Origin of the sequence: Bacillus sp. DU-106 (assembly GCF_004799705.1) — a bacterium.
Lineage (GTDB): Bacteria > Bacillota > Bacilli > Bacillales > Bacillaceae_G > Bacillus_A > Bacillus_A cereus.
In genome coordinates, this window is record NZ_CP026607.1 from 4,766,227 (window position 1) to 4,823,897 (window position 57,671).

Genomic DNA, 57,671 nt, shown 5'->3' on the forward strand with positions numbered 1-57,671 from the left:
AGTTGTAACGGAGTAATATAATAAAATAAGCTTCCATTAATTACTGATGGAAGTTTATTTTCTATCACGATTCGTAAAAGACAAAGGGAGAGAATAAAAATGACAAAGACAAAATTTGAAAAAGTACTCCTCATCGTAAATCCGAAAGCTGGTCAAGGTGACTTACATACAAATTTAACAAAAATCGTACCACCTCTTGCCGCAGCTTTTCCTGATCTACATATCCTTCATACGAAAAAACAAGGTGATGCAACAAAATATTGCCAAGAGTTTGCTAGTAAAGTAGATTTAATTATCGTCTTTGGTGGTGATGGAACAGTATTTGAATGCACAAATGGCTTAGCACCTCTCGAAACTAGACCTACACTTGCAATCATTCCAGGTGGAACTTGCAATGACTTCTCTCGCACACTTGGTGTTCCGCAAAACATTGCAGAAGCAGCAAAACTTATCACAAAGGAACACGTAAAACCAGTTGACGTTGCAAAAGCAAATGAACAACATTTCTTAAACTTCTGGGGCATTGGACTCGTATCTGAAGTATCAAACAATATCGATGCAGAAGAAAAAGCAAAGCTTGGTAAAATCGGTTACTATTTAAGCACAATTCGAACTGTCAAAAATGCTGAAACATTCCCGGTAAAAATTACTTATGACGGACAAGTATATGAAGACGAAGCTGTCCTTGTCATGGTTGGAAATGGTGAATATCTTGGTGGTATTCCATCCTTTATTCCGAACGTAAAATGTGATGACGGAACACTTGATATTTTCGTAGTCAAATCAACAGGTATTCAAGCATTTAAAGATTACATCGGAAAGAAACTATTCGAGGATTCAAATGAAAATGACATCTTCCACGTAAAAGCAAAATCCATTCATATTGAAACGAAAGAAGAAAAAGAAGTAGATACAGATGGAGAAAGTTCGCTTCATACACCTTGTCACATTGAATTATTACCAGGACACTTTACGATGATTTATAATCCTGCGGTTGTGTAAAGAAAAAAACGAGTGCTAGCACTCGTTTTTTCTCTTCTAATCTAGCTATGTCGTTGAATCATTTCTTGTATTTCTTTAACTCTCTCTAAAGTAATTCCATTTCTTTGTTCGATTGCTAAAGGATGCTCGGTTGGCTCTAATTCAACATACGGTGCCGTTCCAACTTCTCTTATATGTACATTTGTTTTTAAATTTAATGTTTCTGGATAAAATGGTATTTCTACAGATAACCAACCAAAATAAGGATCACTATTTTCTCGGCCTCTCTCATCCCACTTTTTTAATACTTCATCATAACTTTCTTTACTAAGTGATACCCACACAGTCCATATGAAGTTTTCGTGGTAGTCAATGATAGGAATCTCTAAACAACCTCTAATAAAGTAATGCTCATCGTCCATTACGCAAAGTTCTGATGTTAAATGGAAGCGTTCCTCTCTTTCATGGGGCGCTACCTCGTAATAATAATATGGTGCTTCACTTCCGTAGCATAGAGGTAGTGCAAAACGATGCATTTGTACTTTTTCTCCGGATTTTCTTCTTCTTTTCATTTATTATTCTTTCTCCTATCCTTTTCAGTCACAATCAAACGCTACCCAATTTCTCCAATGCGTGTTAGAATCCTTCTTCACAATAATACGTGGATCTTTCTTCTCTATTGCAGCTGCTACTGATTGGAAGAATTCATTTTCACTTACTTTTTCGTCTTCAACATGTTTCCATTCTTCCGTTTCATACGCTAGTTCCCAATTACCTTCTAAACCGAACTCTTCTAAAATCTCTTCTTTACTCCACCATAATAATGTTCTAACTTCTTCATTAGTAGCAAGCATACGCATAAAGTATGTTGGATAATGCTCTGTCGTTTGTACTTCTATTCCATTATTTATATAATCCTCTTCTGTAAATTCATATTCAAAATGCTGCTCACGAATTTTTAAACTGCCGTTATAAATATTCGGCATAAATTCACCTTCATCATTAAATAACTCATAATTGCCATCATTTAATTGTAAAATGCAATCATCACCCATTGAATGAGTAATTCTATCTCCATATACTTGAATATCATTACATACACCTAATGAACCTACACCAACAAGTTGAAACACCATTAACCAATCCTTAGTATCTTTAAAGAAAAGAGAGAATTTCACTTGCGAAATATCCATATATTCATTATCAAAGGCAGGAAATTCATAGTTACTTTGCTTTTTATCTAATAGTTTTAAAATATCTTTTTGCATATGTATCATCTTCACCCCGATATAAACAAAAATATTTTTTTAATTTCACTAGAGTATAACATAACCATACTTACCTGTGACATTCTAATAAAACTACTAAAAAATAGAAGAATGGCTTGTTTGCATACTCTAGTTCTTTTTATGTACAATGAAGGAAAGAAGCACCTTCATATAAGGGAGAGGACAAACTTTGTTCAACCAACAGTTAGTTAATTTACGCATTGATTTTGCATTTAAACAATTGTTTGGTACGAATGGTAGCGAAGATATTCTAATTGCATTTTTAAATGCTATGTTACAAGAGTCTTTAGAGTCGCCCATTGCTTCTCTACAACTAGAAGATCCACATTTACACAGGGAATATGAAGAGGATAAGTTATCTATTTTAGACATTTCAGCGACATTAGACACAGGAACAAAAGTCAATGTAGAAATACAACTCAATAATAATCACGATATGGTTAAACGCAGTTTATATTATTGGGGAAGACTATACACATCTCAACTACAAAAAGGGATGCCCTACAGTGCACTTCACAAAACCATCACCATAAACTTACTAAACTTCGTAATGTTTTCGGAACACCCAGCCTTCCATACAACGAGCATATTATGGAATACACAACAAAAAAAAATCCTGAGTGAAGACATAGAAATCCGCATTATAGAAATTCCAAAGTTAACTGAACAATGGCATGAAGAAAAAGTAAATCCGTGGAAAGATCCATTTGTTCGTTGGCTTTTATTGCTTTCAGCAAATGAGGATGAGCACTTAACTAAACTATTGGAGGATATTGCTATGAACCAAGACCCTATTTTACAAAAAGCAATAAATAAATGGGAACGTATGAGTCAGGATTCTTCTTTCCGACAAGCCTATGACGCAAGGGAGAAAGTTTTAATGGATGAAGCAGCAAAATTCGCCCATGCAGAGACAGAAGGAATTAAAAGAGGAATGGAACAAGGAATTAAAAAAGGGCTTGAAAAGGGTATTGAAAAAGGCATTCAACAGGGCATTCAACAGGGCATTGAAAAAGGTCGAAAAGAGGGAGTCCAACAGGGGCAATTTCAAATGATTAAGAATATGTATGATCTTGGTATACCACTTGAAACGATTGCTAAGGCAAGTAAATTAAGTTTGCATGAGATTGAGCATATTTTAGGACATAAATAGTGATAAAAAAAGAGCTTGAATAGTTTCAAGCTCTTTTTTATCAACTCTCCTCGATATCATCCAATTGAGTCTTATAACATTTATCACACTCTGGACTCGTAGGAAGAATCCCTCTTTCATCAGGTAATAAAACCCTCAAAACTTCTCGATCCATCTCTGCGAAAGACTTCATAATAATGGGATATCTTTCTCTAAAAAGGTTAACATCCATACAGTTTTTCCTTTATCGTTCATCAGTAGCACTTTATGGTTTAACTTCCAAGCCACTTCACTAACATGATGAAACATCTTTGTTAATACGCCTTAATCAATTTCAAGCCAACCCATTCCCATAGAAAGAAATAACACTCCATTTAAATACCATTTTCATGCACACCTCATTTTAACTAAAAAAAGCGAAAGAGAACATAATTTTCACTACGCTCTCTTTCGCTTTTTCAAAAACTGTATACCTTATTTTCATTTACTAACAATCCTGAAATAAGAACGAACTGTTAAGCAATAATAACCAATATAAATAACACTATACACCCCGATGCTAATTAGTAACGGAACTGCAATTTCATACGGAATAACTGTCGCTAATCCTTTGAGCGCAAATAAAGTGTGTAATATACCAACTACTAAAGGAATAAAGAAGATAAATCTCATTTGCTTCGCAATGGCTTTTTTCATTTCTTTTTTCGTGACACCGAGTTTTCGAAGAACGATGTAACGTTCACGATCTGCATGTGCTTCTGTTAATTGTTTGAAATAAATAATAGAGCCTGTTGCAAGTAAAAATACAAGTCCTAAGAATATACCACTAAACATCATTAACCCTGACGTTTCAATACCGCTGCGGAATATTGTATAGAAGTCACTGAATTGCTCTCTTCCTTCTGCATCTTCTTCCGATATTACTTTCTTTAATTTCTCCGTTAACACTTTACTATTTCTTTCGTCTTTCACATCAATATTTTTCACAGTATGAGAGCCAATTGTCTTCTTTGCTTGCTCATACACTTCATCCGGAACGACAACTAGAAGTTCATATAAGTTTGTAATGTTTTTTGCTTGTACATCTTTCACTTGTACTGGTGCTACTTCTTCAATTGGGAATGTAGCTTTTCGATTTTTATATACGCCACTATCTCTCTTACCTTCACTGTACATGCCATCAAATGCATACAATTCGTTCTTCTTTAAATCTAGAGTTTCTTCATTTAAATATTTTGCGATTGTATTAAATGATGATTGCGCGATAAGTTCTGTTGTTCTTGATTGTAATGAAGTGCCATCACCGTATTCTCCTACTACTTTTACCGTCTCTAATTCATATTGATGAATGACTTCATTCTGTCCTTCTTTTAAAATCTCATTTACTTTACGATCTAATTCCATATCTTTCTTTTCATAAGAATAACTAACTGGATGATATTTCTTCGCCTGCATATATGTGTTGTAATACATCGTTACAGAAGTTCCAACCGCCGTTAACGTTACTGCGCTTAATACGGCAATTGTTGCTAACGATTTTGCATTTCCTTTAATGCGGTATAGTAACTGAGACGTCGTAACCATTTTCATTCCGTTATAAAATGCGGATTTTTTATTTCGCACTCTTTTTAATACAAAAACGGTAAAGAACATAAATAATAAATACGTTCCAAGTACTGTCGCTAATAAAATGTAAAGTGCAAGGGGCATAAAGTTATCACCGCTCACATTTTTAATAGCCGTTACTGACAAGAAATAACCTGATCCAATTAATAATAAAGAAATGAAAGCCATTATTTTCGAACCTTTTGGCATGACTTCGCCTTCGTTATCTGCACGGAATAGCTCGATTAACTTAAATTGATAAATAACGCGGTATCCTTTAAACGATGTGTATAAAATGATGAGACAAAAAATAACTGTTGTATCTATAACCGCTCCAACTGGTACTTCAAAATGAACATTTACATGTAGCTCTAACATATTTAAAAGTAGCTTTAGGAACCCTTTTGAAAGTAAACTACCAATTACAATTCCGATTACTAATGATAATAAACCCATTAACATATTTTCATAAAACAGCATTTTACCTATTTCTTTTTTTCGAATACCGAGTAAAGAATAAAGACCTATTTCTTTCTTACGCTTTCGTGTAAAGAAACCATTCGAATATATAATAAATATTGCAACGAAAATAATGAGCATTACGCTCGCAAGCTGGAATCCTCGTCCAATGTTATCTCCAGCTTCACTTATTTGTGAATTGTATTGCAACGCCTTAAACGTAAAATAAATGACGATGCTAAAAATCATGGAAGCAAAGTATATAAAATAATCTTTAAAATTTCGTTTTATATTACGAAGGGCGATGCTAGATAAGCTCATTTGCCGCACCCCCAGAGATTGAAGACATCATATCAATAATTTGTTGGAAGAACTGTTTTCTTGTCATCTCTTTGCGATGTAATTCTTTATATAACTTTCCATCTTTAATAAATACAACTCGTTTACAATAACTTGCCGCAAACGCATCATGCGTTACCATTAAAATCGTTACAAGATCTTTTTCATTTAATGTCTTCATACTTTCTAATAAATCCGTCGCTGACTTCGAATCAAGCGCACCAGTTGGCTCATCTCCAAAAATCATACTTGGATTTGTTACAATCGCTCTTGATGCCGCGCAGCGTTGTTTTTGTCCGCCTGAAGCTTCATACGGATACTGATTTAAAATATGATCTATCCCAAACTTCTTTGCAATCTCCTCAACGCGAGATTCTACTTCTCTCGCCTTCACCTTTGATAAAGCAAGTGGCAATGCAATATTTTCTCGCACTGTTAACGTATCTAATAAGTTATAATCTTGAAAAATAAATCCTAAATGATTACGGCGAAAAAGTGCCAATTCATCATCATTCATCTTCACAATATCTTTTCCATCAATTAAAATCTCACCTTTTGAAGCCGTATCAATAGTAGAAAGAACATTCAAAAGTGTCGTCTTACCAGAACCAGACGGTCCCATAATACCGACAAACTCTCCTTCTTTCACTTGCAGTTGAATATCTTTCAACGCTTCAAACGTATTCCCGCCTGTATCATATATTTTCGAAATCCCTTTCGCTTCTAACATTGTTTTCATCTATTTGTACCTCCTGTTATAATTCGTGATGTTCTCTTTAAGCAACAGAATTCAGTATAGATACATTTTCTTAACAAATAGTAATGGGGTTTCTTAATATTTTCTTAAAAAGAAAAATCCAAAATCATAAGAATTGATTTTGGATTTAATATAGTTAAAATATTAAATTACATTTCGAACAAAAAGGAGCCGAATTCCCTTTTCTAATTTTCGCATCACATTTTGGGCAATATACATATCGCTCTTCTATCATTTGTCGCTCTATCATATGTAAGGATACTATTCTCATACTGCACATAATCCCAATTAATATAAGGCTAACAATGAGTAGCATACCTCTCGCCCTCCCCCTTTATCATTTTACCATAAAATAACAAACCCGATTCTCTCATCTAGAACCGGGTTTATACTTACAATCCTAACTTCACCTTCGCGCCATCAGGAATTATTTCTTCATCTATTTGTACCTTATCGTGCACAGACTTTCCTCTCGTAATTACATGCCAGTAGGAACCTTTTTGTAATGTATCCACTCCATCAATTGTTATCTCTTTTTCGTTTCCATCCTTATCATATGTGTTCACTGTGTATGCACGGCCTTTATTTCCACCTAAATCTTTTCCATCGTTATCAATTACCGCATAACGATATTCTAATTTAAGAAACGGATTCATGGAATCTACTGTAGCACTCCCATTTAACAAATATGCCGCTCCTGCTATGATGACAAGTAATGATCCTAAAATAAATCTTTTCATCTATATTCCGCCTTTCATTATGTTTTTCTATAAGACCTTTCTAAGTATAGAGAGCATTTCTTAATAAAAACTCGTGCGGTTTCTTAACTTTTTCTTAATGTCACAGGGCTTTGCATCAGCACTTCGATAAATAAAGCCATATTAATAATAAAAGGAGGCTGCCGCCTCCTTTATTTACTCATCACTGTATTTCTTTTTTGTCTGTAAAAATAAAACACACTCACAATCAATGCAATACTCCCGCCAAAATACAAACCATACTCTATCGCAGCTGCTACAATCCTTTCAATATGTTGTCCAAATAAAGAACCGAGCACAAAATAAACGAGTGTCCAAACAAATCCTGTCGTATAGGAATACAAAGCATATATCCGAAATGACATGTTATTCATCCCAACTAAATACGGTACGATATGTCTTACAACTGGTATGAAATAGCTTGTAACTAACGCGTACTGTCCGTATTTATCAACCATTTCTTGTGATTTCATCAAATACTTCGCTTTTTTCTTTTTCATTAATTTATGGAGTACCTTCGTTCCAAAAACCTTCCCTAATATATATCCTAAAGAAAGCCCTGATACAACACCTAAATATGTTAATACGAATGAAGGAACAACACTTAATATACCTACTGAAGATACGAAACCACCACTCATAACAATCATTTCATCTGGAATTGGCATACCGATAATCCCTAACCATAAACAGAAAAATAAAGCCCAATAACCGTATTGTTCAATATAAGATAATAATTCATGTAATTCCATTATGCATATGCTCTCCTTAGTTCTTTTTTGCAACTAAAGACGTAGGCTGGCGGGAAATTAAGCCATACTTTTTCTAGTGTAATTTCAGGGAAGAAATGCTGTATAAACCCTTTTTTCACAAGTGAATATTGAAATGTAATGAACTCACCATTCTCATGTATCGCTTCCATCGCATTATTTAAAATGCGCTTTGAAACTTCTTCTGGTAAAGAAGTGAAAGGCAACCCTGATAAAACGTAATCAATGCATTCTATATTGTGCTCCCCCATATACTTCTTTATATTTTCAGCTGAACCGTGTACAACAATGACATTCTGCTCATCTTTAAACTTTCTTTTTAATTCTTTGAAAAATACTTCATTAATTTCAATAAGAAGAAATATCGTTTCCTTCTTTTTTCTCTTCATAATCTCTTTCGTAAAAACCCCTGTGCCAGGCCCTAACTCTACAATACATTTCGCTTTATTAAAATCAATTACATCAACCATTTTCTTTGCTAATATTTTTGAACTTGGCGCAATTGCACCAGTATGTTTTGGATGCTTTATAAATTCATGTAAAAATGTAATGAGCTGCATGTAAACCTCTCCTCATTCGTTCGATAGTTTTTAACTTGTGTCTAAGTATAACTATCGTTTCTTAATAAAAATTGAGGAAGTTTCTTAAGATTTTATGAAGAATAAAAAAAACAGCTATCGCGTGTAGCGATAGCTGCCCCTTATTACTTCGCACTCACGATCTTATAATAAGAACGAACCGTTAAGAAGTAATATCCAATATAGATGACACCGTATACTCCAATACTAATGAGAAGCGGAATCATAATTTCAAATGGTAATATATTTGATAAACCTTTTAGTGCAAATAAACTGTGTAAAATACCGATTACTAACGGAATAGCGAAGATAAAGCTTACTTGTTTTGCGATAGCTTTCTTCATTTCTTGCTTCGTTACACCAACTTTATGAAGGACAATGTAACGATCACGGTCAGCACTTGCTTCTGTTAATTGTTTAAAGTAAATGATTGAGCCTGTTGCTAATAGGAATACTAATCCTAAGAATAACCCAATAAACATCATTAAGCCTGTCGTTTCAAGCCCCATTTGGAATCCTGTATAGAAATCGTTAAATGGTTTTAAAACTTCTGATTCTCCAGCTGGCATAATGCTTGCTAATTTTGCTGTTAACTCTTTACTATTTCGCTCACCTTTTACATCAATATTTTTTACAGTACGCGTTTCGTTTACTTGTTTCACTTGCTCATATGTTTTATCAGGAACGATTACAAATAGTTCATTTAAATTTGTAAGGCTTCTATTATTTACACCTTTAATTTTTAATTCTTTTGACTCATTTCCAACAGGGAATACAGCTGTATTTCCTGTATAAAGAGGACCAAAATCAAGTTTCTCAATATATAAGCTATCATATACGAAAGCTTCATTCGCACTCAAATTTACAGGTTCTACATCTAAATGTTTCACATGTTTATTAAAGCTTGATTGAGAAATAAGCTGGTACTGATTCGTAACATTATAGTGTGTGTTCAGAACTTGATCAGCTCTTTCACCTTTAAATGTTCCTTTCACAGGAATCATTTCAACTTCTGATTCATATGTGACTGGGTGATTATTCTTCTCTCCAGCAAGTATTTCATTTACTTTTTTATCTAATGCTGCATCTTTTTTCTCATAGGAATAACTATACGGCGCAGCAACTTTTGATTGCGTAAATGTATTGTAATACATCGTAACTGACGTACCAACCGCTGTTAATGTAACTGCACTTAAAATAGCGATTGTCGCCAATGATTTCGCATTTCCTTTAATACGATATAGTAACTGCGATGTCGTTACCATATTCATACCATTATAAAATGCTGACTTATTATTTCTTGCACGTTTCAATACAAATACTGTGAAGAACATGAACAGTAAATAAGTCCCTGCTACTGTCGCTAATAAAATATATAATGCAACGACCATAAAGTCTGCATACATAACTGCTTTCATGTACATTAGCGCTAAAAAATAACCTGAACCGATTAAGAAAACTGAAATTAATGCCATGATGACAGATCCTTTTGGCATTGCTTCTCCTTCACGTTCTGCACGGAAAAGTTCAATTAACTTAAAGCGATAAATTAAACGATATCCTTGAAGTGATGTATATAAAATAATCACAAAGAAAATAATTGCTGTATCAATAATAGCAGCCATCGGTACTTCAAAATGAACATTTAAATTTAATCCCATCATATTTACTAATAACTCAAGGAATAATTTCGAAAGGACACTACCAATCGCAATCCCGATTACTAATGACATTAATCCCATTAACATATTTTCATAAAAGAGCATTTTACCAATTTGTCTTTTACGAATACCTAATAACGAATATAAGCCAACTTCTTTTTTACGTTTACGTGTAAAGAATCCGTTCGAATATATAATGAACACTGCTACGAAAATGATAAGCATCACACTGGAAACTTGGAACGCTCCGCTAATCTTTTTAGAAGCTTCTGCTGCTTTTTCCATTTGTGAATTATATTGCAGTGCTTTAAATGTAAAATAAATAACGATACTAAAAATCATAGATGCGAAATATACAAAGTAGTCTTTAAAGTTCCGCTGTATGTTGCGGAGGGCAATGCTAGATAAGGTCATCAGCCATACCTCCAGAAATAGAAGACATTACGTCAACAATTTTTTGGAAGAACTGTTTACGCGTTGATTCACCACGGTGCAATTCTTTATATAGTTCACCATCTTTAATGAAAATAACTCGTTTACAATAACTTGCTGCAAATGCATCATGCGTTACCATTAAAATTGTTGAGTTATCATATTCATTTAATGACTTCATACTTTCAAGTAAATCTGTTGCAGATTTAGAATCAAGCGCTCCAGTTGGCTCGTCCCCGAAAATCATACTTGGATTCGTAACGATTGCACGTGATGCTGCGCAGCGCTGCTTCTGTCCACCAGATACTTGATATGGGAACTGACTTAAAATATGATCAATGCCAAATTTCTTTGAGATTTCAAGAACGCGGCGATCAATCTCACTCGCTTTCACCTTTGATAACGCAAGTGGTAAAGCAATATTCTCTTTCACTGTTAACGTATCTAATAAGTTATAATCTTGGAAAATGAAGCCTAAATGATCGCGGCGGAATAATGCTAACTTATCATCATTCATTTTCACAATATCTTTTCCATCAATTAAAATTTCACCGTTCGTCGCATTATCAATTGTAGAAAGAACATTTAGTAAAGTCGTCTTACCAGAACCAGAAGGTCCCATAATTCCAACGAACTCACCTTCTTTTACTTGTAAGTTAATACCTTTTAACGCTGCAAATTTATTACCACCCGTGTCATATACTTTTTCAATATTTTTTGCTTCTAATACTGTTTTCATCTCGACATCCCTCATTTCTTCTATTCTCTATTTTCAACTATATACACTCTCTACTCTTGCCACTATCGATGTTTCTTACACAAACATGACAGTTATGTAAGGCACATAAGTAAAGAAATCAAAAAGTTAACGTAATGAATTAAAGTACTTTGTTACTATAACATTGGGATATCATACCATCCATTCATTCTCCTTACAGGAACATTACAATTTTGTAAGGTAAAAAATGCACCTACAAAGTTGTGCACGAAATGTCGGATGGAGCTATTTCGTTCCTGCTATTCTATGTACAGAGGAGGTCATAATATGGATTCACTTAAAAATATGAATGCTGCAATGCGCTATATTGAAGATAACCTTACGAATGAAATTGATTTTAAAGAAGTTGCGAGGCTAGCTCTTTGTTCTGAGTATCACTTTAAAAGAATGTTTTCGTTTTTAGCAGGTATATCACTATCTGATTATATTCGCTGTAGACGTCTTACTCTCGCTGCCTTTGAACTAAAAAACAGCAATGTAAAAGTCATTGATATCGCTATAAAATATGGATACAACTCACCAGATTCATTCGCTCGTGCATTTCAAAACTTGCACGGTATAACACCTTCAGAAGCCCGAAATAGTAGCCATTCTTTGAAGGCTTATTCACCAATGACCTTCCAATTATCCATTCAAGGAGGAAATGAAATGAATTATCGAATTGAAGAAAAAGAGCCATTTCGAATTATAGGTATTACAAAACGAGTACCAATCGTTTTTAATGGTGTAAATGAAGAAATTGCTTCTATGTGGAAAAGTTTAAATCCAGAGTCCATTGAAATGTTAAAGTCACTTTCAAACATGGAACCGAATGGAATTATTAGTGCTTCTACTAACTTTTCTGAAGGAAGAATGGAGGAAAAAGGCGAACTCGATCACTACATTGGAGTAGCCACAACAAAGGATTGTCCAGAGCAATTCGCGCAACTTGAAGTCGCAGCTTCAACATGGGCTATATTTGAAGCTGTCGGTCTATTTCCTGATGCATTACAAAATGTGTGGGGGCGTATTTATTCTGAATGGTTCCCTTCTTCGAACTATGAACTAGCGGAAGGACCGGAAGTATTGTGGAATGAACAGAAAGACATATCTTCTCCAAACTTTAAAAGTGAAATTTGGATACCGGTTTTGAAGAAGTGATAAAAAAACAAAGCTGCTCTTCCCTAAAAGGAAAAGCAGCTTTATTTACATTTTCAACTCTTCTTTATAAATACTATATGACTTTATTGTTGATACGATAATACATATTAATATGATTCCAATCCCCATAAAAATATTAAATGGATCTGGAAGCAAAGCCCCGGCATATATACAAAGTGAACCTATTACAAATACCCTCGAAGCAAATCTATGTGTTTTTCTCCAAACTACAGGATTTTCTAATGTCCAGTCCATTCGAATGCCTACTAACCCGTTCGGCTTCGTTTGTTGCATGTAATTACCTAGTACAAGAAACAATGTTCCAAGTCCAAAATTAAATGCAATTGAGCCCGATGCAATATAATTAGACGCTGCTAATAGTGCAAATATGTTACATCCAAATCCGATAAAGAGAATGGCATAATTAATCGCTGAAAGAACTTTGGATTGCTGTGTAGACTTATCTTTTATGAATCCAAAAACTAGCCATATCATATAGAGCACTACCATACTACCTATCGAGAATGAACTTGCTTCTATTTTAGAAAAATATCCATCTACTACTCCTGCTGCATTATAATGGCGTGGAATTTGTTCTGGTAAATATGGCCATACAATATACCATCCAATTGCAATGCCAATAATTAAACTCCATGGTACTACGTGTCTTTTCATCCTCTCTCCCCCATAATTTTTTATTAGGCCCCTATTTCTTTTTTATAAGCAATATATGAATATCCCATCGTTAATCCTACTGCACCAATAATAATTCCAACCATTACGAAAGATTTCCACGCCACTGGTGCAAAAACACTTAAAATCATAATGATCCCCAATGCAACAAACACCTTTCCGCTAAAACGTTGCGTTTTTCTCCACACTTCTTCGTTACTTAATGTCCACGGTGTTTTTATACCTACAAAGTAGTTTGGTTTACATTGTGGTAAATAGTTTCCGATGACTATAAATAAAATACCCACTAATAATTCCGGCACGCGATTAATGAATAAATTGTATCCTAATCCACTTGTAATAATATCTATATTCCCTACAAATAGTAGCAGTAGTATCCCGTTATTCATCATCATAAAAGCTTTAGAAAACTTCTCGTAGTTCGCTTTCTTTGGATCAATCTTTGGTAACACGTTTAGAAAAATATATAAAACAATCATAATTCCAACCATAGAAAGCATTCCATACAATTTAGAAGAATATCCATCTACTTTACCGCCGCTCCAATGCGTTGCAATTGTATCCGGTAAATGTGGCCAAGCAAACGCCCAAGCTAAACAAGTTATAACAATTAATAAGATTGCAAAAAGATGCTTTTTCATTTCCCCTCTTCCCCCTTATTCGTAAATGTAAACACCCAAGTCAATAAATCTTGAAAGACCGTTGTGTTTAAAGAGTACATAACGAATTGCCCTTTCTTTTCATCTTGAATAAGTTCAGCATTTTTAAGTGCATTTAAGTGGTGTGAAATACTTGGTTTTGTCATATTGAAATGTTCAGCAATCTCACCAGCGGTTAGATCGCCTTCTTTTAATAAGTCTAAAATTTTTCGCCTTGTTGGATCTGCTAATGCTTTGAATGCTTGATTCAATGTCTTTCTTCCTTTCGATAATTAGACATTTAGATATTTATCTAAATATTAAACCAATTACCGTTATTTGTCAATTTCATCCAGCGCCCTTTTTACTTTTCTCACTTTTAACCTATACTGTTTACTAGCTTATCTTTCAACATAATGAAAAGACTTGAAACACATGATACACTATAGCTACAATTGTTTTTTTGAGGAGGAATATACATATGTATAAAATTTTAATCGTTGAAGACGATCCAAATATTTCATCATTACTGCAATCTCACATTCAGAAGTACGGTTATGAGGCTGTGGTAGCGGAGAATTTCGATGATATTATGGAATCGTTTAACGCAGTGAAACCACATCTTGTTTTACTTGATGTAAACTTACCGAAATTCGATGGTTTCTACTGGTGCCGTCAAATTCGTCATGAATCTACTTGTCCAATTATTTTCATTTCAGCGCGTGCTGGTGAGATGGAACAAATTATGGCAATTGAAAGCGGTGCGGATGATTACATTACAAAACCATTCCACTACGACGTTGTAATGGCAAAAATTAAAGGACAATTACGCCGTATTTACGGTGATTATGCACCAAATATTTCTGAACGTATCGTTGAAGTAGAAGGTTTAAAACTATTCCCTGAACGTCCAGAAATTCATTTTGGATCTGAACAAGTTCTTTTAACGAAGAAAGAGGCAATTTTAGCAGAAATGTTATTATCTAAATTCCCTCGTACAGCGAGCCGTGAAGATTTATTAGCTGCGCTTTGGGATGACGAAAGTTTCGTTGAGGAAAATACATTAAACGTAAACATTACACGTCTTCGTAAAAAGTTTAATGAGCTTGGCATTGAGAACTCTATTGAAACAGTACGTGGACTTGGATATCGCTTTAACGCAACTTGGAGTGAATAAGCATGAAGCTATTTTTACGTGATCATTTTGCATTTTTTCTACTGTACGTATTAAACTTCGGTATCATTTTCGTTCTTTATGATGCAGTAGACGGATTTCAAAATAATAAATTTTACTTCGTCGTTTTAAGCCTATACTTATTTATTTGTTTCCTCGCTTATCGTTACGTTCGCAATCGTAGAATGTACCATAGATTAAGTGAGCAACCAGAAAAAATGGAAGATGCGTTTATTGAAAGAGCAACTGCTCCGATGCCTCACGGTGTCAATGAACTCGTACGTACGCAGTACCGTTTATTCCAAAAAGAACTACAATCGTATGAAGTAAAACAACAAGAACATCAATTATTCATTAACCATTGGGTACATCAAATGAAGACACCTGTTTCTGTTATGCAGCTTATGGTGCTAGAAATGGAAGACGAGCATTTAATTCCAAAGTTTAAAAAAGAATTAGAGCGTCTAAACCAAGGGCTTGATATGGCTTTATACATGGCTAGGTTAAATAACTTCCATGAAGATTTCCATGTCGAGACGATTTCATTAAAAGATACGGTAACAAAAAATATTAACGGATTAAAAGAACTATTCATTCGTAATGGTGTCTTCCCTGTTTTAGAAGTCCATTCTGATTTAAAAGTTGCTTCTGATGCGAAATGGCTAAAATTTATCATCTATCAGTTAATGACAAATGCTGTTCGTTACTCTGGGGAACGCGGAAAGAAAGTATTCTTATCTGCTTACCGAAACGGAAAAGATATTATTTTAGAAGTTCGCGATGAAGGTGTTGGTATTCCGCAAGAAGATATTCGAAGAGTATTTGAACCATTTTACACTGGGAAAAACGGTCGCGCGTTCGGAGAATCTACTGGTATGGGACTTTATATTGTAAGTAAAATTTGTGATTATTTAGGTCACTCTGCCAAACTAGATTCTGAAGTTGGTAAAGGAACGACGATTAAAATCATCTTCCACAACGCTGCAAATAATCAAGCAGAACATACGGAGAAGGTGACCGAAGCATGATCGTAACATATGCAAGCAAAATGTATGAGAACTCACTCTCATACATTTTTTGCAATACAACTACTTCTATATCTTCTAGCCGGAGGTATAATCTATGACATTTTGGCAATTTGCATTTAAAAACGTCACGCGCAACTCAAGAGCTTATTTTGCTTACTTTGTAAGTAGCTCCTTTTCCATTGCTGTGTTCTTTTCGTTTGCTGTTTACTTATTCCATCCGAAATTACAAAACTTTGACATGACCTCTGAAATTTCAGGATTAATGATATTTTCAGAAGTTATCATTGTCTTGTTCTCGTTCTTCTTTCTACTTTATTCAATCGGATCGTTTTTAAAAGTTCGGAAAAAGCAATTTGGTGTGTTAACCGTTTTAGGTATATCAAAAAAGCAATTACATCGGCTCATTTTCACTGAAAATATGTTAATTGGTATTTTATCTATCTTTTTCGGCATGCAGTTTGGACTTGTCTTCTCGCAGTTTTTCTTATTAGTAACAGCGAAAATTACACATCTACCAGGGATATATTTATATATCCCTACGAATGCTTTCATTTTAACAATGATTGTGTTTCTTGGTCTCTTTATCGTTGTATCTTCATTTACACCCATGCTAATTCGTACGAAAAAGACAGTAAACCTTTTAAAAACTAATGGTAGGAAACAAAAGGAAAGAAAACCATCCATATTTATCTCTCTATTTGGTGCTATCTGTTTATTAGGTGGTTATATTTTAGCTGGAAACCCTAAATATTTCTTCTCAATAAACTCGCAAGTAGGCGTTATATATATGGTTTCAAGTATTTTCGTCATTCCAACGCTCGTTACAATCGGAACATATTTTTTCTTTTCTCAAATTAGTTTCTTACTTATTTATATTTTAAAGAAAAGAAGAAAGTTTTATATGAAACGGATTAATATGCTGTGGATTTCGGATTTAGCAAGCCGCATCCGAACGAATATTAATATGCTGTTTATTGTAGCGATGCTATCTACAATTGCTTTCACAATGATTACGTTTCTATATGGAGTCGGAAAGTTTACAAAGCTAGAGGTTACGCGAAGTTCACCTTTTCCATTCTCTTATTTTTCTTATGACGCAAATCCTTTTGTGAATGATCATTTAAATTGGCTTGAACAACAATTACGAAAAGAGAATTTCTCTTATAAAAAAATAAAAGCTGATTTATATGAAACACCACTGAAAGAAGATGAAGGCATAACAGCTTATAATGACATATACGCAATAAAACAAAGTGACTATAATAAACTCGCAGCTTCCCTGCAAATGAAACAACTATTCATGAAAGATAATGAAGCATATGTCTTAACAGGTAGCGCTTATGTAACCTTATTCAGCGAATTTGAGCCAAGCTACAATAGAAAGTCTATTACACTTTCTAGTACAAATACGCAATTACAAGTAAAGGGCTATGAACAAGTAGGGGCCATTCCATCTAACTTTTCATACCAAACTTTAATTTTACCTGACGCTGTTGTAAACAACTTACCAAATACAACAAAACACGTAACAGCGTACAATTATAACGTACAAAATTGGGAAAAGACTTATGAAATTGCTGATGATTTTATGAAAAAAATACAAAGAGATCGACAGAAATTCCAATACGAAGGCCCTCTTATTCGCTCCTATGAATCAGCAGGTTCATTATACAGAATCACATCTGGTAGTGCCGCGTACTTCCTAATCGGGACATTCTTAGGTGTCATTTTCTTTATTGGAGCAGGGAGCGTTCTTTACTTCCGAATGTATACAGATTTAACGAACGAACAAGAAAAGTATGTAGCAATTTCAAAAATTGGGGTAACAGGTGCAGAGATGAAAAGATCTGCAACCATTCAACTTAGCATTTTATTTTTCGTTCCGTACGTTATGGCGTCCATTCATACAATGTTCGCAACAAAAATGCTTCAAGACGTAATTGCCTTATCACTATTCAAGGAAATTTCAGCTGTTCTTATTATTTTTGGCGTAGTTGAAATCGTCTTTTTCTTATTCATTCGTTCCTTTTACATGCAAAAGTTATCAGAGTATACAAATGGTTAAATTTTATGCATGTATTTAGTAGGGGGAAAGGGTATTTCTTATATCCTTTTCCTCTTCATCCTACTAGGAGGCTAGGCAAATGACATTTTGGCAGTTTGCATTTAAAAACGTGACGCGGAACGCCAGAGCTTATTTCGCCTATTTTGTAAGCAGTGCGTTCTCCATCGCAATCTTTTTCTCATTTGCAGTTTATTTATTTCATCCTAAATTGCATATGACAGACGTAAATTATTCTCTGAACATATTAATGACAATTTCAGAAGTTGTCATTGTGTTCTTTTCATTTTTCTTTTTACTGTATTCAATCGGGACGTTTTTAAAAGTACGAAAAAAACAGTTCGGGATTTTAACAGTACTTGGCATATCTCAAAAACAATTAAAGCGACTCATATTTATAGAAAATATGTTAATTGGTGCTCTTTCTATATTTTTTGGCATTCAACTTGGAGTTGTCTTTTCACAGTTCTTTTTATTAGTTACCGCCAAAATTACACACGTACCTGGTTTATATTTATATCCGCCTACAAGTGCTATCGTTTTAACTATCATCATCTTTCTTGGGCTCTTCATTCTCGTATCATCTTTTACACCGATGCTCATTCGTACGAGAAAAGCCGTACGTCTTTTAAAAGAAGGAACACAACAAAAAGAAAGAAAAGCATCCGTGCTCATCTCTCTATTTGGTGCGACGTGTTTAATATGTGGATATGCGTTAGCCGCAAATCCGTTGTATTTTATGTCGCTAGGTGACATCATTGGGCTTTTATATGCCGTCTCTAGTATATTTGTCATCCCATCGCTTATTGCAGCTGGAACATACTTTTTCTTTTCACAAATTAGTTTTTTACTTATTCGTATTTTAAAAACGCGAAGAACGTTTTATATGAAACGAATTAATATGCTTTGGATTTCGGATTTAGCAGCGCGCATTCGGACAAACATTAACATGCTCTTTATTGTAGCGATGCTATCAACACTCGCTTTTACAATGATTACATTCTTATACGGTTTTGGGAAATTTACAAAGTTTGATGCAATTAGACAAAACCCTTTCCCGTTTACGTATTTATCGCATACTGAAAATACATTAGCTGATGAACATTTAAACTGGTTAGAGCAGAAATTTAATGAAGGGCACTTTACTTATACAAAATTTAAAACGGATATATATGAGGTATCTTCAGCTGAAGATAACACGCAGCTCTATTACGCAATTAAACAAAGTGACTATAATGTACTTGCTAAAGCATTAAATTTGGAAAAACTCACGGTAAATAAGAATGAATCTTATATTCTTATGAAAGACTTAGATGATCAAGTTATTGGAACACTTCACAATGAAGAAAAGAAAAATACTCTTACACTTACTCAAAACAATTTACAACTACAAGTGAAAGAATATAAAAGTTATAGCCCATTCCCAAACAGCTTAATATACCAATTACTCATACTATCTGATGAAAATGTAGAAGCCTTATCCACAGTTTCCAAACAAATGAGTGTATATAACTTCAAAGTTACAGATTGGGAAAAAGCACATAATATCGGTTCATCGTTTATAACAAAAATCCATAACGATAATGCAGCAATTCAAGCAGAGCACCCACCTTTCCATGCAAGTGAAGCGAGCGATTCTCTATATAAGAAAAAACTAAATGTTGCCTCATTCTTCTTAATTGGTACTTTCTTAGGTGTTATTTTCTTTATCGGTGCTGGTAGTGTTCTTTACTTCCGAATGTATACAGATTTAACAAATGAGCAAGAAAAATATATAACGATTACGAAAATTGGCTTAACTGAGACTGAAATGAAACGTTCAGCGACAATTCAGCTTGCGATTCTTTTCTTCGTGCCTTACATTATGGCATCAATCCATACGATGTTTGCGACAAAGATGCTACAAGAAATATTACATCTCTCGTTCTTCGCTGAAATTACAGTCGTACTTATGATTTTTGGAACAGTTGAAATTTTATTTTTCCTTTTAATTCGTTCCTTTTATATGCAAAAATTATCACAACACATTAAGTTTTAAAAAGTAGAAAGGTGATTACTATGGAAGAAGTATTACACATAAAAAACGTCTCAAAAGTATATGAGGGAAAAGTCCCTCATACTGCTTTAAAAAATATAAATTTACACGTGGATAAAGGTGAATTCGTTGCCATTATGGGACCATCTGGTAGCGGGAAATCTACATTTTTAAACGTTATCTCTACAATCGATTCTCCGACTTCTGGTGATGTCGTGATTAACGGAAAAAAACCGCACACATTTCGTAGAGAGAAGTTAGCTATTTTCCGCCGCCAAGAGTTAGGATTTGTTTTCCAAAACTTTAACCTACTAGATACACTAACAATCGGTGAAAATATCGTACTACCTTTAACATTAGATAATGTTCCATTAAAAGAAATGGATGAAAAGCTTGATAACATTTCAAAAAAGCTTGGAATTGATCATATTTTGGACAAGCGTATTTTTGAAGTTTCCGGGGGACAAGCACAGCGTACCGCAGTAGCACGTGCTGTCATTCATCATCCTTCACTTCTACTTGCCGATGAACCGACAGGAAACTTAGATTCAAAAGCGGCAATTGACGTAATGGAGCTATTTACGAAATTAAATAAAGAAGAAGATGCAACGATTTTAATGGTTACCCATGATCCGTTTGCAGCAAGTTATTGTAACCGTGTTATTTTCATTAAAGATGGAGAGCTTTACAATGAACTACACCGCGGATTGTACCGTGAGAAATTTTATCAAGAAATATTAGATGTTTTAGCATTATTAGGAGGAAGACGTGGATGACATTTTGGCAATTCGCATTTAAAAATGTCTCACGTAATTCGAAAGCATATTTCGCCTACTTTGTAAGTAGTGCGTTTTCTATCATGGTTTTCTTTTCATTTACTGTATACGCGTATCACCCGCGGTTACAAAGTGTACAAAGTTTCCAAGAACGTGATCCTCTAATGAACTTAGCTAGTACAGCACAGCTTGTGATTGTTATGTTCTCGTTCTTCTTTCTCTTATATTCAATTGGAACATTTTTAAATGTACGGAAGCAGCAATTCGGGATACTCACCATTCTCGGTATCTCACAGAGACAATTAAAGAGACTGTTATTTACTGAAAATATGATAATCGGGATATTGTCTATCTTTATCGGCATTCAAGGTGGACTTGTATTTTCTAACTTTTTCTTATTAGTCACTTCGAAATTAACAAACGCGAAAGGTCTCTATTTATATTGGCCAACAGAAGCGATTATCGTTACAACCGTAACGTTTATCATCTTATTTTTAATCGTTTCTACATTTACACCAATGTTTATTCGTACTCGAAAAACAACGAAGCTTATTAAGGGCGTTAACAAAGAGAAGAGCGAAAAAAAACCATCTATACTGATTTCACTATTTGCTTTAACTTGTTTAGGACTATGCTATTATATTGCTGGTTATCCGCAAGGCTACATAACGGAAAAAAATGCACAAAATGGATCTGTATTCTTAATTATGCTATCTATTTTACCGCTTGTAGTAGTTGGGACGTATTTATTTTTTTCACAAACATTTCTTCTCTTTATCTATATTTTAAAGAAACGAAGAAAGTTTTATTTAAAACAAATAAATATGTTATGGATTTCAGATTTAGTTTCTCGTACACGCAGTAATATTAATGTACTCTTTATTGTTTCTATGCTATCTGCACTTGCATTTACAATTATTATCGGGTTATTTGCTGCAAACAATAATACGAAAGCACCCATACTAGAACGATATCCAATACCATTCACCTATACATCAGAAGGTGTTAATGCATTTGAACAAAAGCATATTACTACGATTGAAACTGAACTTACAAATGCTAATTTTCAATATGACAAATATAAGTTTACCGTTTTAAAAGATACAGCTTCAAAAGAATCAATTGCCATTATGAAAATGAGTGATTATAACGCAATAGCACAGCAATTAAACAGACCAAAAATCACTCTCGATTCTTCACAAGTTTATAATATTTCTCGCTATTCACCAGTGTTATTAAATCTCGTGTCTAACCCATTTGCGAAGCAGAACACGATTACACTTGGCTCTAATAAAAAGGAATTTCAAATTAAAGGTTTTATTAATAGAGGAATTGAGCCTCCCTTTGCATTACCTCACTTAATTGTGATGCAAGATGAAGTAATTGAAAATATGATTCCTCATATTGAAACAATTACAGTCTATAACTACTTCGTGGAAAATTGGGAAAATGCAATTGTCCCAACAAAAAATATATTAAAAAGCTTAAATCATGATGCAGAAACCTTGTATGAAGCACATAAAAATGAAGAAGATTTCATTAAACCATTTTATATTTATACAGCTACGGATGAACTCGTTCATAGTAAAGGAAATGCAGTCGCTCAATTCTTTATTTGGGCATTTCTCGGCTTTATTTTCTTTATCGGAGCAGCTAGTGTTTTATATTTCCGTATGTATAATGACTTAACAACTGAAAGACAAAAGTATATTACGATTACAAAGCTTGGCTTAACTGAATCAGAAATGTTTCGCTCTGCAACGATTCAATTAGGAATTTTATTTTTCGTTCCTTATGTCGTTGCTGGTGTTCACACATTATTTGCAGTTAAGTTTTTACAAAGCATGTTTTCTTTCTCCTTATTAAAAGAGACATGTATCGTACTCACCTTTTTCGGGATTATCGAGATCATTTTCTTCTTCTTAATCCGTTCTCTTTACATTAATAAATTATCACAGCATATAAAAATATGAATAAAATAGCCTTGTGCAATATGCACAAGGCTATTTTCAATAGTTTTTAATAATTAGCAGCAATATCCGCCGTAGCCGCCAGCATAACCGCCATAACCACCATAGCCACAACCGCCGCCTCCGCCGAAGCAGCTAGCACCGATGATAATTAATAAAATAAACAAAACAATTAGAAGCGCAAAACCGCCTCCGCAACCATGTCTGCGGTTACAATCATCATGTCTGTGTTCACACTTTTCGCTCATTACCCTATTCCTCCTTTAGTATCATTCATAACAAGTTCACCTTGCTCTAAATGAGGGGATTCCATTTATATTATGTTTTCAGGGCGAATAGGAAGCTTGGCTTACCTAAAAACGGGCTTGTTTTAGGAATTGGGCTTTATTAAAAAGCGAATGAGCCTTATCCAGATGTAAGCATAAAACATTTGACATACTCTTAATTTCTTACTAATATTTAATTGAACGACCAATCAATTTTTTGATTATACATTCAAATCATATAAATTAGGAGTTGAATAGCGTGACTGATTCTTTTATTGCAGAGGCTAGGCGTGAACAAATTATTCTTGCATGTATTGATACATTAGAAGAGGTTGGATATAACAACTTAAGCTTAACGAAGGTGGCAAAAAAGGCTAAGATTAGTACCGGACTTATTTCTTATCATTTTAATGATAAGCTTTACCTTATGAATCGCACATTACAATTTTTAGTTGCCAAGCAACATGAATTTATTAGTAATCGAGTGCTATTAGCTCAATCTGAAATAAATAAACTAGAGGCTTTTATTGAAGCGCATTTGGCTTATCAAGAAACTCATTACAAAAATAATATTGCCTTAATTGAGATTGTCTTTAATGCAAGAAATGAAGAGAACGTTCCTTATTACAGAATCGAAGACGACGAAGAGGAGGATGCTCTTAGAACGATGTTATTAGATATTTTGAAGACTGGTCAACAAAATGGCGTGTTTTCCGATTCTTTCCAAACCGACACATTAGCTTCATTTATTTTAGGAGCAATCGAAGAAAGAATGCTGAAGGCAAATTCATCTATATCCATAGAAAATTACTCAGATGAGCTCATAAAAATGGTGAAGAAACTCACTGTTTAAAACATGCCTTGATTAAAAAAATATATATGAAAGGATGAACTACACATGAAAAAGGCATCTGTCATTGGATTAGGTTTTTTAGAAAAATTACTTGCTATAGTAAGCCCAATCCTTTTAGGAATTATTGGATATTTTTCACCTAAATTAATAGAGATTATAAAAAAGATTCCTCTCTTTTCTGATTCAAAAATTATAGAACTTTTAAATTTTATTAATCCCTTCTGGCTTCCTATTATCCTCATGCTAATTGGTGTTATTGCAGGAATTTTATTTTCTTTAATTATTTATAGTGAAGCTTTAAAAATGAACATTACTTCGGAAAGCATTCACGTGAATAAGGACGATCAAAAGAAACAAATCACCAGATTAAATGTAAAAGCCGTTTTTGTAGATAAGCGTCAAGTGGTTATCATTGATCAAGAAGACCGAGAATGGTTACGTGAAACATCTGACATTACCCCAAGCAAAATTAAAGATACTTTCTTAATGCACGGCTTCCCCTGGGTGGAACAAGATCCTTATAAACATGAGTATAGCTTATGGAAATTAGAGGATGAGCGATTTAATAAAAGCATAAATACTATTTTGTATGAAAGACGCAATGCCCTTCGAGAAGGAAACTCTAAAAAAAAGAAGCATTTACGCAAAGATTTGAATGAGCTAGGAGTCTTTGTCAAAGACGATGGAGAAGATCAGTATGTCCGTTCCATTAAGTAATAGAAAGCACAAAAAACGAATAAAACCTACAGAGAAATTACATTTCCTCTGTAGGTTTTATTCGTTTAAATCTGATCTCCTCTCCTAAAGAAACATATTCAACAAAAGAGCAAAACCAAATGCAATAAATGATAACAATGTCTCGAGTACCGTCCACGTTTTAAACGTTTCCTTCACCGTCAAACCTAAATACTCTTTTACAAGCCAGAACCCTGCATCATTTACGTGAGAAAACATTAATGAACCTGCACCGGTTGCAATAACGAGAAGCTCTAAATTCACACCAGACATGTGCTGAATAACTGGTGAAACAATCCCTGCTGCTGTCGTTAATGCTACTGTAGCTGAACCTGTTGCAATTCGAATTAAACCAGCTACCATGAAAGCTAATACGATTGGTGATAACGAAATATGTTCTGCCATTTGTGCAATAGCTGTTCCAACGCCGCTTTCAATTAATATTTGTTTAAATCCACCGCCTGCACCAATTATTAAAATAATAGAACCGACAGGCAATAAACTTTCATCTGTTAATTTTTTAATCATCTTTTTATTAATACCTTGTTTGATACCAAGTAAATAAAATGCTACGAAACATGAAATAAGTAAGGCGATTACTGGACTTCCTATAAACACGAAAAATTCAGTCAATTTTTTCGGTAATGAAATATATGGTGCAACTACTGATAAAATCATCAATACAACTGGTAGTAAAATAATAAAGAATGAAACTTTACGACTTGGCAAATCAGTTGAGACAGTCGTAACCCGAATAAGCTCTGGTTCATTTTCAGGTATCACCCTTTTATGTACCCACTTTGCAAATATCGGTCCTGCGATAATGGCTGTTGGTAACGCGATAATTAATGAATATAAAAGTACCTTTCCTAAGTTCGCGTTATAAATACCGATTGCTGTCATCGCCCCTGGATGCGGAGGCACGAGCCCGTGAACAATAGATAATCCTGCAATGACAGGTAACGCAATTAATAATATATTTTGCTTCGTCGTTTTTCGAATGGAAATAACAAGTGGTAATAAAATGACGATCCCCACTTCAAAAAACACTGGAATCCCTATAACAAATCCTGCAAATAACATAGCCCAAGGTAGTTTCTTTACACCGAAAAATCGAATAAAGAAATCTGCCACTTGCATGCCGGCCCCTGAATCGGACATCATTTTCCCTAAAATTGTTCCGAGAGCTAAAATACCAACTAAATGCCCTAGTACACTACCAACACCAGTTTCATAGGCAGTCACTATTTTCGTTAAGTTCAGTCCAGACATGATAGCTAAAAACAAACTCGCAACTGTTAAACTAATAAATGCATGCCATTTCCACCATGATACCCCTAAAATAACAATCGCAATTGCAAGTAACGTGACGATTAATAAGTATATATCCATCTCCCATTCTCCTTACTTTATAAAAAAAGAGGGAAAATCCCCTCTTTTTTATACGTCATAATTCACTACATAATGCTGCATTTCTGTATTGTAGTAGCCTTCGCTATATTCAATTACTTCGCCAACTTCATCGTAAGAATAACGCATGCGTTTTAATAGCGCTGTCCCCTCTTTTTCACCTAGCGCTTCTGCAACGAAACTAGGCGCGAGTCCAACAGCGAATTCATCTCTGAAGTTTTCTAAATGAATACCTCGGTCTTCAACTAAATCATAAAGCGATTGCAAGTCAAAATCCGATAAATCTGAACTTGCCATTCCTGCTGAGAAATAGTGCGTATAATGAATGTACGGTGCATCATTTAACGTATATAAACGTTCAATACGAAAACTCTCCTTACCGAATAATCGAAATGGCACTGTTCCTTCTTCATTCTGCACAATTTCTGCTTTTAGCAATTTCTTCTGTACTTTATATCCTTCTTCCACTAACACTTCAGTAAATTTCTTACCCTTTGACAGTTTTGTCGCAGAAGTATTGCGGATGACTTTCGTTCCTTTACCGCTTTTCTTTTCCAAATATCCTTCTTGAGCGAGTTCTTTAATCGCATTTCGCACTGTAATTTTACTCACTTTGAACTCTTCTTCTAACTGCGGTTCGGAAGGGATATTCGTATGAATCGCATATACACCATGCAATATTCGATCACGAATAATATTTTTTATTTGCAAATATAATGGTCCTTTTTTTCTCGTTACGTTCACCGTTACACCCACTACCTTTCTACATCACCTACTGATGCCGTCATTGCCCGAAGTATATCCTTCTCTGATGACATTGGCGTATCACCGACGATTGTATGTGCTAGCATTCCAGCTGCTGACGCAAATGAAACAGCTTTCTCTGGTGCGAACTCCTTTATCTCGCCATGAATAATTCCGCTCGTATAAGCATCTCCAGCACCTATTCTATCATATACAGAAAACGTAAGTGTTTTTGCAAAAGTGAACGTTCCATCTTTACATATAAACCCGCGAAGCGAATGTGTATTATCACTGTTAATAGAGCGATGAGTACCAGCGATTGTAGCGATATGATACGTTTCAGCTACCTTTGGAATAAGATCAACAAGTTGCGCCTCTCGCTCCGTTTCTTCGGTTTTTATTCCTAAAACAAACATTGCATCTTTTTCGTTCATCATAACGATATCAGCAAGTCCCAGCATTTCTTCATAATGCGGTTTTGCCTGTTCATATCCGTCTTCTCCCCAAAGTGATGGACGATAATTACAATCAAAAACGACGGTTCCTCCGTTTTCTTTAACTGCTCTCGCTAAAGACTTCATATGATGGCGCACCGTATCATTCATCGCAAGTGTAATACCGCAAAAATGAACGATATCAATTTCCTTAGCAATTTCTTCAAATTGGTATATCTCTTCAGACGCCGTATTGAAGCTACTTTCTAGTCGATTCGAATACGTAACGCGGCTTGCACGTGCACCGAATCCATTTTCTAAAAAATACATACCTACATATTTACCACCTCTTGAAACAAGAGAAGTTTGAATTCCTAACTTTTGAATGTAAGATACAGCTGCATCTCCAACCGAATTTTCCGGTAAAGTTGAAATAAGAAGCCCTTCATGCCCTAAGTGAGAAAGTGCCGCTACAACGTTCACACCTGTACCTGAAAATGAGTAATTTAACGTGTTAGCTTGCGACAACAATTCATATCCAGGTACTTGCAGGCGCATCATTACTTCGCCGAATGCTGCAATTTTCTTACGCATATTGATCAACTAGCTTCTTCACGACTGCTAATAATTCACGCACATCTTCTACTTTCGTGTTACCAGTTTCTTTATCAATAATAGAAGAGTACACGTGCGGGATAACTTGCTCTACATTTGCCTCAAGCGCAATACGTACAATTGTTTCGAAGTTTTCTTTATCAATTCCGCCTGTTGGCTCTAATGCGAATCCTTCTTCCGCACAAGCTTTCGCAACTGCGCGATATTCTTCTTCATGGGCTAGCCCTTTCATCGGGAAGTACTTCAATGAATTTCCGCCCATATCACGTACAAGTGCAATCGCTGTTTTAATTGGAACGATTGCTTTTTCTTCTCCAGCCGCACTAATTGGGCCAGTAGAAATATTTACGTAACCTACTTTTCCTGTTGGCGATACTAAACTATTAATCCAGCTATCTTTTTCGCCAAGATTTGCACGTGTCGCTCCAACTGAAGGAAACACTTGGTTAATATGGCTACCAGGATAATGCTTCGCAATTTCAGCCACAACTGCCGCTTGGCGATTATCTCCTGCGCCTAGTCCGATTGATACAGCGTCATCAATTTCTTTTCCATATGCTTTCATAGCTGTAACAGCTTCTTCTACTGTTGGATAGTCTTTTGATAACACTCCCACTACTACATAACCTTCTGCTGCTTCAAAAATATCTTTCGCATTTTCTATATTGTTTGCCAATACATTTAATGCTACGCGGCCTTTATAAAAACGTTTTTGAATGTTTGTCATTTTAGTTTCCCCCTACAATTTCTCTCATTTTTTCTTCAATTACATGTATGTCATCACCTTGAAGTGGACGTGGATCGATATCAAAGAACCCTTGTCTTACTCCGTAATCACGTGTGTAAATTGCAATTTCCCCGTCGCGTAATGCAGCCACAACGTCTTTTGCCGATTTATTTAACTCTTTTTCGTTAATATGAATACGTGCTCTAAAGATTGCTCTTCCAGCTTCATCTTGAACGATCGTTACATTTACACCATTTAATTCTTTTAGCGGCATAAGTACTTGTAGCAATTCTTTTTCTTGCTCGCTCTTATCTTCTTTTACTCCGTACTCATCAAGTGCTTGAAGTAAACCAAAAGTTGTTTCTTTCCCAACTTTCATGCTTCTTCCGATACAATGTAATTGCACTTTCAGCCATTCAATATACTTTCTTTTACCGCCCACAATACCAGAAGTAGGTCCTTCAATTGCCTTTGAACCGCTATAAATAGCAAGATCTGAATACTTCACATATTTTTGAATGTCTTCTTCAGCTGCTGCATCCACGATAAGCGGTACTTTATTTCGCTGCGCAACTTCCCATGCTTCTTCAACAGAAATCATATTTTTTTGCACTGCATGATGTGATTTCACATACAGAATCGCTGCTGTATTTTCACCAATTGCATCTTCAATATGCTCTGCTTTCCCTTCATTTGCATAGCCAACTTCTACAAGTTTACCGCCGCCTAAGTAAATCATCGTTTCAACAGGAGCACCGTATTGAACGTTATGACCTTTTAACATAATCACTTCGTTTTTCGCGATTACTTCTTGATGAAGTCTTTCACTTTTACGGCGATTTCCTTCTGTAACGATACCAGCGATAGAAAGCGCAATTCCGCTCGATGCTGAATTCACAACGACCGCTGCCTCTGAATCTAGAATTCTCGCAATATGGTCTCCTGCTTTATCTACTAAATCAGCAATTTCCACATAATTTTGTCCACCATGTTTCATCGCATCCATTACCGTATCTGTAGGAGCAGATACACCTAAAATACTCATTCTACCGCTCGCATTAATTACTCTTTTTAATCCGTACTTAGCATTCAATGAATGACCCATTAATTACAACCCCTTTCGTATCAATCCTTCTTTCAGCAATGCGCTGATCCCCTTCTGAATCAATTAACGTAACCTTCTCATCTTTAACCGTAAATAAAGTTAAGTTTGCAATATCTCCTTCTTGAATACGGCCAAGCTCTGGTTTCTTAAGCCACTCTGCCGCATTTTTCGTAACCGCATCAATCACTTCTTCTAGCGGATAACCTAAGTAAAGGAATTTCGAAAGAACATGAGCCATACTATACACTGGACCGTGTATACGGTTCTTTCGGTAAATATCTGTACTAATTGTATGAAAGGCAATACCGTGACGCTTCGCTGCTTCTGCTACTTTAAAAGAAAAACTAGCATTACCGTGACCAACATCTAAATGTACGCCGCGATTCACTGCATCTAGTAACACAGGTAGCGGTTTCCCTTCTTCATCAAATAAATTATTTTCTTTCCCGTTTAAGTAATGTGTAATAACATCATCTTTTTCTAAAAGAGGTACAACTTCCTCAATGCGAGGAGGCGCTGAACCGATATGTACCATAATCGGTAATGATGTTTCACGGGATAAAGAGCGCGCTACATGCAGCGGTTCAATTCCACTATCACAAACGACGCTTTTACTCATTCTCGCCTTTAACCCAACGATTACATCTTTATACTTTTCTACTGCTTCTATCACTTTCTCTTTATCTATCCATTCCATATTGGATAATTCATCAATTCGTTTCAAACCGATGCGAGAAATATTTAAAAAGGCAAATAAATTTGTCTTTGCCTGTTCTCTACTTTTTACTAAATCTGCAATGCGATCAGCTCCGCAGCTACCCGCATCAACAATTGTCGTTACCCCTTGCTTAACGCCAATTTCATCCACTTCATCGCCATACGGATCAAACTCTGGAAAAGCATGAACGTGTAAATCAATCCAGCCACTCGATACGTAAGTACCAGAGCAATCAAGAACCTTTCCACCCTCACCAGCACCAGCTTTCGTCACCTGTGCGATTTTATTATTTTCAATTACAATGTCAATCTCTTCCCCGTTCACACGTTTCACATTACGTAGTACGAATCGTTCTGTCATTGTACTTCCACCCTTTTCTATAAGAAGCCATAAGAATACGCTTACATTAAAGTTTCATTTTTATATCTCTTTCACACGTTTAGCGTAACACAAAAAAAGGGAGAAGTAAATATAACGTTATAATGTTTAAGTGCCAATAATGGAGGCCATTAGCATTTCGTAAATTTTATATGTTAAGACATTTCTCCGTCATAAATAAAAAACCAAAAAGCACTTAAATTGATAGGCTTTTTGGTGATAGATAAATTTATAAAATGAAACTTTAATCAGTGTGGATTAGCCTTCACCAACTTTTGAGGTGGAAGCCTTACTGCCCGCCAATAGCGGGCTAGAACTAAACAATTGAATTATTAATTAACCAATCAGTAAATAATTTATTTCCTTCACACTCATCTAGATCTTTTGTACGAACATGGAGAATTTCATATCCATATTTATCATAGAATGGATACTTAGAAAATTGATGAATTGATAAATCATCATAGTAAGAAATATCAAAATATACTACCCATAAATTTTCATTACATACTTTATAAGCTACAGCCTCATATGTAAAAACCTCTTCTATATCCCTGTAATAAAATAAATGCATATGAATCGAATCTTCAAAGTTATATTTTTTCATAGATATAAGCTCCTTAGACATTATCTAAAATATTTATGTGCACCGACATTAGGAGGACTATGATAATGTAAAATAGGACCTTTTCCATCAATATAATGATAATCTATGGCAAAAACTCGGTTACCAGTAGCTTTAGAACGTACTTGTATTATCATTCCACCCTTAGCTGCTTCTAAAATATATTGCTTCGGAGAATTGAGTGCCTTTTGTACATATGGACGCGCAACCGCCCAGGCTTTATCCGCAGCAGTTCTACCTACTTTTGAAACTAATACTCTTAATGCACCAAGAACAATAGCCGGCAATATTTCCTGCTTAACAACCAATTCGCCAGTAAAAGGATTTTTTTCAACAACAGATTCAACCCTTAGTTTACTTCCTCCTCTAGTTGTAAAAAAACAGGGTCATTTACTAAAAAATCATACTCTTTTTCAAAGTTTTCAAAATCGAAGTCAGAAGTATCAACCTTTGATAAATCAATGCCTAGATTAATTTCAGGGATATACTCCGTTACAATACCATCATCTTCCGTTTCAATACTTGCATCAGCAATTGATGGTAAAGTAAAGCTCAGCAATAATGCAGCAGAAATCATCCCCTTGATAAATTTCTTTTTCATCTACCATTCTCCCTCCTAAATATATAACAGCAGAAAACAATAAAAATACACTTTTATTATCTCGCAATTCAAATAGTAAAACATTCAGAAGAATTAAACTAATCTATTAATAACCATCAATATTTGTTACTATTAATTTGCATAAAACAATTATTTAATGACATTTAAAATAAATCTCATAACTAATTCATTCGGTGCAAATATAGAGCAATTTATATAATTAATAATTCCTTTTCGTTCCTATTTCAAGCAAACGCCTTTATCAACTGCTTAAAAAGAATGTTCTTAAATCTCATCGATATAAGAAGGTGACCATTTTTATAATCCGATATTGTGTATAAAACAACGATAAAGCATAGACAAGTACCTAATAAAAAAATCGCACTTTAATAAACTTTTTTAGCACTCCTACTTTTACTTGCTAGTTTAAAAACAACTATATTTCGTATCCATTGATTTATTTCGCTAGCTTGATAGGCATATGACCGGGGCCAATCATGAAAAAAAGCTATCTACTTCAGATAGCTTTTTCTCTATTCCTGAACCGTCACAATAACCCCATCCATATTGTTCCCGGAAATTTCATACTGCTTGTTTGCTGGAACGTTCACTTTCATATTCTCAGAAACTTTATAATAAGAAACAGTATATTTCTTACCTTCGACTTCAGTTGAAATCTCTTTTTCCTCTTTTAAAAACCCTAAATATTCCTCTAGTGTGAAATTCTTTTTTTGCATAATTGCGCTATGAGGTAAGCCTACATAACGTATATGCCATGGCTCATATTGAATGCCTGTAATGTTACTTTTATTTTTCGGATAACGTAATACAAAGCCATGCTTCCATACGTTCTCTTCAATCCATTTTCCTTCAGGCGCTTTCTCCATTTTCTTTTGAGTAGACCCAATGTCCAGTGATAATCCTAAGTTATGTTCACTGTATCCTGCTGGAAGTGCATAATCAGATCCCATTTTTTCATATAGCTGTTTTTGCTCTTGGAAATCTCTATAGCCACTACTAATCAAAAAATGGTTAACACTTTCTTTTCCAGCCGCATCGACAACGTTCAAAAACTTTTTCACAACATCCTTTGATAAACGAAGATTTCTATCAAATATTACATAGCCTCTCACTAATTCACTATTATGATTTACATTTATAATATCAGACCTAATACTATCTTTTTTTACTGGGTAATCCCTGTTAACTAATAATAAATCGCCCTTATAAATTTGTTCCTTCGTAATCTCTTTCCCATCGGTGTTTGCCGCCTTTACTAGCTCATCTTTCCCGACAATTTTAACGTCGATTTCCTTTTGAAATAACGGTGATATATAAACGCCTACACATACTGTGCATACTATAAAAAAAGAAATAAATACCCACTTTTTCATTTCTAGTTCCTCCTTAACGTAACTTACGTATAGAATAGAAAAAACTATTAAAATAAAAAGTGGGGTAAAGTTTAAATTTTTATTAAATTGTTACATTCTCGTCTTTTGGCAATCGTACTTCAAATATCGTTCTAACTACATTGCTCTCAGCAGAAATCGTACCGTTATGTTGCTCGACAATATTTTTCGCAATAAATAGTCCAAGGCCTGTCCCGCCACGGTTCTCAGTTCTTGCTTTATCACCTGTATAGAACATATCAAAAAGATACGGTAAATCTTCTTCCGGGATGCTATCTCCGTAATTCATAATTTGTACGACAACTTCTCCATTATCAACATACCCATTCATATCAACAAATTGTCCATCATAGCCGTAACGAACGGCATTTGTTAACAAGTTTTCAAATACTCTAGCTAACAATTTTCCATCACCGTGCATCGGTAAATGAGGAGCCACATTCAATCTAGCTTCTAAATGATGTTTTTCTAATAACGGATACAATTCCTCCTCTAACTGTATAAGCAACTCACTTATATCAATCGGCTTTTTATCCAGCTTTAGCATGCCATAATTCATACGTGTAATTTCAAATAGCTCATCAATTAAACTTTCCAGTCTTTGCGATTTTGTATATGCAATTGTGGAGAAATGTTTAATTTGTTCTTTTGTTAAATTTTCATCTTTAAGAATTAAATCTAAATATCCTAACACGGATGTTAATGGTGTTCTTAAATCATGAGCTAAATTCACAACAAGCTGATCTTTACTACTTTCAGCAAAGTCTCCTCTTTCAACAGCTTCTTTTAACTTTTCACTTGCAACATTTATTTCACGCGCGATATTTCCAAACTCATCATTTGATGAAACTTGAACTTTATTCGTAAAGTTACCGTTCGCAAGATGATGAATCCCATTAGAAATTTCATCAAAGTATTTTAAATACGGTTTTGTCAAAAAGAAGAAAAAGATAATAGATAACGGAATAAAGAAAATTAAAAAGAAATTAATGTCTCCAAATTCCCTTACCATTGACCTAAATTGTGCTAAAGGCTCTTCGTAGCGAACCATCGTTTTATAATACAGCTGCAATCCTTTATAAATTATATAAGTTACAGTTGCTGCAAGTACCATACTTAACGCAAATAAGGCAATCATTTTAAATCGAAAACTTTTCATCATATTAGCCATTAAAAGTATAACCTACTCCCCACACTGTTTTTATTAATTTATCCTTTCTTTTATCTTCTCCAAGTTTCTTCCGCAACGTACGAATATGTACCATTACTGTATTTCCACCTTCATAATAATCGTCTGCCCATACGTGCTGAAAAATATTTTCTACATTGTACACTTTCTTCGGATGACTCGCTAATAAATATAAAATATCAAACTCTTTCGGCGTTAATTCAATTTGCTCACCATATACATCAACCGTCCTACGCTCGGGATTAATTACGACTCCGCCTATTTCTAAAGCAGATTTACTCTCCGCTACTTTCGGTTGATTTAACGTAAAAAACCTACGCAGTTGTGCATTTACACGTGCAACTAATTCAATCGGTGTGAAAGGCTTCGTCATATAATCATCCGCGCCTAGTACAAGACCTGTCACCTTATCAAAGTCCGAAGTTTTCGCGCTTAAAAAAATAATCGGCATATGATGTTTCGTGCGAATTTGACGCGTCACCTCATACCCATCCATTTTCGGCATCATAATATCTAAAATTACCAAGTCGATTGGCTGCGTTTCAATAATATGAATTGCCTCTTCTCCATCAGCTGCTTTCACGACGTGGTACCCTTCTTTTTCTAAATGTATCTCAATTAAATCAGCAATTTCTGCCTCATCATCCGCTATTAAAATTGAAATGCGCTTCATTTTACTCCCCCTTTTTCATTCCATTTTTATACGCTCGATTGTAAACTAGTCTATCCAATTTGTACAATACAAAAAGGCTACTCGTTAGAGTAACCTTGGTAAATAAAATTATATCAGCGATTTTTCCAATTATATCGACCGTAACTCAAATTATATCAGCAATTATTGAAATATATCGACTTACCGACAATGAACGACAAAATCCTCTCGCTATTTGCGGGCATCCTAATGAAACTTCCATTTACCGCTCAAACACAATCCGCTGCTTCGTAATTTCTTCCAATCTTCCGCGATCTACTTCATACTCAGCATCAACGCTTTGCGGCACCATCACTTTCCCGCCCTCAAGCATCACTTCCGGCCAAATAATATCCTGCTCCCAATGTCTACTAGAAGCAGATATATCTCCTGGAATCGTAAAGTTAGGCAATGACGCAAGAGCAACATTTTGCGCTCGTGAAATCCCCATCTCTACCATACCACCGCACCAAACGGGTACGTTATGTTCCATACAATAATTATGGATTTGGATTGATTCTGTTAATCCGCCCACTCGCCCTGGTTTAATGTTCACAATTTGGCAGCTGCCAAGCGTAATCGCAACGCGTGCATCTTCTAAACTATGAATACTTTCATCTAAACAAATCGGCGTTTCAATTTTCTTTTGCAATTCCGCGTGATCAAGAAAATCGTAATCCGCTAACGGTTGTTCAATCATCATTAATTGGAATTCATCTAGTCGTTTCAGCCTCTCCGTATCCCCTAATGTATATGCTGAGTTTGCATCAGCCATTAACGGGATACCTGGGAACTCTTTACGAATCTCTTTCAATAATTCGTAATCATGCTCTGGCTTTATTTTCACTTTAAAGCGCTCGTATCCTTCTTCTGCGTACTTCTCGATTTGTTTTAACATAACCGGAATTGTATTGATCCCAATTACAACGCCGACTTCAATTTCAGACTTCGTTCCGCCAAGCAATGTCGCTAACGATTTCTTTTGACGCTTCGCATATAAATCCCAAACAGCCCCCTCTATTCCGGCTTTTGCCATTCGGTTTCTTTTTATATGTTGAAATAGACCCGGTACCTCATTCGGATGAGAAATTTCAGCCTTTAATAAATCAGGTATTAAAAAGTCTTGCAGTACATGCAGCGCTGTCTTCACCGTTTCTTCCGTATACCACGGTTCAGAGAATGCAACGACTTCCCCAAATCCGATGTACCCGTCCTTATCCTCTAATTCAATAACGATACTCTCACGCTTTTCGTAAGTCCCGTAGCTTGCAGCAAACGGGATTACGAGTGGCATTTCCGTTATATACAGTGTCGCTTTTTTTATTTCCACCTACATCTCCTCCACTAATTGTCTTAACTCTCGTCTTAACAATTTTTTCGAAGCGTTACGTGGTAATTCCTTTAAGAAACATGCTTTCTTCGGCACTTTATATTTCGCTAACTTCTCCTCGCAAAAATGAAGAATTTCTTCTTCTGTTACCGCCCCGCTTTTCACAACAAAAGCAGCTGGTACTTGTCCCCATTTATCGTCAGCCATGCCGACAACGCCAGCTTCCGCTACTGCCGGATGGGAGAGTAACACTTCTTCAATTTGAGCTGGGTATATATTCTCTCCGCCAGAAATAATTAAATCACTGCGGCGATCTAATACGTATAAAAACCCTTCTTCGTCTAAATAACCGAGGTCGCCAGTATGAAGCCATCCGTTTTGAATAGTCTCTCGCGTCGCATCTTCACGGTTAAAGTAACCGCCTGTTACGTTCGGTCCTTTTACTACAATCTCACCTTCCGCAAATGGTGGCACTACTACGCCATCTTTTTCAATACGAAGTTGGCACTGAAATAGTGGTTTTCCAGCTGATCCTACTTTCGTTAACATGTAATCTGCGGATAACGTACAAATTTGCGAAGATGTTTCTGTCATACCGTACGTTTGATATACAGGAATTCCTTTTTCTACACATGCTTCTAATAGTGGTTTTGGCGCTGGTCCTCCGCCAAGTAATATGCATCGTAAAGAAGATGGATATGTCTCTGCCCCAAGTCGCTCTAATAAATCAGTTAACATTTTAGAAACGACAGAAATAATTGTTACTCCTCTCGTTTGAAGTGCTTTATGAATAAAATCAGCATCATATTTCGGAACAAGTAAAATACGCATGCCATACATAATGTTTTTCATTAAAAGAGATAGCCCGCCAACATGGAACATCGGCATGCAGGCTAACCAACAATCATCATCACGAAGTCCTAAATTAAGCGACGAACCGACTGCGCTTGCCCAATGATTGCCGTACGTTAAAATAACGCCTTTCGGTTTGCCTGTCGTCCCAGACGTATAAATAATTGTCATCGCTTCTTCTAAAGAAAACTCTTCTTGTATAGAGGCTTCCTCTTTTGGTCCATTCATCACTTCGGCTAATGAATAAACAGGAACATCTTTAGCATCAAAATCTTGATCCGTTACTAAACAAACAACTTCAGCATCATCCATTTGCCAAAGTAGCTCTTCTCTTGAAAGACGCGTATTTAAAAGCACAGCTACTGCACCTACATAAGATAGGGCGTGAATAACTGTAATCATCTCCATACCATTTTTCATCAGAACAGCCACCTTTTGCCCTCGCTCCACTCCAACATGCGTGAGGTGTTCACAAACAGATACTACTTTTTCATGCAGCTCCATAAAAGTAACTTTCTCTTCCTCTATTTCAATTGCAGTGCGATCTGGTGTTAAAAATGCACGTTGCATTAACCAATTTGGCATCGTCTCCATCATTCATTCTCCTTTCATGAAAGAAAGAGACTTGATATGATATCAAGTCTCTTAGTTGTTTTGTTTCCGGTTTGGTCTTATCCAGCTACAGCAGCTAGAATGCTCGGTGGCTGCTTTCGCTTTTGGTTTCATCCAGCTACAGCGGCTAGAACAGTCGGTCGTTTCACGCCTTCCTACGCCCTCTTGTTCTAAGCAAGCCGCTTCCGCTTTTGGTTTGATCAAGGGAAACGAGGGAATTGACCGAAGTCCGGACTGCGTTTTTCTTTGAATGCGTCACGACCTTCTTTTGCTTCGTCAGTTGTGTAGTACAATAACGTTGCATCTCCAGCTAGTTGTTGAATACCAGCTAGACCGTCTGTGTCTGCGTTGAATGCAGCTTTTAGGAAACGAAGTGCCATTGGGCTGTTTGCTAAAATTTCTTGTGCCCATTGTACTGTTTCTGCTTCAAGCTCTTCTAATGGTACTACAGTGTTTACTAAGCCCATATCAAGTGCTTCTTGAGCGTTGTATTGACGGCATAGGTACCAAATTTCGCGAGCTTTCTTGTGGCCTACCATACGAGCTAAGTAACCAGCTCCGTATCCACCGTCAAAGCTTCCTACTTTAGGACCTGTTTGTCCGAATACAGCGTTGTCTGCAGCGATTGTTAAGTCACATACGATATGAAGTACGTGTCCACCACCGATTGCATAACCTGCTACCATTGCGATAACTGGTTTAGGAATTGCGCGAATTAGACGTTGTAAGTCTAATACGTTTAAACGAGGGATTTGGTCGTCACCTACATATCCACCATGACCGCGAACTTTTTGGTCGCCGCCAGAACAGAATGCACGTCCACCTTCACCTGTTAAAATGATAACGCCAACATTTGCATCATCACGAGCTTGTGCAAAAGCGTCGATTAACTCCATTACCGTTTTAGGACGGAATGCGTTATGTACTTCAGGGCGGTTAATCGAAATCTTTGCGATACCATTGTATGTTGAATAAATAATATCTTCGTAATTGCCTTCTTTTACCCATTCAATAGCCATTACAACTACCTCCTTGTATATTTCTGATCTCCTCTATAAGTGTAACTTCATTCTTAACTGAAAAAAGCATCACTGCATAGTTTTTAGAAATCCCTTTACTATTGTATCAAACTTTTCCGGTTGTTCCACATGAATTGCATGGCCAGCACCATCAATTTTGACAAATTTCGCGTCAGAGATGCATTTTTCAATATTTTTTAATATACGAAAGAACTTTTCATCATACTCTCCGTTCATTAAAAGAACAGGTATTTTTAAGTTTTTCAGCTCATCCCACCATGAAGGCTGAGCCCCCGTTCCCATGCCGCGCAAGCTATTTGCAAGTCCTTTTGGATTGTTAGCAAGTCGTTCTTTTCGCACCGCTTCTTGTACGTTTTTTGCTAAACGTTTTTGCGTTTCAAAAAGCGGAATATTTTCCCACATAGATACAAAACTTTCTATGTCTTCTCGCTCAATTTTATCGGCAAGTCGATCATCTTTTTCACGACGTTCTTTTCTATCTGCTTCGTTTTCGAGCCCAGCTGTACAATTTTCTAATAAAAGAGAGTGTACATAATCTGGATATAGACATGCCATCGTAATCGCCAGTCTTCCTCCCATTGAGTAGCCAAGTATATGTGCTTTTTCAATATGAAGGTAATCTAGTAGTTCTTTCATTTGCAATGCCACATTTCGGATATCATAATGCGCAACATTTTCAGGACTCTCAGTCTTTCCGTGTCCAACAAGATCCACTACAATAACTTGAAACTGCTCACTCCATGAAAAGATAAAAGAACGCCACGTTTCCATGCTTCCCGTAAAACCATGAAGAAGTAGAAGTGGTTCCCCGCTTCCGACTACTTCATATTCATACGATACACCTTGCAGCGTTACGTTCATTTTGATTCACCTTGCAACGATGTAGTAATTACGTCCTGTGTTTTTGCCCATAACGTACGGTGCAATGTTAAGTTTTCATCACGATTCGTACAAATTTCCACAACGTGTAAACCTTCTGTCGTCGTTCCTTTTCGAACTTCTTCTCGGAATTGCTCCCAACCATTTACACGGCTAAATGAACCGCCGTACATTTTGACAACGTGCTCATAATCAAGTCCAATTGGTGTTCCAAATAATGATTCAAAATGTTCCTTTTTCTCATACTGTGGTAAGAATGAGAAAATACCCCCACCATCATTATTTACAACGACAATTGTTATATTTAATTCATGTAATTTCGCTGCTAACAGTCCATTTAAATCGTGATAAAATGATAAATCACCAATTACTAATACAAGTGGGTCGCAAATAACGCTTGCTCCTAGAGCTGTCGAAATGATTCCATCAATACCATTTACACCACGGTTTGCCATCACATGGATGTTTTTATCCGATGTGAAGAAGAATGAGTCTGTATCACGAATTGGCATACTATTGCTCGCAAATAACGTTGCGTCTTCTGGTAATACGCGCACAATATCTGTAATAACCTTTCCTTCAAATGCAGTTTCATATGTTTCCATTTCACGAAGCGTTTCCTTCGTTTTTTCGTTTATATGTTGCCACATTAGGGACCAATCATTCTTTTTCATAACTGGCATTTTTTCTATTAATGCCTTGCAGAATTCAATGTCACTTGCTTGCACAACTTCTGTCGCAACAAGAGCTGGATCTCTCCATTGTCCTGATTCATCGACAACGATATGAACTGCTTTTGTTTGTTTTTTTATGAACTGCGTTAATGATTTAGAAACAGGCATACCACCAAAGCGAATTAAAACGTCCGGTTTCCATGTTTCTTTTAACTTTTCATTTCGTAAAAATGTATCATAACAGTCAATTACCATCGTTTTATCGTGGTGTCCGCTACGAATATTAGAAAGTGGGTCTGCTAATATAGGATAGCCAGTTTTTTCAGCTAGTTGCGTTGCAAACATTGCAATTTCTGCATGACTATCATCTCCACAAATAATAAGCCCCTTTTCCATATGTGAAAGGCGCCCTACAAGAGAATCTACATATTCACTCGGCATCACCGCGTTTCCTTGCTGAACTACTCCTGTATATTCACTACGTCCTTTATCCCATAAGCTTTCTAGTGAGAAATCAGGGATAAGTGGCTCGCGAACTGGAAAATTAAGATGAACAGGACCCTGCGGCGCTAAACAAGCATTTGCTACTATACGCTGCGTCGTCATACGAGCGTAATGATACATCGCTTCACTTGCTTCTGGCAGTGCCATCTCTGTAAATTGTTTCACAAAAGTACCGTATAAATTAAATTGATTCATTGCTTGTGGTGCACCAACATCTCTTAATTCATGCGGTCTATCCGCTGTTAAGACGATAAGTGGGACCCTTGAATGAAAAGCTTCACATACAGCTGGATAATAGTTCGCTGCTGCTGTTCCTGACGTACATAATAATGCTACTGGGCGTTTTTTTGCTTTCGCAATACCAAGCGCGAAAAATCCTGCTGATCTTTCATCCACATGTAAATATGTGTTCATTCCTTCGTGTTGTTCCATTAGTAAAGCAATCGGCGTTGACCGTGAGCCTGGACTAATGACAACATCACATACATCTAGACGCGTCAGTTCATCCACGAACGCGCCTAAATAATATGATAATGCTTCTATATGATTGTTCATTTCATTAATTCCTCCAAAGCACCAAGCATCGGTCTAAACTTCAAACTTGTTTCTTCATATTCAAGCTGCGGGATTGAATCAATTACAATACCACAACCGGCAAATAAGGATGCTTTCTCGCCGTTTAATAATCCGCAGCGCAGCGCAACCGCAAATTCACCATTTCCTTCATCATCTATCCAGCCAATCGGTGCACCATACAACCCTCTGTCTAACAATTCAACATCACGGATCAGTTTCATCGCTTCCAAACGAGGTGTCCCGCCAAGAGCTGGTGTTGGATGTAATTCTTCTACCATTGTTAAAAGACTCGCATCGCCTTTTGCTTCTACAGGCGTATATAAGTGAATTAAGTTTTTCGTTGTTAATAAACCTGGGCTTTCCGGAATATTAACGTATTCGCAATGTTCATTTAGTACCGAGCGGATCATGTTAACAACATACCCATGTTCAGCTAAATTCTTTTCATCATGAAGAAGCGCATTACTATTTCGCTTACTTTCTTCTATAGAATGACCATGACCGATTGAACCCGCAAGACACATCGATGTAAATTTCTCATCTTCTTTGCGAATTAATCTCTCAGGCGTCGCTCCTAAGAAGCATGCTCCTTTATAATCAAAAGAAAATACGTAACAATCCGGTTGACCAATGCGAAGTGCTTCTAAAACAAGAGCAGAATCAATCGACTGATTCATCTCTACTTTTAGTTCCCTCGCCAATACAACCTTCTGCACGTTACCCTGCTTCATCTCATCTTGTACTTTTTCAATTGCTTTCATCCAGCCTTTCGGATCCACTTCTACTTTAGAAATAACAGTCAATTTCGATCCGTTTAGCGCACATTTACTCTCTCCCAAAATCTTCTCTTCTAAAGAAATCATTTCGTTAGAAAGAGTTTCTGCACAATCTGTTGCTGAAACAAATGTATTCATCGTTAACCATGCTTTTTCATTTTTTACAGTTAATAAAAATGCTGGTAGTGAAAATGTCGTATCTTTAAATTCTTTCCATAGGTCCGTTTTCTCTTTTTCTGGATCAAATGAAAAACCACCAAATAAAAGCGGACCCGTTCCAAATTCATATTCATCTCTTTGGACAAATGCATTCTCTTTTACTTTCTCCCACTCGTCGCGAGCGGTTTGAAAGCGCTTATGAGAAGAATTTGCTATAGTGAAAACAGAGCCAATTCCTGCAAATATTACATGCTGAGCCGGGTCTGCAAAATAACATCTATTTTCGAATGAAATCCTTTTTCCTGCTGCATAGAACAGAAGCGGATCCACCCAGTCTATTTGTTTTACAAAACTAACCAATGTTTTTTCGTTAGTTGCACGCTTGATAGCTGCAATAAGAACTTCTTGCAAGCCTTTTTGTTTCGTTTGAATCACAATTGTCTCCCCCCTATGGGCGAAAAATAGTCATAATTACGCTTGATTTTAAGATACACCTCAAACGAAAGGCCTGTCAACGTTTAGCATTTCTGAGAAATTCACCTTCTCTTCCTAGAAAATAAACGTTGACACTAAATGATGCTTTTTCTACACTTAGTTGTGTACAATATGTGACCAAAGGAGGATTCAACATGGAAATGAACGTCAAAACGAATTCCTCTCCTACGGCGCCAAAGCCAAGTAAGCAAACCGGCTGGCGCATCTGGTGGAGTTTACTACGTCCCCATACATTAACAGCAGCTTTCGTGCCTGTTTTCATCGGAACAGCATATTCGATGCAGGTCGGAGGTATAAATCAAATACATCTTCCTCTTTTCCTTATGATGCTTCTTGCTTGTCTTCTCATTCAAGCAGCAACAAACATGTTTAATGAATACTTTGATTATAAAAGAGGACTCGATCACGAAGGTTCAGTTGGTATCGGCGGCGCTATCGTTCGCGATGGCATTCAGCCAAAAACAGTGCTTAACTTAGCATTTGGATTTTTCGGCATCGCAATACTATTAGGTGTTTATATTTGTATGAATTCTAGCTGGTGGCTTGCTGCAATCGGTCTTGTTTGTATGGCTGTTGCTTACCTTTATACAGGTGGCCCACTTCCAATTGCATATACACCATTTGGAGAGTTGACAGCCGGATTATTTATGGGTGTCATTATTATTGGGATTTCATTCTTTATTCAAACTGGAACTGTAACATCAGAAGTCATTTTACTATCTATTCCAAGCTCCATTTTAATTGGTGCCATTTTACTAGCCAATAATATTCGTGACTTGGATGGCGATAAAGAAAACGGTCGTAAAACGTTAGCAATTCTCGTCGGACGTGAGCGAGCTGTTGGTGTACTTGCTTCGATGTTCATCGTTTCCTACATTTGGACAATTGCTTTAATTATCGTGGGCATCGTATCACCATGGATGCTTATCGTATTTTTAAGTGCTCCGAAAGCATTTAAAGCGACGAAAGGCTTTATCGGCAAAAGCATTCCGATGGAAATGGTACCTGCGATGATTGCAACAGCAAAAACAAATACAATCTTCGGTTTCCTAATGGGAATCGGATTATTACTTGGATACTTTCTATAAAAGGAGCTGCTTATGCGGCTCCTTTTTCATATCTAAAATTCATCTCATAATTCCTACTCTCAACGCTCATACTATGTAAAGAAACTGAATTGTAGGAAGGTGGACGACTATGTTAACTCCACAACAAGTAGGTCAATTTAAATCCATTTTAGAAAAACAAAAACAAGAACTAGAGCAAACGATACAAACTCATGAAAATACAGATCGTGCTTCTGAACGTGACTCAGTAGGAGAACTGTCTAGCTATGATAACCATCCAGCTGATATGGCTACAGAGCTATATGAACGTGAAAAAGACTTCGGGCTTATTGAACTTTGGCATAAACAGCTTGATGACACGAAACACGCCTTGCAAAAAATAGAAGCGGGTACGTACGGCATTTGCGAAGTGTCTGGCGAAGAGATTCCATTCGAAAGATTAGAAGCAATGCCGACTGCTACAACATGCGTTCAGCACGCGACAAATAAATTAAACATGGATACGCGTCCAGTTGAAGAGGAAGTGTTATCCCCTTCTTTCCACAAGCATGATGAGGACCATTCTGTTGAGTACGATGCGGAAGATGCGTGGCAAGATGTCGCAAATTACGGAACATCTGAAACGCCGTCTGATTTAGAAAGACAAGATTCAAAAAACTATAATGGCATGTATGTAAATAGTGAAGAAAACGTAGGCTACGTGGAGGATTTTGAAAACTTTATCGGTACGGATATGTACGGGAAAAACCCACAAGTTTTCGCTACAGAAGAGCATGAAGAATATGAACAAATGCTTGATGATTTTGAAGAACGTACCTTCAAAGGTGAATTATCTTCAAATGAATCTAGTTCCAAAGAATAAAAAAAAGCATTCCGAAAATCGGAATGCTTTTTATCGCTAGCTAATTAGTTTTTTGTAACGTTAGCAGCTTGTGGTCCACGGTTACCTTCAACGATTTCGAAAGAAACTTCTTGACCTTCTTCTAAAGTTTTGAATCCGTCACCTTGGATAGCTGAGAAGTGAACGAATACATCGTCTCCACCTTCAACTTCGATGAAACCGAAACCTTTTTCGCTGTTGAACCATTTAACTTTACCTGTTTGCATGTCATGTACCTCCTAAATAAAAATGAAACTATGAATCCACATGAAAAGGTGGATATAAAGGACATGAATGTATAACAAGCTTACAGCCTTTAATTCAACGTGCTTTATTTCCGTACCACATTATGTAGCTCAATAGTGATTTCACTATATCACGCTATATCCAAAACGTCAAATGAGAACACTTTCATTCCACCATTTTTTTATAATTTTAATATAATGTTGAATTTCCATATTCATATATTATCCCGCCATTTGTGGACAGCTTGATTGGCGGGAGCTGATAATCAGTTTTGGCTGGTTCCACTTTATTTGAAAATTAACAAAACTAAAGTATTCTAATCCTATTAAATTCTGTACAATATAAGTATCTATTACATACGAGGTGAAAAAAATGAGAGCACACGAAATCGAGTATAAGTTATATGGCGATGATATGCAGTTTGTTGAAATTGAGTTAGATCCAGAAGAGAGCGTGATCGCAGAAGCTGGCGCAATGATGATGATGGAAGATTACATAGAAATGGAAACAATCTTCGGTGATGGTTCTGGCCCATCTGGAGGTTTATTCGGAAAATTAATGGGCGCTGGTAAACGTCTCGTTACAGGCGAAAGTATGTTTATGACTGTATTTACAAATACAGGTCACGGCAAGCGCCACGTCTCATTTGCTGCTCCTTATCCTGGTAAAATTATTCCTGTAGATTTAACAGAGTATCAAGGAAAAGTAGTTTGTCAAAAAGATGCCTTTCTTTGTGCCGCAAAAGGTGTTTCCATCGGAATTGAATTTACGAAAAAAATAGGAACTGGTTTCTTCGGTGGTGAAGGTTTCATCATGCAGAAACTTGAAGGTGATGGCCTTGCTTTCATGCACGCAGGTGGAACTGTATATAAACGTGAATTAAAACCTGGTGAGAAACTTCGCATTGATACAGGTTGTCTCGTTGCTATGACAAAAGACATTAACTATGATGTCGAGTTCGTTGGTAAAGTAAAAACAGCTCTATTTGGCGGCGAGGGTTTATTCTTCGCAACATTAGAAGGTCCTGGAACAGTTTGGATTCAGTCCTTAACACTTAGCCGCTTAGCAGCACGCCTTACAAGCCCAGCAGCGCAAAGTACTGGCGAAGGTAGTGTATTAGGTGGACTTGGTCGTTTATTAGATGGGAAAGAGTAAACTGTGCCCTTATGTAGGCATGGCCATCAACTAATAAAATAATAAAATTAAAACACCCTTGCTTGCAGTAATGCAGTGAAAGGGTGTTTTAATTTACGTCTACAAACGAGAAAAAGCAGTTAAAATAAAGTAATAAGGTTTACTTCAGGAAAATAAGGTATATTATATTTGTTGAATAGATTCTCTTTAGAGACAAGAAAAGTAGGTGAACAAAGTGGGAAAATATCAATTGGATTCCAAAAGTCAGGTAGCTGTGGCAAAGTTCCATGAAAAACAGAAACCTGCCAAATTTGATAAAAAGCAGCAACTTGAAAAATTGCGTACGGAGTATTTGAAAAAGAAGCAAAAACAAACAGATAAATAATACGTTTTGTTTTTCAAATTTTTCTGTATATAGTGTAAACAAACATAAGAAAATAGGTAAGTTATTCATCGTTCAAATATATACAGACTATTTTTTCAAACCTCTTACTTATGCAACTAACGTATGCGTCAGTTCATTAAGAATAACTAAAAAAGTCGATTCCTTGAGATGAAAAAGAGTAAACAGTGCCCTTATTGAACTGCACCCCAATTGTTAGACACCGTCTAACAATTGGAGGTGCAGTTTTTTATGACTAAATTTAATTCAGAACAGAAAATAAATGCTGTAATACGTTATCAAAATGGAAATGAAAGTATATGGGATATTGCGAAATCATTTGGTGCGAATTATGAAGTCGTTCGGATGTGGGTAAAGCAATTTGAATCTCACGGAATACATGCATTTAAAAAAGGCTATACATCCTATTCCATGGAGTATAAACTAGACGTACTTAATTATATGAATGAGAATGGGACGTCTCCAAATGAAACAGCCGTTATTTTTAATATTTCTTCACCTGCACTTATTAGAAAATGGCGCACTCAATTACGTACAAAAGGAATAGACGCCCTTGCATCAAAGAAGAAGGGGCGTCTATCCATGACTAAAAAAAATCCAAAATCAATCCAAAATCAAACACCAGCTGAAGGATCAGTTGAGGAGCTACAAGCTGAGTTAGAGCGTTTACGTATGGAGAATGCTTATTTAAAAAAGTTGAATGCCTTAGTTCAAAACAAAGAAAAATCACCAAACAAGACAAATCACAAGTAGTCTATGAACTGAGGAACGATTTTTCGGTGAAAGCACTTCTGAAATTAGCAGAGATCCCACGCAGCACGTACTATTACTGGGTAAAAAACTTCAATCGCTCAGATAAAGATAGAGAATTAAAAAACTTAATTCAAACGATTTATGACGAGCACGAAGGTCGCTATGGATACCGTCGTATTCGTGATGAATTGACGAATCAAGGACACAAAGTCAACCATAAAAAAGTTCAACGAATCATGAAAGAGCTAGGTTTGAAGAGCCTAGTTCGTATGAAAAAATATCGCTCTTATAAAGGGAAAGTAGGTAAGATTGCGCCAAATATTTTAGACCGCAACTTTATAGCTGAAAAGCCTAACGAAAAGTGGGTTACAGACATAACAGAATTTAAATTATTCGGCGAGAAGCTCTATCTATCACCGATGTTAGATTTATTTAATGGGGAGATTATTGCTTATACAATCGGTTCAAAACCAACCTATTCACTTGTTTCGAAAATGTTAGAGAAGTCCTTTCAACGATTAACAAAAGAAGATGAACTCTTGATTCACTCGGATCAAGGTTGGCAGTATCAAATGAAGAAGTATCGTCATGCCCTACAAGAACATAAAATTACTCAAAGTATGTCTCGCAAAGGGAACTGTTACGATAATGCGGTTATTGAAAGTTTCTTTGGTATTATGAAATCTGAATTTCTTTATCTCAAAGATTTTGAGAGTATAGAACACTTTAAACAAGAATTTGAAAAATATATCGATTATTATAATCACAAACGAATTAAAGCAAAATTAAAGGGCGTGAGTCCAGTACAATACCGAATTCACGCCCTAACAGCCGCTTAATGAAATAACGTGTCTAACTTTATGGGGTCAGTTCATATCAGGCACTGTTTTATTTTGACGTTATAATTTCCTCCACTGATTTAGATAAGCGATACAAGCTATTCCCCACCTCCAAAAGAATGAATCAAGTTCCTCACTGCATATATTAAACTATACTTTTTCTTAAGGAGGGCTTCCTTAATGCGTACTCCTTTATCCTTTGATAAAGACACTGCCATACTGTTAGCTTCTTGTTGTGAGTTAACGTATGAACAATATAAACAAAATGGCATTTTCGAAATACCAGATGGTTTTCAATATGTACAAGGGTTTCAAGGAAAGGCCATTCAAACAACAGAATGGTTCGGATTTATATTAGAATCTGAGGATACAATTATTGTTGCCTTCAGAGGCACTCAAACAGACCCCGATTGGATTATTGATTCTCTCGTCAATCAAAAACCTTATCCTTATGCTTTAAATGGCGGAAATGTCCATAACGGTTTTCTCTCTATTTATGAGTCTTGTCGTGATTCTATTATGGATATGCTCGTATCATTGCCAGCACATAAAAAACTGCTAGCTACTGGGCATAGTCTAGGTGGCGCGCTTGCCACATTACACATATTAGATGCACGTATAAATACTGCCTTCGCACAGTATGGACTTTATACATTCGCTTCTCCAAAAGTAGGAGATATCGCTTTTCGAAATTATTATAAACTACAAGTAGCTAGTAGCTTTCGTTTCGTCAACTTGTTCGATGTCGTCCCACTTCTCCCTCCCCGAAACATAAATTTTAATGATCATGATTGGGAGTATGCACACGTCCATCACAACATGACATTTACAAAAAACACAAAATCCATTACAAATAATCATTCCATTACAACATACAAAACATGTCTGACTTCTCATTTTTAACCAGTAAACAATTGGAAATAAAATATTCGTATACTATAATAATGTATGAAGTTATTTTTGGATGAGGGGACCTTACATGTTAAAATTTATCTTCGCACTTTTTCTTATTGTAATTCTTACGGTTACAGGTTTCTTTACATTTTCATACTTTGCGACAGGAGAGTATGATGGGGCAGGTATCATATATACCACTGTTCCATTTCTTTCTTAAGCAAAATAAATAAAACGAGCTTAATTTTATTAAGCCCGTTTTATTTATTAATATCCATTTCGGTTGGTAAATCGATAATATATCTCCCAATATAGCAACCTCTTTAAAACTGTTTAACTGCATTACCGATACCCCAAATTTCATTACTGTACTGCAAAATTGTTCGATCGCTCGCAAAATGACCAGACTGTGCAATATTTAAAATCGACATTTCTAGCCACTTCGTTCGGTTCTCATAAGCTCTACCGACAGCCTCTTGTCTTTCAGCATATGGACCAAAATCTCGCAGAACGAAATATTCATCGTTTTGAATAACGAGAGAATCGTAAATCGCTTCAAATTCAGCTCCCGATTGTGCAAAGAAACCATTTGTTAATTGATCAACTACTTTTTTAATGTGCCTATTGTGGTGATAATAATCACTTGCACGATACCCACCATTTTGATAGTAATGAAGAACCTCTTCGGCTGTTAAACCGAAAATAAAACAGTTATCCTCACCGACCCGGTCTTTTATTTCAACGTTAGCACCGTCTAGCGTTCCGAGTGTAATCGCACCATTCATCATAAATTTCATATTACCTGTTCCCGATGCTTCTTTACTCGCCGTTGAAATTTGTTCACTTACATCCGCTGCTGGGAATATATCTTCAGCTAAAGAAACTCGATAGTTTTCTAGAAAGATAACTTTCATATATTGACTGACATACGGGTCATTATTTACTTTTCTTGCGAGTTCATTTATTAATTTAATAATTTTTTTCGCGTAATAATAGCCAGGTGATGCTTTCGCTCCAAAAATAAAAGTACGCGGATAAAATGTAAAACTAGCATCCTCTTTCAAACGGTTATACAAATATAAAATATGAAGAACATTTAATAATTGTCGTTTATAAGCATGTAATCTTTTCACTTGCACATCAAAAATAGAATTTGGATCAATGGTAATCCCCATTGTATTATGAATACGCTCCGCTAAAATCTCTTTACGCTCTTGTTTTACCTCTGCAAATTTCTCTTGGAAACTCGCATCATATTGAACTAATTGTAGCTCTTGAAGCTTAATCGGTTCTTTCTTCCACTCCGTTCCAATCGCCTCTGAAATGAGATTTGTTAACTGTGGATTTGCTTTCATAAGCCAGCGCCTATGAGCAATTCCATTCGTCTTATTATTAAACTTATCTGGATAAAATTCATAAAACAATCGCATTTCCCGCTGCTTTAATATTTCCGTATGAATTTTTGCTACACCGTTTACGCTATGGCTACCGACAATCGCTAAATGAGCCATTTTCACAAGGTCATGTGCAATAATCGCCATTGCTTCAATACGATCCCACTCATGCGGATACTGTTCCCACAGTTCATGACAGAAACGTTCATTAATCTCTTCAATAATCATATAAATTCTCGGTAATAACGGTTTAAAAATGTGAATTGGCCACTTTTCGAGCGCTTCTGATAACGTCGTATGATTCGTATAAGAAATCGTCTGCGTCGTTATGTGCCAAGCTTCTTCCCATGCTAACTTTTCTTCGTCTAGTAAAATACGCATCAGTTCCGGAATTGCTAAAACCGGATGTGTATCGTTAATGTGGATCGCAATTTTTTCATGTAGTTGACGAAGGTCACCATATCTTTCTCTATGCATTCGAACGATATTTTGCAAACTTGCTGATACGAGGAAATACTGTTGTTTTAAACGAAGTATTTTTCCCTCATCATGCGTATCATCTGGATATAAAAACTCCGATACAGCCTCTGTTTCACGCTTATATTTCAAAATATCTTTGCAGTTTTGCGGGAAAGGAACTGGTTCAGCATTCCAAAGTCTAAGTGTATTTACAGTACTCGTCTCATAGCCAACTACCGGCACATCATATGGCACGGCCATAATGACTTCTGCATTTGTATGCCTAAACTCTAAACGCCCGTCAATTTCTAGCGGTTCAACACTGCCGAAATAACTTACTTCTACAGCTTGATCATACCTTCTTACTTCCCATACGTTTTCATGAAGAAGCCACTGTTCTGGAAATTCAACTTGATAACCATCAACAATTTTCTGATCAAACAAACCATGTTTATAACGAATTCCACAGCCGTGTCCTGGTAAGTTTAAAGATGCGAGTGAATCGAGAAAACAGGCTGCTAAGCGTCCAAGCCCACCATTACCAAGGCCTGCATCTGCTTCCACTTCTTCTAACTCTTGTAATGAAATCCCTAGTTCAGATAACCCCTGCTCGCATACATCTCGAATACCTAAATTCAAGATGTTACTTCCAAGCAAACGTCCAAGCAAAAACTCAATAGACAAGTAATACATTTGCTTTTGCTCTCCGGATCGATAACTCTCGTTCGTTGCAATCCATTGACTATTCATATACTCACGTACCATATGGCCAAGCGTATTATATTGATCACGAGTTGTAGAATCTTTAAAACTTTTACCATACATCGTCTCTAACTTTTCTAGAAAAGTTGATTTAAAACTTTCAACATGAGTAAACATTTTTTCACCACCTACATGTTATTCCATGAGACTTTTATACAATTCCTTATAAGCAAGAGCCGATTGCTCCCAGCTATAATCTTCAGTCATCGCTTGTTTTACAAGCTGCTCCCACACTGGTTTATCATGATAGAATTCAATTGCACGATGAATCGTATGCAGCATGTCATGTGCATTAAAATTCGTGAAACTGAAACCATTTCCTTCTCCAGTTTCTTCATCATAAGAATGTACCGTGTCGTTTAACCCACCTGTTTCTCTTACAATTGGAATCGTACCGTATGCTAATGCGATAAGTTGTCCAAGTCCACACGGTTCAAACAGCGATGGCATTAAAAACAAATCGCTTCCCGCATACACTTGGTGAGCTAATTCTTCATTAAATCCGATATAAACTTTTACCTTCTCCGGATACTCATATGCCATCCACTCAAAGAATTGCTCATATTCCGAATCACCTGAACCTAAAATAATACATTGTACATCTTCTTCCATTATTTCGCGGAATACAGTACGTACTAAATCAAGACCTTTTTGCTTCGTTAATCTCGTTACCATTGAAATAATTGGTGTATCCTCTTTTTCTGGCAAACCAAAATAACGCTGCAAGGCGCGTTTATTTTCACTCTTTTCATATAATGACTCTGCATCATACTGGGCCTTAATATACGAATCCGTTTCTGGATTATATACGCTCGTATCAATACCATTTACAATGCCGCTAAGCTTATCATTATATTTTCGCAGTAATCCATCTAACTTCTCACCGAAAAATTCATATTGAATTTCTTCTTTATACGTCGGGCTCACCGCTGTAATTTGATCCGAAGCAATAATACCACCTTTCATAAAGTTTACGTTTCCATAAAACTCTAGCTGCTCACTATGAAAATATTCATCACCAAGCTCTAACAAGTCGTACATCACTTCAGGAGGAAATACACCTTGGAACTGCAAGTTATGAATCGTATATACCGTTTTAATACGCTCATATAACGGGTTATCTTGATACTTTTCACGAAGTAAGAAATTAACCATAGCCGTATGCCAATCATGGCTATGAAGAACATCCACTTCAAAATCAAGGTGCGGAATACACTCTAACACTGCTTTTGAGAAATAAGAAAAACGCTCTCCGTCATCGTAATGACCATACAGATAATCTCTCTTAAAATAATATTCATTATCTATTAAGTAATACGTAATTCCGTCTTGCTCACCTTTTAAAATTCCACAATATTGATTTCTCCACCCAAGAGGGACGTTAATTACTTTATGTAACGTACATCCATCTCTTAACTTTTGCGGAATGAGACTATAATTCGGAAGTATAATACGAACGTCCACTCCTAATTTTTTTAGCTCTTTTGGGAGCGCACCCGCTACATCAGCTAATCCTCCCGATTTCACAAACGGTACACATTCTGATACTGCAAATAAAATATTCACTTGTTGTCCCACTGCGCGAAAAGTTTTTATTACTCCTCTTGCAGCTTCCTCCCTTCGAGTTTTCATTTAAATTAAAACTTTAATCAGTGGAGGAAAAAGCCCCCACTGATTCTTTAGGAATAACTATTAATCGTACTGTTTTGTACGCTTCCTTTTTCTACAACATACGGCTCATCGGCGCTTCCTTTTAATACGACACCGTCGCCAATTTTCACGTCTTTATCAATAATAACACCGTCTATTATACAGTTATCTCCAATTTGGCTCTTTTGCATAATAATACTGTTACGAATAATTGAACCTTTTCCAATTTTAACCGAACGGGAAACAACACTGTTTTCGACTTCCCCTTCAATAATACTGCCATTTGCAATCATTGTATTTTTCACGACTGCACCCTTTAAATAACGAGTTGGTGGCTCATCTTTTACTTTCGTAAAGATCGGTGCTTCTTTCTTAAATAATTGCTTCCAAATAGCAGGTTGCAAAATTTCTAAGCTATGTTTATAGTAACTTTCAATCGAGTCAATAATTGCTACATATCCAGTATGTTCATATGTAGCAATGTGTAATGATTTCCCGCGCTTTTCTCTCACTACATCAAATAAACTGTATTGTTCCACACCTTTATATGACTCAAATAAGTCTAACAATAATTGTTTCTTTAACACGTATGTTTGAAGCGAAACCCCTTTATGGCAAACTTCTGTAATATCAGCTGCCGTATGTATATGTCGCTCTAACACCGCTTGAAAATTTAATGCTGTTACGAGATGGCTATTCGTAATAACAACGTACTCTTCTCTGCTTCTTAGAAAATAATCAATATGTCTTCTAAAGTGTGCAAAAGACCCAAATTCATCTTGGTCACATTGGCAGTTTGGCGGGAATAAAAATAGTCCGTCTCGTTTTCTATCTAAATCCCACTGTTTTCCTGAACCAACATGGTCCATTAACGAACGATTTTTATGGCTTGTAAAAACTGCCACACTATGAATACTAGAATTCACCATATTTGAAAGCATGAAATCAATGAGTCGATAACGGCCCCCAAACGGTAACGCCGCTAGTGAACGATGCCCTGTTACTTTCTTTAAGGAAGGAAAACTTCCCGTTGCATTAATAATTCCTAACATTTTTTCTCCCATTCATTTCATCCCCCTTTTCTATTTCCCTTCAGCAATTAATACTACATCGTCAACATTCTTTTCTGGACGAATGATTGTTCCATCTTCGATAACCATTTCTGATCCAACAATCGCTCTTTCAATCACAACATTTTTACCAATCTTAGCCCCTGGCATAACGACAGAATCAATCACCATACTTCCTTCTTCCACCGTCACTCCTTGGAATAACACAGAATGCTTCACGTCCCCTTCAATGACGCATCCTTCGTTAATAAGCGATTCTTCTACTTTCGCCTTTTCAGCAATATATTGAGGCGGCTCGTTTGGATTGACAGAGTAAATACGCCAATTACGATCGTTTAAATTCAGTGATGTTTCATCGCGAAGCAAATCCATATTCGCTTCCCATAAGCTCTTCACCGTTCCAACATCTTTCCAATATCCTTCAAACGGATACGCCATTAACTTCTTCCCTTCATCCAATAAAAGCGGAAGTACGTCTTTTCCGAAATCGTTACTAGATTCAGGGTTTCTTGCATCCATCTCTAAATACTCTTTCAAAATTGACCAATTAAAAATATAGATTCCCATTGATGCAAGATTACTTCTTGGAAATTGTGGTTTCTCTTCAAACTCAACAATCTCCATTTCTTCATTTGTATTCATAATGCCAAAGCGACTCGCTTCATCCCAAGGTACTTCAATAACAGAAATGGATACGTCCGATTCTTTCTCAATATGGTAATCTAGCATCTTACTGTAATCCATTTTATAAATATGGTCGCCTGATAAAATAAGAACATACTCTGGTTCATATTGACTTAAATAGTTTAAGTTTTGATAAATGGCACTTGCCGTACCTGTGTACCACTTCACACCTGAAGACTCCGCATAAGGAGGTAATACTGTGACTCCACCGCTTACTCGGTCTAAATCCCATGCATTGCCGATTCCGATATAATTATGAAGTTCTAGTGGTTGATATTGCGTTAAAATCCCAACCGTTTCAATACCAGAATTTGCGCAGTTACTTAGCGTAAAATCAATAATGCGATATTTACCACCAAATGGAACAGCTGGCTTGGCTAAATTTTTTGTTAATGCACTTAATCGACTACCTTTTCCCCCTGCTAGTAACATTGCTACGCACTTTTGTTTTTGAGCCATCTTGTTTTTTGCTCCCCTTTCTCGTCTTCACTGGTCGTAATATGGATACGCCAAATGGTGGAATTGTAATCTCTACATGTGCTGCTTGATTATGGTACGGTTCTAGAATCGTCTTAAGACGTTTCTTATTCACTTGCCCCGAACCGCCATATTGCTGTGCATCACTGTTTAAAATCTCGTTATAATACTCGAAATCTGGTACACCTACTTTATAGTTTTCATATGTAGCTTTCGTAAAATTACATACGATAACTAACGCATCCTCTTGTTTATCCCCTTGGCGGATAAACGAGAAAATACTTTGCTCGTTATTATTAGCATCAATCCACTGAAAACCTTCAGGCGAATGATCAAGCTGCCAAAGTGGTTTTGAGCGCTTATACAATGCTATGAGCTCTTTAAAGTAATCATGCATATAACGATGCATTTCAAAATCATGTAAATTCCAATCTAAATCTTCAAGGTCTTTCCACTCATCAAACTGTCCGAATTCCCCTCCCATGAAAAGTAATTTCTTTCCTGGGTGAGTAAAGAAATATCCATATAATAAACGAAGCTGAGCAAACTTATCCCAGTAATCACCTGGCATTTTATTTAATAACGACTTTTTCCCATGAACGACTTCATCATGAGAAAGCGGTAATATGAAGTTTTCAGAGTACGCATATAGCAAAGAAAACGTCATTTTCTCATGAATGTGTTTCCTATATTCAGGCGCACACTCCATATATTTCAGCACGTCATTCATCCAGCCCATGTTCCATTTGTAATTGAATCCAAGCCCACCTTCATACGTTGGAGTTGTTACAAGTGGCCAAGCTGTTGAATCTTCTGCCGTCATAAGAAAATCTTCATCCTCTGCAAACACTGCTTCATTTAACTCTCTTAAAAATGAAACAGCATGCTCATTACTTTGCTCTTGTCCTTCTTTATTCCAGTACAACATGTTCGCAACTGCATCTACTCTGAAACCATCAATATGGAAATATCTCATCCAAAATAACGCATTTGAAATTAAGAAATTACGTACCTCTCTCTTTCCTAAATCAAAATTGACAGTTCCCCATACTGGATTTTCTTGTACATCTTTATCTTTATATTCATAGGTCGGTGTGCCATCAAACAAATATAAACCGTGAGCATCTTTACAAAAATGCCCCGGCACCCAATCTAAAATGACACCGATTCCATATTTATGACATTCGTCGACAAAATACATTAAATCATGCGGTGTACCAAATCTACTCGTCGCTGCATAATATCCCGTTCCTTGATATCCCCAAGAACGATCATATGGATGCTCAACAAGCGGCATAATTTCAATATGTGTAAATTGATGTTCCACCACATATGGAATGAGTTCTTCTACCATTTCCCTGTAAGAATACAGTGTTCCATCTTCTTTCTTTTTCCAAGAACCAAAATGCAATTCATAAACTGTCATCGCTTCTTTATAAATCGATTTTTTCTTTTTCTTACGAGTCCAGTTTTTATCATTCCATTCATATCCCTTTATATCAAA

Annotated in this window: 56 protein-coding genes and 2 pseudogenes (2 of these 58 only partly in view); 21 read left to right on the forward strand and 37 right to left on the reverse strand. The window is 36.1% G+C overall.

All coding sequences use genetic code 11. The annotated features are described in order from the left end of the window. Both hpt and C3Y97_RS24365 read left to right on the forward strand, forming a co-directional pair. Positions 1 to 16, forward strand: partial view of a hypoxanthine phosphoribosyltransferase gene (gene hpt, locus C3Y97_RS24360; RefSeq protein ID WP_001019295.1) — the 3' portion only. Its footprint begins 512 nt before the window's first position; the window shows 16 of its 528 coding nt (coding positions 513–528); its start codon lies off the left edge, out of view; the stop codon is at positions 14 to 16. Between the two features lie 83 nt (positions 17 to 99). Continuing rightward, a complete protein-coding gene (locus tag C3Y97_RS24365) occupies positions 100 to 1,002 on the forward strand; it encodes a diacylglycerol/lipid kinase family protein (protein WP_000167902.1) in 903 nt (300 codons plus the stop codon). Positions 1,003 to 1,043: 41 nt separating this feature from the next. Here C3Y97_RS24365 and C3Y97_RS24370 read toward each other — a convergent pair whose 3' ends face one another. Continuing rightward, the gene (locus tag C3Y97_RS24370; RefSeq protein WP_000830215.1) at positions 1,044 to 1,553 is read right to left on the reverse strand and encodes a DUF2199 domain-containing protein; all 510 of its coding nucleotides are present in this window, start codon (positions 1,551 to 1,553) and stop codon (positions 1,044 to 1,046) included. Between the two features lie 24 nt (positions 1,554 to 1,577). Further along, positions 1,578 to 2,249, reverse strand: coding sequence for a DUF7003 family protein (locus tag C3Y97_RS24375; RefSeq protein WP_001168101.1), 672 nt, complete (start codon positions 2,247 to 2,249; stop codon positions 1,578 to 1,580). Positions 2,250 to 2,439: 190 nt separating this feature from the next. Between C3Y97_RS24375 and C3Y97_RS24380 the strand changes: the two genes are divergently transcribed. Beyond that, on the forward strand, positions 2,440 to 3,423 hold the full coding sequence (locus C3Y97_RS24380; RefSeq protein WP_000483115.1) for an Rpn family recombination-promoting nuclease/putative transposase: 984 nt from the start codon (positions 2,440 to 2,442) through the stop codon (positions 3,421 to 3,423). 459 nt (positions 3,424 to 3,882) lie between these two features. Here the strand turns inward: C3Y97_RS24380 and C3Y97_RS24385 are convergent, their stop codons facing one another. The 8 genes from C3Y97_RS24385 to C3Y97_RS24420 form a co-directional block, all read right to left on the reverse strand. After that, positions 3,883 to 5,787 (reverse strand): ABC transporter permease, encoded by a 1,905-nt coding sequence (locus tag C3Y97_RS24385; protein WP_000059440.1) that lies wholly within the window; start codon positions 5,785 to 5,787, stop codon positions 3,883 to 3,885. Further along, positions 5,774 to 6,544, reverse strand: coding sequence for an ABC transporter ATP-binding protein (locus C3Y97_RS24390; RefSeq protein ID WP_000855633.1), 771 nt, complete (start codon positions 6,542 to 6,544; stop codon positions 5,774 to 5,776). The genes C3Y97_RS24385 and C3Y97_RS24390 overlap by 14 nt, the downstream gene beginning before the upstream one ends. Before the next feature lie 154 nt (positions 6,545 to 6,698). Further along, entirely contained in the window at positions 6,699 to 6,878 is a 180-nt protein-coding gene (locus C3Y97_RS24395) for a hypothetical protein (RefSeq protein WP_000924676.1), read from the reverse strand. Between the two features lie 76 nt (positions 6,879 to 6,954). After that, complete coding sequence (locus C3Y97_RS24400; protein WP_000819386.1) at positions 6,955 to 7,302, reverse strand: YxeA family protein; 348 nt, start codon at positions 7,300 to 7,302, stop codon at positions 6,955 to 6,957. Positions 7,303 to 7,472: 170 nt separating this feature from the next. Next, positions 7,473 to 8,072 (reverse strand): DedA family protein, encoded by a 600-nt coding sequence (locus C3Y97_RS24405; RefSeq protein WP_000418943.1) that lies wholly within the window; start codon positions 8,070 to 8,072, stop codon positions 7,473 to 7,475. After that, on the reverse strand, positions 8,072 to 8,650 hold the full coding sequence (locus C3Y97_RS24410; protein ID WP_001176066.1) for a class I SAM-dependent methyltransferase: 579 nt from the start codon (positions 8,648 to 8,650) through the stop codon (positions 8,072 to 8,074). Before C3Y97_RS24410 ends, C3Y97_RS24405 begins: the two co-directional genes overlap by 1 nt. Positions 8,651 to 8,793: 143 nt before the next feature. Further along, entirely contained in the window at positions 8,794 to 10,743 is a 1,950-nt protein-coding gene (locus C3Y97_RS24415) for an ABC transporter permease (protein WP_000176150.1), read from the reverse strand. Continuing rightward, positions 10,730 to 11,500, reverse strand: coding sequence for an ABC transporter ATP-binding protein (locus C3Y97_RS24420; RefSeq protein ID WP_000859655.1), 771 nt, complete (start codon positions 11,498 to 11,500; stop codon positions 10,730 to 10,732). The genes C3Y97_RS24415 and C3Y97_RS24420 overlap by 14 nt, the downstream gene beginning before the upstream one ends. A gap of 306 nt (positions 11,501 to 11,806) precedes the next feature. Between C3Y97_RS24420 and C3Y97_RS24425 the strand changes: the two genes are divergently transcribed. Then, positions 11,807 to 12,679 (forward strand): AraC family transcriptional regulator, encoded by an 873-nt coding sequence (locus C3Y97_RS24425; RefSeq protein ID WP_136363684.1) that lies wholly within the window; start codon positions 11,807 to 11,809, stop codon positions 12,677 to 12,679. Between the two features lie 45 nt (positions 12,680 to 12,724). Here the strand turns inward: C3Y97_RS24425 and C3Y97_RS24430 are convergent, their stop codons facing one another. Genes C3Y97_RS24430 through C3Y97_RS24440 form a run of 3 tightly spaced genes read right to left on the reverse strand, consistent with a single transcriptional unit; the run spans position 12,725 to position 14,282 of the window. Further along, positions 12,725 to 13,354, reverse strand: a complete 630-nt coding sequence (locus C3Y97_RS24430; protein ID WP_000820683.1) for an SdpI family protein — start codon at positions 13,352 to 13,354, stop codon at positions 12,725 to 12,727. A gap of 23 nt (positions 13,355 to 13,377) precedes the next feature. After that, positions 13,378 to 14,013, reverse strand: coding sequence for an SdpI family protein (locus C3Y97_RS24435; RefSeq protein WP_136363685.1), 636 nt, complete (start codon positions 14,011 to 14,013; stop codon positions 13,378 to 13,380). After that, on the reverse strand, positions 14,010 to 14,282 hold the full coding sequence (locus tag C3Y97_RS24440) for an autorepressor SdpR family transcription factor (RefSeq protein ID WP_001070523.1): 273 nt from the start codon (positions 14,280 to 14,282) through the stop codon (positions 14,010 to 14,012). The genes C3Y97_RS24435 and C3Y97_RS24440 overlap by 4 nt, the downstream gene beginning before the upstream one ends. Positions 14,283 to 14,491: 209 nt before the next feature. On the opposite strand from C3Y97_RS24440, the gene C3Y97_RS24445 reads away from it, so the two are divergent. The 6 genes from C3Y97_RS24445 (at position 14,492) to C3Y97_RS24470 (ending at position 23,058) form a co-directional block, all read left to right on the forward strand. Then, positions 14,492 to 15,187 carry a response regulator transcription factor gene (locus C3Y97_RS24445; RefSeq protein WP_000276738.1) on the forward strand — a complete coding sequence of 232 codons (696 nt, stop codon included), beginning with the start codon at positions 14,492 to 14,494 and terminating at the stop codon, positions 15,185 to 15,187. Positions 15,188 to 15,189: 2 nt separating this feature from the next. Continuing rightward, positions 15,190 to 16,212 (forward strand): sensor histidine kinase, encoded by a 1,023-nt coding sequence (locus C3Y97_RS24450; protein ID WP_121868473.1) that lies wholly within the window; start codon positions 15,190 to 15,192, stop codon positions 16,210 to 16,212. Positions 16,213 to 16,306: 94 nt separating this feature from the next. Beyond that, a complete protein-coding gene (locus C3Y97_RS24455) occupies positions 16,307 to 18,277 on the forward strand; it encodes an FtsX-like permease family protein (RefSeq protein WP_000145047.1) in 1,971 nt (656 codons plus the stop codon). 79 nt (positions 18,278 to 18,356) lie between these two features. Further along, a complete protein-coding gene (locus C3Y97_RS24460) occupies positions 18,357 to 20,312 on the forward strand; it encodes an ABC transporter permease (protein ID WP_000145009.1) in 1,956 nt (651 codons plus the stop codon). 20 nt (positions 20,313 to 20,332) lie between these two features. After that, positions 20,333 to 21,085, forward strand: a complete 753-nt coding sequence (locus tag C3Y97_RS24465; RefSeq protein WP_000393250.1) for an ABC transporter ATP-binding protein — start codon at positions 20,333 to 20,335, stop codon at positions 21,083 to 21,085. After that, a complete protein-coding gene (locus tag C3Y97_RS24470; RefSeq protein WP_000144951.1) occupies positions 21,082 to 23,058 on the forward strand; it encodes an FtsX-like permease family protein in 1,977 nt (658 codons plus the stop codon). The genes C3Y97_RS24465 and C3Y97_RS24470 overlap by 4 nt, the downstream gene beginning before the upstream one ends. A gap of 53 nt (positions 23,059 to 23,111) precedes the next feature. On the opposite strand, the gene C3Y97_RS24475 is transcribed toward C3Y97_RS24470, so the two are convergent. Beyond that, the gene (locus tag C3Y97_RS24475) at positions 23,112 to 23,303 is read right to left on the reverse strand and encodes a YjcZ family sporulation protein (protein WP_001290392.1); all 192 of its coding nucleotides are present in this window, start codon (positions 23,301 to 23,303) and stop codon (positions 23,112 to 23,114) included. 277 nt (positions 23,304 to 23,580) lie between these two features. Here C3Y97_RS24475 and C3Y97_RS24480 point away from each other — a divergent pair, with 277 nt between their 5' ends. Beyond that, positions 23,581 to 24,174 carry a TetR/AcrR family transcriptional regulator gene (locus C3Y97_RS24480; RefSeq protein WP_000132248.1) on the forward strand — a complete coding sequence of 198 codons (594 nt, stop codon included), beginning with the start codon at positions 23,581 to 23,583 and terminating at the stop codon, positions 24,172 to 24,174. Positions 24,175 to 24,219: 45 nt separating this feature from the next. Next, positions 24,220 to 24,891 (forward strand): YqeB family protein, encoded by a 672-nt coding sequence (locus tag C3Y97_RS24485; protein ID WP_000710350.1) that lies wholly within the window; start codon positions 24,220 to 24,222, stop codon positions 24,889 to 24,891. A gap of 84 nt (positions 24,892 to 24,975) precedes the next feature. Here the strand turns inward: C3Y97_RS24485 and gntP are convergent, their stop codons facing one another. From gntP to C3Y97_RS28390, 8 genes and pseudogenes are all read right to left on the reverse strand, one after another. Then, positions 24,976 to 26,301, reverse strand: a complete 1,326-nt coding sequence (gntP, locus tag C3Y97_RS24490; protein ID WP_136363686.1) for a gluconate permease GntP — start codon at positions 26,299 to 26,301, stop codon at positions 24,976 to 24,978. 48 nt (positions 26,302 to 26,349) lie between these two features. Further along, positions 26,350 to 27,075, reverse strand: coding sequence for a GntR family transcriptional regulator (locus C3Y97_RS24495; protein ID WP_000539278.1), 726 nt, complete (start codon positions 27,073 to 27,075; stop codon positions 26,350 to 26,352). Continuing rightward, entirely contained in the window at positions 27,075 to 28,091 is a 1,017-nt protein-coding gene (locus tag C3Y97_RS24500) for a sugar kinase (protein ID WP_001227516.1), read from the reverse strand. Before C3Y97_RS24500 ends, C3Y97_RS24495 begins: the two co-directional genes overlap by 1 nt. After that, on the reverse strand, positions 28,084 to 28,839 hold the full coding sequence (gene dagF / locus C3Y97_RS24505) for a 2-dehydro-3-deoxy-phosphogluconate aldolase (RefSeq protein ID WP_000181907.1): 756 nt from the start codon (positions 28,837 to 28,839) through the stop codon (positions 28,084 to 28,086). The genes C3Y97_RS24500 and dagF overlap by 8 nt, the downstream gene beginning before the upstream one ends. 1 nt (position 28,840) lies before the next feature. Next, positions 28,841 to 29,944 carry a DgaE family pyridoxal phosphate-dependent ammonia lyase gene (locus C3Y97_RS24510; RefSeq protein ID WP_000510099.1) on the reverse strand — a complete coding sequence of 368 codons (1,104 nt, stop codon included), beginning with the start codon at positions 29,942 to 29,944 and terminating at the stop codon, positions 28,841 to 28,843. Next, positions 29,922 to 31,022: an amidohydrolase/deacetylase family metallohydrolase gene (locus C3Y97_RS24515; protein ID WP_000139930.1), complete on the reverse strand. Its 1,101-nt coding sequence runs from the start codon at positions 31,020 to 31,022 to the stop codon at positions 29,922 to 29,924. Before C3Y97_RS24515 ends, C3Y97_RS24510 begins: the two co-directional genes overlap by 23 nt. A gap of 334 nt (positions 31,023 to 31,356) precedes the next feature. Continuing rightward, the gene (locus C3Y97_RS24520) at positions 31,357 to 31,647 is read right to left on the reverse strand and encodes a DUF3986 family protein (RefSeq protein ID WP_000760464.1); all 291 of its coding nucleotides are present in this window, start codon (positions 31,645 to 31,647) and stop codon (positions 31,357 to 31,359) included. A 20-nt stretch (positions 31,648 to 31,667) separates the two neighbouring features. After that, positions 31,668 to 32,266: pseudogene (locus C3Y97_RS28390) on the reverse strand (hypothetical protein). A gap of 198 nt (positions 32,267 to 32,464) precedes the next feature. On the opposite strand from C3Y97_RS28390, the pseudogene C3Y97_RS28510 reads away from it, so the two are divergent. After that, positions 32,465 to 32,656, forward strand: a pseudogene (locus C3Y97_RS28510) (hypothetical protein); the annotation flags it as partial. 143 nt (positions 32,657 to 32,799) lie between these two features. Here C3Y97_RS28510 and C3Y97_RS24530 read toward each other — a convergent pair. The 5 genes from C3Y97_RS24530 to C3Y97_RS24555 all read right to left on the reverse strand — a co-directional run bounded on the left by C3Y97_RS24530 (position 32,800) and on the right by C3Y97_RS24555 (position 38,334). Beyond that, a complete protein-coding gene (locus tag C3Y97_RS24530; protein WP_000759407.1) occupies positions 32,800 to 33,660 on the reverse strand; it encodes a D-Ala-D-Ala carboxypeptidase VanY in 861 nt (286 codons plus the stop codon). 82 nt (positions 33,661 to 33,742) lie between these two features. Next, entirely contained in the window at positions 33,743 to 34,849 is a 1,107-nt protein-coding gene (locus C3Y97_RS24535; RefSeq protein WP_000002598.1) for a sensor histidine kinase, read from the reverse strand. Then, a complete protein-coding gene (locus tag C3Y97_RS24540; RefSeq protein WP_000822487.1) occupies positions 34,842 to 35,540 on the reverse strand; it encodes a response regulator transcription factor in 699 nt (232 codons plus the stop codon). Before C3Y97_RS24540 ends, C3Y97_RS24535 begins: the two co-directional genes overlap by 8 nt. A 241-nt stretch (positions 35,541 to 35,781) precedes the next feature. Then, on the reverse strand, positions 35,782 to 36,888 hold the full coding sequence (gene menC, locus C3Y97_RS24550) for an o-succinylbenzoate synthase (protein WP_000403301.1): 1,107 nt from the start codon (positions 36,886 to 36,888) through the stop codon (positions 35,782 to 35,784). After that, entirely contained in the window at positions 36,889 to 38,334 is a 1,446-nt protein-coding gene (locus tag C3Y97_RS24555; RefSeq protein WP_000449571.1) for an o-succinylbenzoate--CoA ligase, read from the reverse strand. Positions 38,335 to 38,370: 36 nt separating this feature from the next. Here C3Y97_RS24555 and C3Y97_RS27940 point away from each other — a divergent pair, with 36 nt between their 5' ends. Next, on the forward strand, positions 38,371 to 38,526 hold the full coding sequence (locus tag C3Y97_RS27940; protein WP_168732381.1) for a hypothetical protein: 156 nt from the start codon (positions 38,371 to 38,373) through the stop codon (positions 38,524 to 38,526). 26 nt (positions 38,527 to 38,552) lie between these two features. Here the strand turns inward: C3Y97_RS27940 and menB are convergent, their stop codons facing one another. The 4 genes from menB to C3Y97_RS24575 form a co-directional block, all read right to left on the reverse strand. Continuing rightward, complete coding sequence (gene menB / locus C3Y97_RS24560; protein WP_000963881.1) at positions 38,553 to 39,371, reverse strand: 1,4-dihydroxy-2-naphthoyl-CoA synthase; 819 nt, start codon at positions 39,369 to 39,371, stop codon at positions 38,553 to 38,555. A gap of 69 nt (positions 39,372 to 39,440) precedes the next feature. Beyond that, positions 39,441 to 40,253: a 2-succinyl-6-hydroxy-2,4-cyclohexadiene-1-carboxylate synthase gene (gene menH / locus C3Y97_RS24565; protein ID WP_001103345.1), complete on the reverse strand. Its 813-nt coding sequence runs from the start codon at positions 40,251 to 40,253 to the stop codon at positions 39,441 to 39,443. After that, positions 40,250 to 42,004: a 2-succinyl-5-enolpyruvyl-6-hydroxy-3-cyclohexene-1-carboxylic-acid synthase gene (menD, locus tag C3Y97_RS24570; protein ID WP_001059195.1), complete on the reverse strand. Its 1,755-nt coding sequence runs from the start codon at positions 42,002 to 42,004 to the stop codon at positions 40,250 to 40,252. Before menD ends, menH begins: the two co-directional genes overlap by 4 nt. After that, positions 42,001 to 43,395 (reverse strand): isochorismate synthase, encoded by a 1,395-nt coding sequence (locus C3Y97_RS24575; protein WP_000616739.1) that lies wholly within the window; start codon positions 43,393 to 43,395, stop codon positions 42,001 to 42,003. Before C3Y97_RS24575 ends, menD begins: the two co-directional genes overlap by 4 nt. A gap of 194 nt (positions 43,396 to 43,589) precedes the next feature. On the opposite strand from C3Y97_RS24575, the gene C3Y97_RS24580 reads away from it, so the two are divergent. Both C3Y97_RS24580 and C3Y97_RS24585 read left to right on the forward strand, forming a co-directional pair. After that, positions 43,590 to 44,543, forward strand: a complete 954-nt coding sequence (locus C3Y97_RS24580) for a 1,4-dihydroxy-2-naphthoate polyprenyltransferase (protein WP_000425770.1) — start codon at positions 43,590 to 43,592, stop codon at positions 44,541 to 44,543. Positions 44,544 to 44,652: 109 nt separating this feature from the next. Continuing rightward, on the forward strand, positions 44,653 to 45,384 hold the full coding sequence (locus tag C3Y97_RS24585; RefSeq protein WP_071740500.1) for a yteA family sporulation protein: 732 nt from the start codon (positions 44,653 to 44,655) through the stop codon (positions 45,382 to 45,384). A 44-nt stretch (positions 45,385 to 45,428) separates the two neighbouring features. Here the strand turns inward: C3Y97_RS24585 and cspD are convergent, their stop codons facing one another. After that, positions 45,429 to 45,629: a cold-shock protein CspD gene (gene cspD, locus C3Y97_RS24590; protein WP_001193054.1), complete on the reverse strand. Its 201-nt coding sequence runs from the start codon at positions 45,627 to 45,629 to the stop codon at positions 45,429 to 45,431. A gap of 391 nt (positions 45,630 to 46,020) precedes the next feature. Here cspD and C3Y97_RS24595 point away from each other — a divergent pair, with 391 nt between their 5' ends. The 5 genes from C3Y97_RS24595 to C3Y97_RS28295 all read left to right on the forward strand — a co-directional run bounded on the left by C3Y97_RS24595 (position 46,021) and on the right by C3Y97_RS28295 (position 49,891). Beyond that, positions 46,021 to 46,803 (forward strand): TIGR00266 family protein, encoded by a 783-nt coding sequence (locus tag C3Y97_RS24595; RefSeq protein WP_001201257.1) that lies wholly within the window; start codon positions 46,021 to 46,023, stop codon positions 46,801 to 46,803. Between the two features lie 214 nt (positions 46,804 to 47,017). Beyond that, positions 47,018 to 47,167, forward strand: a complete 150-nt coding sequence (locus C3Y97_RS27945) for a hypothetical protein (protein ID WP_000521639.1) — start codon at positions 47,018 to 47,020, stop codon at positions 47,165 to 47,167. Between the two features lie 249 nt (positions 47,168 to 47,416). Beyond that, positions 47,417 to 48,777 (forward strand): IS3 family transposase gene (locus C3Y97_RS24600; RefSeq protein WP_136363522.1). Its coding sequence is split into 2 segments (ribosomal slippage): positions 47,417 to 47,873 and positions 47,873 to 48,777, totalling 1,362 coding nucleotides; the frame shifts between segments, so codons are not numbered across the junction. 180 nt (positions 48,778 to 48,957) lie between these two features. Continuing rightward, positions 48,958 to 49,680 (forward strand): lipase family protein, encoded by a 723-nt coding sequence (locus C3Y97_RS24605; RefSeq protein ID WP_001260111.1) that lies wholly within the window; start codon positions 48,958 to 48,960, stop codon positions 49,678 to 49,680. A 76-nt stretch (positions 49,681 to 49,756) separates the two neighbouring features. Then, positions 49,757 to 49,891 carry a hypothetical protein gene (locus tag C3Y97_RS28295; protein ID WP_281992284.1) on the forward strand — a complete coding sequence of 45 codons (135 nt, stop codon included), beginning with the start codon at positions 49,757 to 49,759 and terminating at the stop codon, positions 49,889 to 49,891. 103 nt (positions 49,892 to 49,994) lie between these two features. On the opposite strand, the gene glgP is transcribed toward C3Y97_RS28295, so the two are convergent. From glgP to glgB, 5 genes are all read right to left on the reverse strand, one after another. After that, entirely contained in the window at positions 49,995 to 52,403 is a 2,409-nt protein-coding gene (gene glgP, locus C3Y97_RS24610) for a glycogen phosphorylase (protein ID WP_000494106.1), read from the reverse strand. A gap of 18 nt (positions 52,404 to 52,421) precedes the next feature. After that, a complete protein-coding gene (gene glgA / locus C3Y97_RS24615) occupies positions 52,422 to 53,852 on the reverse strand; it encodes a glycogen synthase GlgA (RefSeq protein ID WP_136363743.1) in 1,431 nt (476 codons plus the stop codon). A gap of 113 nt (positions 53,853 to 53,965) precedes the next feature. Beyond that, the gene (gene glgD / locus C3Y97_RS24620) at positions 53,966 to 55,000 is read right to left on the reverse strand and encodes a glucose-1-phosphate adenylyltransferase subunit GlgD (RefSeq protein ID WP_000504171.1); all 1,035 of its coding nucleotides are present in this window, start codon (positions 54,998 to 55,000) and stop codon (positions 53,966 to 53,968) included. 18 nt (positions 55,001 to 55,018) lie between these two features. Next, positions 55,019 to 56,149, reverse strand: a complete 1,131-nt coding sequence (gene glgC / locus C3Y97_RS24625) for a glucose-1-phosphate adenylyltransferase (RefSeq protein ID WP_000057619.1) — start codon at positions 56,147 to 56,149, stop codon at positions 55,019 to 55,021. Beyond that, on the reverse strand, positions 56,097 to 57,671 hold the 3' portion of the coding sequence (gene glgB / locus C3Y97_RS24630; RefSeq protein ID WP_000111414.1) for a 1,4-alpha-glucan branching protein GlgB. 363 nt of this gene lie beyond the right edge of the window; only the last 1,575 of its 1,938 coding nucleotides appear in the window; its start codon lies beyond the right edge, outside the window; the stop codon is at positions 56,097 to 56,099. Before glgB ends, glgC begins: the two co-directional genes overlap by 53 nt.

Excerpts from the sequence above, each read along its gene's own strand:
- C3Y97_RS27940 (WP_168732381.1), top strand. The coding sequence starts at position 38,371 with ATGATATCAAGTCTCTTAGTTGTTTTGTTTCCGGTTTGGTCTTATCCA.
- C3Y97_RS24425 (WP_136363684.1), top strand. The coding sequence starts at position 11,807 with ATGGATTCACTTAAAAATATGAATGCTGCAATGCGCTATATTGAAGAT.
- C3Y97_RS24515 (WP_000139930.1), bottom strand. The coding sequence starts at position 31,022 with ATGACAGAACGATTCGTACTACGTAATGTGAAACGTGTGAACGGGGAA.
- C3Y97_RS24375 (WP_001168101.1), bottom strand. The coding sequence starts at position 2,249 with ATGCAAAAAGATATTTTAAAACTATTAGATAAAAAGCAAAGTAACTAT.
- C3Y97_RS24420 (WP_000859655.1), bottom strand. The coding sequence starts at position 11,500 with ATGAAAACAGTATTAGAAGCAAAAAATATTGAAAAAGTATATGACACG.
- C3Y97_RS24450 (WP_121868473.1), top strand. The coding sequence starts at position 15,190 with ATGAAGCTATTTTTACGTGATCATTTTGCATTTTTTCTACTGTACGTA.
- C3Y97_RS28295 (WP_281992284.1), top strand. The coding sequence starts at position 49,757 with ATGTTAAAATTTATCTTCGCACTTTTTCTTATTGTAATTCTTACGGTT.
- gntP (WP_136363686.1), bottom strand. The coding sequence starts at position 26,301 with ATGGATATATACTTATTAATCGTCACGTTACTTGCAATTGCGATTGTT.
- C3Y97_RS24410 (WP_001176066.1), bottom strand. The coding sequence starts at position 8,650 with ATGCAGCTCATTACATTTTTACATGAATTTATAAAGCATCCAAAACAT.
- C3Y97_RS24430 (WP_000820683.1), bottom strand. The coding sequence starts at position 13,354 with ATGAAAAGACACGTAGTACCATGGAGTTTAATTATTGGCATTGCAATT.
- C3Y97_RS24540 (WP_000822487.1), bottom strand. The coding sequence starts at position 35,540 with ATGAAGCGCATTTCAATTTTAATAGCGGATGATGAGGCAGAAATTGCT.
- C3Y97_RS24445 (WP_000276738.1), top strand. The coding sequence starts at position 14,492 with ATGTATAAAATTTTAATCGTTGAAGACGATCCAAATATTTCATCATTA.
- C3Y97_RS24455 (WP_000145047.1), top strand. The coding sequence starts at position 16,307 with ATGACATTTTGGCAATTTGCATTTAAAAACGTCACGCGCAACTCAAGA.
- C3Y97_RS24555 (WP_000449571.1), bottom strand. The coding sequence starts at position 38,334 with ATGGAGACGATGCCAAATTGGTTAATGCAACGTGCATTTTTAACACCA.
- C3Y97_RS24485 (WP_000710350.1), top strand. The coding sequence starts at position 24,220 with ATGAAAAAGGCATCTGTCATTGGATTAGGTTTTTTAGAAAAATTACTT.
- C3Y97_RS24465 (WP_000393250.1), top strand. The coding sequence starts at position 20,333 with ATGGAAGAAGTATTACACATAAAAAACGTCTCAAAAGTATATGAGGGA.
- glgC (WP_000057619.1), bottom strand. The coding sequence starts at position 56,149 with ATGGCTCAAAAACAAAAGTGCGTAGCAATGTTACTAGCAGGGGGAAAA.
- C3Y97_RS24435 (WP_136363685.1), bottom strand. The coding sequence starts at position 14,013 with ATGAAAAAGCATCTTTTTGCAATCTTATTAATTGTTATAACTTGTTTA.
- C3Y97_RS24365 (WP_000167902.1), top strand. The coding sequence starts at position 100 with ATGACAAAGACAAAATTTGAAAAAGTACTCCTCATCGTAAATCCGAAA.
- menB (WP_000963881.1), bottom strand. The coding sequence starts at position 39,371 with ATGGCTATTGAATGGGTAAAAGAAGGCAATTACGAAGATATTATTTAT.
- C3Y97_RS24510 (WP_000510099.1), bottom strand. The coding sequence starts at position 29,944 with ATGGGTCATTCATTGAATGCTAAGTACGGATTAAAAAGAGTAATTAAT.
- C3Y97_RS24475 (WP_001290392.1), bottom strand. The coding sequence starts at position 23,303 with ATGAGCGAAAAGTGTGAACACAGACATGATGATTGTAACCGCAGACAT.
- C3Y97_RS24415 (WP_000176150.1), bottom strand. The coding sequence starts at position 10,743 with ATGACCTTATCTAGCATTGCCCTCCGCAACATACAGCGGAACTTTAAA.
- C3Y97_RS24460 (WP_000145009.1), top strand. The coding sequence starts at position 18,357 with ATGACATTTTGGCAGTTTGCATTTAAAAACGTGACGCGGAACGCCAGA.
- C3Y97_RS24390 (WP_000855633.1), bottom strand. The coding sequence starts at position 6,544 with ATGAAAACAATGTTAGAAGCGAAAGGGATTTCGAAAATATATGATACA.
- C3Y97_RS24580 (WP_000425770.1), top strand. The coding sequence starts at position 43,590 with ATGGAAATGAACGTCAAAACGAATTCCTCTCCTACGGCGCCAAAGCCA.
- menH (WP_001103345.1), bottom strand. The coding sequence starts at position 40,253 with ATGAACGTAACGCTGCAAGGTGTATCGTATGAATATGAAGTAGTCGGA.
- C3Y97_RS24405 (WP_000418943.1), bottom strand. The coding sequence starts at position 8,072 with ATGGAATTACATGAATTATTATCTTATATTGAACAATACGGTTATTGG.
- C3Y97_RS24605 (WP_001260111.1), top strand. The coding sequence starts at position 48,958 with ATGCGTACTCCTTTATCCTTTGATAAAGACACTGCCATACTGTTAGCT.
- cspD (WP_001193054.1), bottom strand. The coding sequence starts at position 45,629 with ATGCAAACAGGTAAAGTTAAATGGTTCAACAGCGAAAAAGGTTTCGGT.
- dagF (WP_000181907.1), bottom strand. The coding sequence starts at position 28,839 with ATGACAAACATTCAAAAACGTTTTTATAAAGGCCGCGTAGCATTAAAT.
- C3Y97_RS24585 (WP_071740500.1), top strand. The coding sequence starts at position 44,653 with ATGTTAACTCCACAACAAGTAGGTCAATTTAAATCCATTTTAGAAAAA.
- menD (WP_001059195.1), bottom strand. The coding sequence starts at position 42,004 with ATGAACAATCATATAGAAGCATTATCATATTATTTAGGCGCGTTCGTG.
- C3Y97_RS24395 (WP_000924676.1), bottom strand. The coding sequence starts at position 6,878 with ATGCTACTCATTGTTAGCCTTATATTAATTGGGATTATGTGCAGTATG.
- C3Y97_RS24370 (WP_000830215.1), bottom strand. The coding sequence starts at position 1,553 with ATGAAAAGAAGAAGAAAATCCGGAGAAAAAGTACAAATGCATCGTTTT.
- C3Y97_RS24535 (WP_000002598.1), bottom strand. The coding sequence starts at position 34,849 with ATGGCTAATATGATGAAAAGTTTTCGATTTAAAATGATTGCCTTATTT.
- glgD (WP_000504171.1), bottom strand. The coding sequence starts at position 55,000 with ATGGGAGAAAAAATGTTAGGAATTATTAATGCAACGGGAAGTTTTCCT.
- C3Y97_RS24520 (WP_000760464.1), bottom strand. The coding sequence starts at position 31,647 with ATGAAAAAATATAACTTTGAAGATTCGATTCATATGCATTTATTTTAT.
- C3Y97_RS24500 (WP_001227516.1), bottom strand. The coding sequence starts at position 28,091 with ATGCGTAAGAAAATTGCAGCATTCGGCGAAGTAATGATGCGCCTGCAA.
- C3Y97_RS24385 (WP_000059440.1), bottom strand. The coding sequence starts at position 5,787 with ATGAGCTTATCTAGCATCGCCCTTCGTAATATAAAACGAAATTTTAAA.
- C3Y97_RS24470 (WP_000144951.1), top strand. The coding sequence starts at position 21,082 with ATGACATTTTGGCAATTCGCATTTAAAAATGTCTCACGTAATTCGAAA.
- glgP (WP_000494106.1), bottom strand. The coding sequence starts at position 52,403 with ATGTTTACTCATGTTGAAAGTTTTAAATCAACTTTTCTAGAAAAGTTA.
- C3Y97_RS24595 (WP_001201257.1), top strand. The coding sequence starts at position 46,021 with ATGAGAGCACACGAAATCGAGTATAAGTTATATGGCGATGATATGCAG.
- C3Y97_RS24400 (WP_000819386.1), bottom strand. The coding sequence starts at position 7,302 with ATGAAAAGATTTATTTTAGGATCATTACTTGTCATCATAGCAGGAGCG.
- C3Y97_RS24530 (WP_000759407.1), bottom strand. The coding sequence starts at position 33,660 with ATGAAAAAGTGGGTATTTATTTCTTTTTTTATAGTATGCACAGTATGT.